Here is a 56,175-nt window from a genome sequence, read left to right as displayed (position 1 = left end):
CCGCCCCGCTTCGGTCTCTTAGGCGGCACGTGGTGGCTTGCCGCCGGTGACATCCCTCGCCTAGTCTGCGAGGCAAGCACCGGGAGAGGCCGGACACCATTGGGACGCCAGAGCGAGGGCCGCCGCAGAAGCCCGTGCCAAGCCGCATCCGATCAGGGGGAGTGACGATCCGTGCGCCTCGACCAGAGTGACAAGCCCGCTGCCAGCGCCTCGCGCGCCGAGGCGGGTGATATGCAGGCCCATATTCTCGACGTTCTGCGGCACCGCGTGGGCAAGGACGTCCATTCCGCGACCCCGCACGACTGGTTTACCGCAACCGTCCTCGCGCTGCGCGACAAGGTGATCGACCAGTGGATGGAATCGACGCACCGGACGTATGAGGCGGGCGGCAAGCGGGTCTATTACCTAAGCCTTGAGTTCCTGATCGGGCGTCTGCTGCGCGATGCGCTTTCGAACATGGGCCTGACGCGCGAAATGGAAAAGGCGCTGCGCTCCTATGGGTTCGATCTTTCGACCATTGAGGATCTGGAGCCGGACGCCGCGCTCGGCAATGGCGGGCTCGGGCGGCTGGCGGCGTGCTTCATGGAAAGCCTCGCGAGCCTTGATATCCCCGCTTACGGCTATGGCATCCGCTATGTGAACGGCATGTTCCGCCAGCGGCTGGATGACGGCTGGCAGGTGGAACTGCCGGAGACCTGGCTGAGCCACGGCAATCCCTGGGAATTCGACCGGCGCGAGAGCGCTTACCGCATCGGCTTCGGCGGCGAAGTGGTGGACAAGGGCGACCGGGTGGAATGGATCCCGGCCGAGCAGGTCGAAGCTTCCGCAGTCGATACGCCGGTGGTCGGCTGGCGCGGCAAGCGGGTAAACACGCTGCGGCTGTGGACCGCGAGCGCGCTTGATCCCATCCGATTGGATGCCTTCAATGCGGGCGACTATACCGGTGCGCTGGCCGAAGAAGTGCGTGCCGAAACGCTGGTGCGCGTGCTCTATCCGGCGGATTCCAGCCCCGCCGGGCAGGAACTGCGGCTGCGGCAGGAGTATTTCTTCACCTCCGCCTCGATCCAGGACATCGTGCGCCGCCACGTGCAGACGTATGGCGATATTGCCAGCCTGCCCGACAAGGCCGCGATCCAATTGAACGACACGCACCCGGCGGTGGCGGTGGCCGAGATCATGCGGATTTTGGTCGATCTCCACGGGCTCGATTTCAACGAGGCGTGGGACGTGACGCGGCGGACGGTCGGCTATACCAACCACACCCTGCTGCCCGAGGCGCTGGAGAGCTGGCCGCTGCCGCTGTTCGAACGGCTGCTGCCGCGCCACATGCAGATCATCTACGCGATCAACAGCCGCGTGCTGCGCGAGGCGCGCAAGAGCGGAGCCGACGACCGCGCAATTTCGGCGATCAGCCTGATCGACGAAGCGGGCGAACGGCGCGTGCGCATGGCGAACCTTGCGTTCGTGGGCGCGCACAGCGTGAACGGGGTGGCGGCGCTCCACACCGAACTGATGAAGTCTACAGTCTTTTCGGACCTGCATGGGCTTTACCCCACGCGCATCAACAACAAGACCAACGGGGTGACCCCGCGGCGCTGGTTGCAGCAGTGCAATCCGGGCCTCACCAGCGTGATCACCGATGCGATCGGGCCGGGCTTTCTCGACGATGCCGAGAAGCTGGCGGAGCTCAATGCCTTTGCCGATGATGCTGCGCTGGGCGAGCGGATTGCCGAAGTGAAGCGGGCCAACAAGGTCGCGCTCGCGGCCTATGTGCGCCAGACCATGGGGCTTCGTCTCGATCCCGATGCGCTGTTCGATGTGCAGATCAAGCGCATCCACGAATACAAGCGCCAGCTGCTCAATCTGATCGAGACGGTGGCGCTCTATGACCAGATCAGGAGCCATCCGGAGCGCGACTGGGTGCCGCGCGTGAAGATCTTCGGCGGCAAGGCAGCTTCAAGCTATCACAACGCCAAGCTGATCATCAAACTGGCGAGCGACATCGCGCGGCGGGTGAATGCCGATCCTTCGGTGGGCGGGCTGCTCAAGGTCGTGTTCATGCCGGACTACAACGTTTCGAAGGCGGAACGGATCATTCCGGCAGCCGACCTTTCGGAGCAGATCAGCACGGCGGGGATGGAAGCTTCCGGCACCGGCAACATGAAGTTTGCGCTGAACGGCGCGCTCACCATCGGCACGCTTGATGGCGCGAATGTCGAGATCAAGGACCGGGTGGGCGATGGCAACATCGTGATCTTCGGCCTCACTGCCGATGAAGTGGCAGAAAAGCGCGCCGGGGGATACAATCCGCGCGCCGTGATCGAAGGCAGCCGCGAATTGCAGCAGGCAGTCTCGGCCATCGCGACGGGCGTGTTCTCGCCCGATGATCCCACGCGCTATGCCTCCCTGATGGGCGGGATCTACGACCACGACTGGTTCATGGTCGCGGCCGATTTCGACGGCTACCACGCGGCGCAGCGCAAGGTGGACCGGATGTGGGAAGACCAGGCCGGGTGGCGCGCCAAGGCTATCCGCAACATCGCCAATGTCGGCTGGTTCTCGTCCGACCGCACCATCGGCGAATATGCGCGCGAGATCTGGGGAGCTCTGACTTGATCACGATGCTGGCATCATGAAGCCCTCCCCCGCCGCGCTCGAAGCCCTGCTAAACGGGACCCATGCCGATCCCTTTGCCTTGCTGGGGATTCATGAAGGACCGGGCGGTGCCTTTGCCCGCGCGGTGCTGCCGGGGGCAGAGACGGCGGAGGCCCATGCGCTGGGCGGAGAAACGCTGGGCACGCTGACGCGGATCGACGAGCGCGGCCTGTTCGAAGGCACGGTCAAAGGGCCGCGCCAGCCGGTGAAGTATCGCTGCACCGCAGGGCCGCATGAGTGGTGGCTGACCGATGCCTATTCGTTCGGCCCGGTGCTGGGGCCGCTCGATGATTTCCTGATCAATGAGGGCACGCACCTGCGCCTGTTCGACAAGCTTGGCGCGCATGTGATCGATCACGAAGGCGCGCGGGGCGTGCATTTCGCGGTCTGGGCGCCCAATGCCGAGCTGGTCTCGGTGGTTGGCGAGTTCAACGATTGGGACGGACGCCGCCATCCGATGCGGCGGCGGGCCGATATTGGCGTGTGGGAAGTGTTCCTGCCCGATATCGAGCCGGGACGCGCCTACAAGTACCGCGTGGTTGGCCCGGGCGGCGCAGTGCAGCCGCTCAAGGCCGATCCCTTCGCGTTCCGCTCCGAACTGCGGCCCGCGACGGCGAGCGTGATCGCCGCGCCCGATGCGCATGCGTGGGGCGATGCCGACCACCGCGCGAGCTGGGCGAAGACCGATCCGCGCCGGGTGCCGATCTCGATTTATGAGGTGCACCCCGGATCGTGGCAGAAGCCCGGCGATGGGCGCGAATTCTACAGCTGGGACGAGCTGGCAGACCGGCTGATCCCCTATGTAGTCGAGATGGGCTTCACCCATATCGAGTTCCTGCCCGTCTCCGAGCATCCGTTCGATCCGAGCTGGGGCTACCAGACGACCGGCCTGTTTGCGCCGTCCGCCCGCTTCGGCGAGCCAGAGGGCTTTGCACGGTTCGTTGACGGAGCGCACCGGGCTGGGGTCGGCGTGCTGATCGATTGGGTCCCGGCACACTTCCCGGTCGATGCGCATGGCCTTGCGCAGTTCGACGGCACGTATCTCTATGAACATGCCGACCCGCGGCTGGGCTTCCATCCCGATTGGCAGACCGCGATCTACAATTTCGGGCGGCGGGAAGTCCTGAGCTTCCTGGTGAACAATGCGCTCTATTGGGCTGAGCGCTATCACGTCGATGGCCTGCGCGTGGATGCTGTCGCCTCGATGCTCTACCGCGATTACAGCCGCAAGGATGGCGAGTGGATCCCCAATGCCGAGGGGGGCCGCGAGAACTGGGAAGCGGTGGCGTTCCTGCAGGCGATGAACCGTGCGGTCTATGCCAGCCACGCCGGGTTCCTGACCGTTGCAGAGGAATCGACGAGCTGGCCGGGGGTGACGCTGCCCACCGATGCCGCAGGGCCGCCGCGCGGGGGGCTGGGTTTCGGGTTCAAGTGGAACATGGGCTTCATGCACGACACGCTCGCCTACATGGCGCGCGATGCGGTGCACCGGCGCTATCACCACGACGAGATCACCTTCGGCCTCATGTATGCCTTCAGCGAGAACTTCGTGCTGCCGCTGAGCCATGACGAAGTGGTCCACGGCAAGGGATCGCTGCTGGGCAAGATGAGCGGCGTGGATGCCTGGCAGAAGTTTGCCAACCTGCGCGCCTATTACGGGCTGATGTGGGGCTATCCGGGCAAGAAGCTGCTGTTCATGGGGCAGGAGTTTGCGCAAGGGCGCGAATGGAGCGAGGCGCGCGAGCTCGATTGGTATCAGCTAGATCTCGCTGAACATGCCGGGGTGCAGCGCTGGGTGAAGGACCTCAACCACGCCTATCGGACCTTGCCCGCGCTCCACGCGCGCGATTGCGAGGGTGATGGCTTTGAATGGCTGGTGGTCGATGACGCCGCCGCTTCGGTCTTTGCCTGGGCGAGGCTGGCGCCGGGTGCGCCGACGGTGGTTGTCGTCAGCAACATGACACCGACGCTGCACGGGCACTACCGGCTGCCTTTCCCCGAGAACGGCACGTGGCGCGAGGCGCTCAACAGCGATGCGGGCATCTATGGCGGATCGGGCCAGGGCAATCTGGGCGGCGTGACGGCGCAAGATGGCGCGGCACTTGTCGTGCTGCCGCCGCTGTCGACGGTGATGTTCGTGTTCGAGGGATAAGCGCTTCACGAGACAAGAATTGGGGCAAGGAGGGAGAAGGACCATGCGCGATACTTATGGACAGCCGCTGGCGCGTGACGCCATGGCCTATGTGCTGGCAGGCGGGCGCGGCAGCCGCCTGTGGGAGCTGACCGACAACCGCGCCAAGCCCGCGGTCTATTTCGGCGGGGTCAGCCGGATCATCGACTTCGCGCTTTCGAACGCGATCAATTCGGGCATCCGCCGCATCGGCGTGGCGACGCAATACAAGGCGCATTCGCTGATCCGCCACATGCAGCGCGCATGGAACTTCATGCGACCAGAGCGCAACGAGAGCTTCGACATCCTGCCCGCCTCGCAGCGCATTTCCGAGCATGCGTGGTATGAAGGGACGGCGGACGCGGTCTACCAGAACCTCGACATCATCGCGAGCCACGCGCCCAAGTACATGGTCATCCTTGCGGGCGATCATATCTACAAGATGGACTACGAGATCATGCTGCAGCAGCATGTCGCGACCGGCGCGGACGTGACGATCGGCTGCCTCGTGGTGAAGCGCGAGGAAGCCAAGGGCTTTGGCGTGATGGCGGTCGATGGCGCTTCGGTGATCACCGATTTCGTCGAGAAGCCCGAAGATCCGCCCGCGATCCCCGGCGATCCGGAGCATTCGCTCGCCTCGATGGGCATCTATGTGTTCGAGACGAAGTTCCTGTTCGAGGCGCTGCGCCGCGATGCGGCCGATCCCAATTCGACCCGCGACTTCGGCAAGGATATCATCCCCGATATCGTCAAGAACGGGAAGGCGGTTGCCCACCGCTTCACCGATAGCTGCATTCGCGCGGCTGAGGAAATCGGCGAATACTGGCGCGATGTCGGCACCGTGGACGCTTATTTCGAGGCGAACCTCGATCTGACCGACGTGGTGCCCAAGCTCAATATGTATGACCGCGACTGGCCGATCTGGACGGACCAGGTCGTGGCGGCGCCAGCCAAGTTCGTCCACGATCTTGAAGGACGGCGCGGCATGGCGATTTCCTCGCTGATCTCGCAGGACTGCATCGTCTCGGGCGCGATCGCGCGGCGGTCGCTGCTGTTTACCGGCGTGAAAATGGGCTCGTTCTCCAGCGTCGATGAGGGCGTGATCCTGCCTTATTGCAACATCGGGCGCGGGGCGCGGCTTTCCCGCGTGATCCTCGATTCCGGCGTGCGCATTCCCGAGGGCCTTGTGGTGGGCGAGGACCCGATCCTCGATGCCAAGCGCTTCCGCCGCACCGAGAGCGGGGTGTGCCTGATCAACAAGGCGATGATCGAGCGGCTGGCGTGAAAAAGCCCACCCTTGACTGCCGGTTCTGCCCCTCCCCCGTTCGGGGGAGGCCGGGTGGGGGTGAGTGGCGCTTGCAGGAAAGGCCGAACCCCCTCCCCCAACCCCTCCCCACCGGGGAGGGAAGCAGCGCTGGAGTGCTCGTATGACGCTCAACGTCCTTTCCGTCGCTTCCGAGGCTGTGCCGCTGGTCAAGACCGGCGGCCTTGCCGATGTGGTGGGTGCGCTGCCCGAGGCGCTGGCGGCGCACGATGTGGCCATGACGACCCTGCTGCCGGGCTATCCAGCGGTGATCGCCACGCTCGGCAAGAAGCCCAAGGCGGTGCACAAGTGGGAGAGCCTGCTGGGCGAACCCGCACGGCTGCTGGCGGGTAAGCTCGGCCAAGGTGCCGCGGCGCAAGCGCTGCTCGTGCTCGATGCGCCAGGGCTCTATGCGCGTGAGGGCGGGCCTTATGGCGATGCCACCGGGCGCGATTGGGCGGACAACTGGAAGCGCTTTGCCGCCTTCGGGCGCGCGGCGGCGGATGTGGCGGGCGGCGTGGTCAAGGGGCTGTCGTTCGATCTCGTTCATGCACATGACTGGCAGGCGGGGATGACGCTGGCCTATCAGCGTTTTGCACCTGCGGGGCCGCAGTTGCCTTCGGTGATCACGATCCACAACATGGCGTTTCAGGGGCATTACGGCGCGGACCTGTTTCCCGCGCTGGGCCTTCCGCCGCAGGCCATGGCGATCGACGGGATCGAATATCACGGCGGGATCAGCTTCCTGAAAGCTGGCCTCGCTTCCGCCAGCCGCATCACCACGGTGAGCCCGACTTATGCCCGCGAAATCCGCGAGCCCGGTTTTGGCATGGGCCTCGAAGGGCTGATCCGCGCGCGGGAAAGTGACGTGAGCGGGATCGTCAACGGGATCGATCCGGCGGTGTGGAACCCGGCGAGCGATCCGGCGCTGAAAGCGCCCTACACCGCCAAGGCGCTCGGCAAGCGGGCGGCCAACGCGCGGGCGCTGGAGGCAGAGTTTGGCCTTGAGCGCGGGGATGGGCCTGTCTTCATCGTGATCAGCCGGCTGACATGGCAAAAGGGCATGGACGTGCTGCTCGAAGCGGCAGACCACCTTGTCGGCATTGGCGGGCGGCTGGCGCTGCTGGGTTCGGGCGATGCGGCGCTCGAAAGCGGGTTTCATGCGGCAGCGGCGCGGCATCCGGGGCGGATCGGGGTGCGCATCGGCTATGATGAGGCGCTTTCGCACCGCATGCTGGGCGGCGGCGATGCGATCCTCGTGCCGAGCCGGTTCGAGCCTTGCGGGCTGACGCAGCTCTATGGCCTCGCCTATGGCTGCGTGCCGGTGGTGAGCCGCACCGGAGGCCTTGCCGACACGGTGATCGACGCCAATCTCGCCGCCCGGCAGGCCGGCGTCGCCACGGGCGTGCAGTTTGACGGGGTGCGCTATCAGACGCTCGCCGACGCCATCACCCGCACGGTGCACCTGTTCCGCGATCCCGCCGCCTGGCGCAGCCTGCAGCGCGCGGGGATGAGCGCCGATTTCTCATGGACCGGCAGCGGCGGGGCCTATGCCGACCTCTACAAGAGCCTTACGGTAACGCCATGATCCAGACGATTCCCTCGACGCCTTTCGCCGACCAGAAGCCCGGCACTTCGGGCCTGCGCAAGAAGGTCCGCGTGTTCGCGCAAGCCAACTACGCCGAGAACTTCATCCAGTCGGTGTTCGATGCCGTCGCGCCCGAGCCGGGTTCGACGCTCGTGATCGGCGGGGACGGGCGCTATCACAACCGGACGGTCATTCAGGCGGCGATCCGCATCGCAGCGGCGAATGGCTACGGCCGGGTGCTGGTGGGGCAAGGCGGCATCCTCTCGACGCCTGCCGCAAGCCACGTGATCCGCAAGTATGGCGCGAGCGGCGGGCTGATCCTTTCGGCCAGCCACAACCCCGGCGGGCCGGACGAGGACTTCGGCATCAAGTACAACATCGCCAACGGCGGCCCCGCGCCCGAAGCGATTACCGACGCGATCTTCGCACGCACCAAGGTGATCGACCGCTGGCTGACGGTTGAAGCGGCGGACGTCGATCTCGATACGCTGGGCGTACAGACCGTGGCGGGCATGATGGTCTTGGTGATCGACAGCGTGGCCGACTGGGCCGATCTGATGGAAACGCTGTTCGATTTCCCCGCGATCCGCGCGGCGGTGGCGAATGACCTCACCATGGCGTTCGATGCGATGCACGCCGTCACCGGGCCTTATGCGACCGAGGTGCTGGAAAAGCGGCTGGGGTTCCGCTCCGGCACGGTGCACAACGGCGTGCCGCTGGAAGATTTCGGCGGGCACCATCCCGATCCCAACCGCGTCCATGCCAAGGTGCTGTTCGACCTGATGTTTTCGCCCGATGCGCCCGCATTCGGCGCGGCTTCGGATGGTGATGGTGATCGCAACCTGATCGTGGGCAAGGGCATTTTCATCACGCCTTCGGACAGCCTCGCGATGCTGGCGGCCAATGCGCATCTGGCACCCGGCTATGCCAAGGGCCTCGCCGGGATCGCCCGCTCGATGCCGACGAGCGCGGCGGCAGACTGCGTGGCGCAAGCGCTGGGCATTCCGTGTTATGAGACGCCGACGGGGTGGAAGTTCTTCGGCACCCTGCTCGATGCAGGCAAGGCGACGATCTGCGGCGAGGAAAGCGCAGGCACCGGTTCGGACCATGTGCGCGAGAAGGACGGGCTCTGGGCGGTGCTGCTCTGGCTCAACATCCTTGCCGTGCGGGGCGAGAGCGTGGAGGCGATTGCCCGGCAGCACTGGGCGAAGTTCGGCCGCAATTACTATGCGCGGCACGACTATGAGGCGCTGCCCAAGGATGTGGCCGAAGCGCTGATGGCGGCGCTGGAGGCCTCGTTCCCTGCCCTCCCCGGCAAGGTGTTCGGGCCGCTGACGGTCGAGAAGGCGGACAGCTTTGCCTATGACGATCCGGTGGACGGCTCGCACAGCGCCAATCAGGGCCTGCGCGTGCTGTTTGTGGGCGGATCGCGCATCGTGCTGCGGCTTTCGGGCACGGGCACCGAGGGCGCGACCTTGCGGCTCTATCTGGAGCGCTACGAGCCGGCAGGCGGCACGCTCGATGCCGATACCGATGCCATGCTGGGCGATCTGATCGCGGCGGCTGAAGCGATTGCCGGGATCGCCGCGCGCACCGGCCGGACGGCGCCTGACGTGATCACATGACCCAGCTTTCGGTGCGCGCGCCGCGCGCCGAGGCTCTCACGCTCTGCCTGTTTGACGGGGATAACGAGACCCGGCTGCCGATGGCGCGGCGGGGGGATGATTGGGTGCTCGAGGCCCCTGCTCCCGGCACGTGCTATGGCCTGCGCGCGGAAGGCGAATGGGCTCCCGAGCGCGGCCTGTGGTTCGATCCCGCCAAGCTGCTGGTCGATCCGCGCGCAGTCGAGCTGGACCGGGCGTTCACGTACAGTCCGGCGCTATCCGCATACGGCGTGGATACCGCCGCGCTGGTGCCACGCGCCATCATGCCCGGCGCGCTGCCGCAGATGCCGTTGCAGGCGCCCGTCTTCAAGCGCGGTGGGCTTATCTACGAAGCGAATGTGCGCGGGCTGACCATGCTGCACCCTGACGTGCCCGAAGTGCAGCGCGGGACGGTGGCCGCGCTGGCGCATCCGGCGGTGCTGGCGCACCTAGAAAAGCTGCATGTGAGCGCGGTGGAGCTCATGCCGATCACCGCATGGATCGACGAGCGGCATCTGCCGCCGCTGGGCCTATGCAACGCCTGGGGCTACAACCCGGTCGTACCGATGGCGCTCGATCCGCGCCTCTGCCCGGGCGGCGTGGCGGAACTGCGCGAGACGGTGGCGGCGCTGCACGCCCGCGGGATCGGCGTGATCCTCGATCTGGTGTTCAACCACACGGGCGAGAGCGATGTGCTGGGGCCGGTGCTGTCGTTTCGCGGGCTCGACAACGCGGCCTATGCCCACAACGCCGATGGCTCGCTGATCAACGATACCGGCTGCGGCAATACGCTCAATTTTGCGGGTCCGGCGGTGCGCGCGCTGGTGATCGAAAGTCTGCGGCATTTCGTGAAGCATTGCGGGGTGGACGGGTTCCGCTTCGACCTCGCAACCGTGATGGCGCGCGGGCCGGGCTTTGCGGCGGATGCGCCGATCTTTGCCGAGATTGCCGCCGATCCATGGCTCGCGGACCGGGTGCTGATTGCCGAACCGTGGGATATCGGGCCGGGCGGCTATCAGGTGGGGCGGTTTCCGGCGCACTGGCTGGAGTGGAACGACCGCTATCGCGACGATGTGCGGCGCTTCTGGCGGGGCGATGCGGGCGTCGGCCTGCTGGCGACGCGGATTGCAGGCTCCTCCGACATTTTCGGCAAGGACTGCCGCGCGGTGAACTACCTCGCCGCGCATGATGGGTTCACCTTGGCCGATACGCTGGCCTACGAACATCGGCACAACCACGCCAACGGCGAGGACAATCGCGACGGGCATGGCGAGAACTTCAGCTGGAACAACGGCGTGGAAGGGCCGACGGACCATCCGCAAGTGCTCGCCCGCCGCGCGGCGCTCGCGCAGGCGATGCTTGGCACGCTGTTCGTCTCCACCGGCACGATCATGCTGACGGCGGGCGACGAGTTTGGCCGAAGCCAGCAGGGCAACAACAATGCCTATGCGCAGGACAACGCGGTGACGTGGATCGATTGGGAAGGCCGCGACCGCGCGGTGGAAGACCATGTCGCGGCGCTGGCTGCGTGGCGTGCGGAGCGGGACTTTGCGCAGTTCCCGGAAGGCGGCGATTGGCGCGCGCTGGGTGGGGCGCCGATGGATGCAGCGCACTGGGAAGACCCGGCGACGGCGGGCTTCACATGGCAATCAAAAAGCGAGGCGGCGCGATCGACGGGATTGAGGATCGATCGCGCCGCCTCCTATGCCGGACCCGGGGTGGACGGACCCGGAATCCGCTCAGGCGCGCTGCCAGACTAGCGCCGGATCAAACTCGTCGCGCGCCGCCGGCTGCGCACGCGGTGTATCCTGCACAACCGGCAGCGGCTGCGGCAGGAGCGTGTTGAGCAGCAGGCGGCCAAATGCCCAATCGCCCAGTTCGGACGCGGCGTTGATGTGCCCCGCCTCCCCCGCATCGGCGAGGCGTGCGCCCCAGCGGCGGGCGAGGCGGCGCGCCTGCGCCATCGTCAGGTAAGGGTCGTTGCGACTGGCGACGAGGACCGAAGGGAACGGCAGCGCGCTTTCCGGCACCGGCGCGAAACGAGTGAGCCGCCGGTCGAGCGGGCGCTCCTCCACATCGGGCGGGGCCACCATGAGCGCACCGATCACCTTCCCGCCATCCACGGGTCCACCGGGCTGCTCGTACTCGGCCCACCACGCCACCGCGAGGCAGCCGAGGCTGTGCGCGGCGAGCACCACCGGCCCTTCGGCGCGCTGGATCGCGAGGTTGAGCTTGTTCACCCAGGTGTTGCGGTGGGGATCTTCCCACAGCCCCAGATCGACCCGGCGGCAGCGCGGCAGGCGAGCTTCCCATGTCGTCTGCCAGTGGCCGGGGCCGGAGTTGCCAAGGCCCGGCACGGTAAGGATCACCGGCTGGGCCGCATTGTTCTGAACAGTGATGAAATTGGCCATAAAACGTCTCCAGGAGTGGAAATGGCCGGTCGACTCGGTGCACGTCCCGACAGGTCTGACGTTAACTCAACTTTTTCGATAGACAATAGCGCCGCGACGAAGCGCGCGGGGATTTCGCCGATCTGCGGCGGGACCTGCGCCGTCTTGCGGATTGGTCACACGATTGCCATGTCCTCGCCGCAGTTGGCGTGCACTGGAGGTCAAAAGGGCCAAACCAGTTCACGCGCAGGGGCCACACCGATGACGACAAACGATGGCGGGATGCGGCTGCGCCTTGCGGCAGTGCAGCATGTGGTGATACCGGCGCGCGCATGAACGCCCCCGCGCCCTCCTCCTCTGTTTCCGCGCGGCGGCTGCCAGAAAACCGGCTGGTCGTTTCGATCCACGATGTCTCGCCGCGGTTCGAGGCTCAGGTCGATGCGCTGGCGGAGCGGCTGGCGCGGCACGTGGGCGAGGCGAAGTTCGCCATGCTGGTGATCCCCGACCATTGGCGCGGCGCGCCGATTGCGGGCAACGCTGCGTTCGCGGCACGGCTGCGCGGCTGGGCCGATCAGGGCATCGAGATGTTCCTTCACGGCTGGTCCCACAAGGACGAGACGCCGGCGACCGAGGGCCTTGCCGCGATCAAGGGCAAGCACATGACGGCGGGCGAAGGCGAGTTCCTCAATCTGCCGCAGGCCGAGGCGCTCGCCCGCATGCGCGATGGGCGCGCGCTGGTGGAAGACGTCATCGGCCGCCCGGTGGCAGGCTTCATCGCGCCGGCGTGGCTCTATGGCGAAGGCGCCCATGGGGCGATGCGCGAGCTGGGCTTTGCGCTGGCCGAGGACCACATGAAGGTGTGGCGGCCCGCGAGCGGCGAAGTGCTGGCGAAGGGCCCGGTGATCACCTGGGCGAGCCGCAGCAAGGCTCGCATCGCCAGTTCGCTGCTGGCAGCCGCGCTGGGCCGGGCGGTCCTCCCCTTTACCCGGACGATCCGCGTGGCAGTGCATCCGGGCGATACGACGGTGCCTGCGTTGCTGGACAGCATCGACCGCACGCTGGCGCGCTTCGTGCGCACGCATGAGCCTTCGCGCTATGCCGCGCTCGGCGGCGGCGCATGAACGCGCTGTCGGCCGCGCTGACCCGCGAAACGCCCGCCGGCGCGCAGCCGCTGCGCATTCTGACGTTCCTCCACAGCTTCGAGCCGGGCGGCGTCGAGCGCGTGGCGCTGCGCTTGCATGAGGCATGGCGCGCGCAGGGGCACGACGCGCGGCTGGTATTGGGGCGCACGGCGGGCGCGATGAAGCGCGAGTGGCCGGGGCTGGAGTACGATGTGCTCGGTCCCGAGGCGATCCCGAGCGCGGCCTGGGAAACGCTGTGGATGATCGCCCTGCTGCCCCGCGCGATCCGGCGGATCCGGCCCGACGTGCTGTTTTGCGCAGGCAATTCCTATACCGTGGTGGCGGTGGCAATGCGGCTGCTGCTGGGCAAGGCCTGCCCGCCCATCGTCGCCAAGATCAGCAATGACCTGACCCGGAGCGACCTGCCCGCCCCGGCCCGCCCGTTTTACAGGCTATGGCTGCGGATACAGGGCCGGATGCTGAACCGGCTGGTGGGCATGGCGCCGCCGATGCGCGAGGAGATCGGCACTCTGATGCGCGCGGAGGATGCGCGGATCGCGGTGATCGACGACCCCTCGCTCGCCGAAGCGGACATCCAGCGGCTGGCGGCTGCGCGCGAAGCCGCCAAAGCGGCGCCGCGCGCGCCCGGACGGCGCTTCCTGGCCATCGGCAGGCTTGCCGCACAGAAAAATTTCGCCCTGCTGATCGATGCCTTTGCGCGCATGGCGGGGCCGGATGACCGATTGGCCATCATTGGCGAAGGCTCTGCACGCCGGGCGCTGGAGGCGCAGATCGCCCGTCTGGGGCTGAGCGGAAAGGTGCGCATGCCGGGCCACGTCAGCCCGCTCGATGCCGAGCTGGCAGCAGCGGATGCGCTGGTACTTTCCTCGGAATATGAAGGCGTTCCTGCCGTGGTTGCAGAGGCGTTGGCAGCCGGTCTGCCGGTGGTTTCGACCCGGTGCAGCGTGAGCATGGAGGACATGCTGGGCGGCGGCCGGTTCGGGCTCCTCGTGCCGGTGGGCGATGCCGCGGCGCTGGCACAGGCGATGGAAGACATTGCCAAGTTGAAATTTGACGAAGCCGTTGCGCGCGATCAATCACGGCGGTTCACCGTAGAGATAGCTTCGCATGGCTATCTCGCGCTGATGGAGGGCCTCGCCCGTGCTTAACCCCGATGGCGAGGCGGGCTCCTCGAAGGATATTTCCCCCATGGTTCCACCAGAAGCCCTGACCGAAACTCTGCCGCCGGTACTGCCGACCGCGCTGCCTTCCACCGCGCCGCTCGAACGCAGTTTGCGCAAGTGGAGCGGCTGGGTCAGCCCGGTGATCTCGCTCGCCATTCTGGTTGCCGTGCTGTGGCAGCTGCGCAAGATCGATTGGGGTCAGGTCTGGTCGATCGTGCCGACATCCCCGTGGATCTGGCTGGTGCTGGCGGCGAGCTACTTCGCAGGGCCGGTGGCGGACTGGGTGATCTTCCGCAAGCTGTGGGGCATTCCGGTTTCGGGCATCTTCCCGCTGCTCAAGAAGCTGATCGGCAACGAATTGCTGCTGGGCTATGTCGGTGAAGTCTATTTCTACGATTGGGCGCGGCGCCATGTGAAGATGGCCGGCTCACCCTTCGGCGCGGTGAAGGACGTGGCGATCCTTTCAGCGCTCGCGGGCAATATCATGACCGTGCTGCTGCTGATCTTCACGTGGCCGATCATCAGCCAACTGGGGCTCGACGGCGCAGGCACGACCGACGGGCACGTGCTCACCACCTCGATCGGCGTGGTGCTCGTCACCAGCCTCGTCATCATGTTCTTCCGCAATGGTCTGCTCAGCTTGCCGCGCGCCGACCTTGGTTTTGTCTTTGTCGTCCACACTCTGCGCATCGTGGCCAATACCGGCCTCTCCGCGCTTGCCTGGCACCTTATCCTCCCCGGCGTGGGCATGGGTTCGTGGCTTTTGTTCGCAACGGTTCGGCTGCTCTTGTCCCGCCTGCCGCTCATTCCCAATAAAGACATCGCGTTTGCCGGAATCTCGACACTCCTCGTGGGCAGTCAGGTTCAGACAAGCGACATGATTGCCATGATATCGCTTCTGATCGTGGCAACGCATGTGGTGTTGTTCATTGGCTTGATGCTGCTTGATCTGGTGCAGAAGGAGAAGAATGCTTGAAACGGGCCATCTTTCTTGGGACGGCACTTGCGTTGCTTTGCGGCGCAGGGCCAATCCCTTCGACGCCGGATCTGGGCAAGGCCGAAGGGCAGTGCCGCCCCGGTGAGAACGGGCCGGCCTTTCTTGTCGATCTGATCGGCCTCAAGGACCGCGCCGGGCGCGTGAAGGTCGAGGTCTATCCGGCGAACGACAACGACTTCCTGGCCGACGACAACATTCTGGTCATGGCCGGCAAGACCTTCCGCCGCGTGGAAGTGGGCGTTTCGGCCGAGCCGACGCCGCGCGTGTGCATTCGCCTGCCCGGACCCGGCACCTACGCGGTGACGGTGCTGCATGACCGCAATGCCGATCGCAAGTTCAGCCTCAGCCACGATGGCATCGGCTTTTCGGCCAATCCGAAGCTGGGCTGGTCGAAGCCAAAGGCCAGCACTGTCTCGGTCAATGCGGGTGGCGGGCTGACCACATTGCGCATCGTGATGAATTACCGTACCGGCCTGTTCTCGTTCGGGCCGCTCAAACGATCATAGGTATTCGCATGAAGCTCGTGGATGTATGCGCTTTCTACGCGCCCAAGGGTGGCGGCGTGCGCACGTATGTTGATCGCAAGCTGAAGGCCGGCGCGGCAATGGGCCACGAAGTGGTCGTGATCGCACCGGGCGAGGAGAACCGCGTCGAGGAACGCGGACCGAACGCGCGCATCGTCTGGCTGAAGAGCACGGTGTTCCCGCTCGATTTCAACTACCGCTATTTCAGCGATGTGCCCGGGCTCTATGCCGCGCTCAACCGCGAAGCGCCGGACATGGTGGAGGCTTCCTCGCCCTGGCGCAGCGCAAGCCTTGTCGGCGATTGGCCGGGCGCGGCGCCGCGCGCGCTGATCATGCATGCCGATCCGCTTTCGGCCTACGCCTACCGCTGGTTCGACGGCGTTGCCCCGCGCCCGGTGATCGACAAGGCGTTCGATCGCTATTGGCGGCATCTGCGCAAGCTCGACACGCAGTTCGACATGATCGTGAGCGCGAGCCAGGGCCTGTCTGACCGGCTCACCAAAGGCGGCCTCGCGGGCGTGGTGACCAATCCGATGGGCGTCGATCCCGGCGTATTTGCGCCCGGCCACCGCGATGCGCGGCTGCGCAAGGGCCTGCTTGATCTGTGCGAATTGCCCGAGGACGCGACACTCCTGATCGGCGTGGGCCGGTTCGCGCCTGAAAAGCGCTGGCCGATGCTGGTCGATGCCGTCACCGCTGCGGGTACGCGCCGTCCGGTCGGCATGGTGCTGGCAGGACAAGGACGCGATCTCAAGGCGATCGAGAAGCGCATCGGCGGCAATCCGCATATCCGCATTCTCGAGCCGATTACCGACCGGGCCGAGCTTGCCCGCGTGATGGCGAGCGCCGATGCGCTGGTCCATGGCTGCGAGGCCGAGACGTTCTGCATGGTCGCGGCTGAGGCGCGCGCGAGCGGGCTGCCGCTGATCGCCCCTGATGAAGGCGGCGCGGCTGACCAGGCGCGTGCGTCTGGCGGATGGATCTATGAATCCGCCAATGCAGCGGCGGCGGCGGAAACAATCGTCGAATACTGCATCGCGCGCGAAACCGGGCTCGACGGCCCCCGCGCCGAAATCCCGAGCCCGCGCGTGATGGACGACCATTTCGCCGAGCTGTTCGCCAGCTACGAGCGATTGGTGCGCGATAGCCGCAGCAAGCCGGGGCCACGCCGCGCGGCGTAAACACGTTCCCGCTTTTCAATATCATCGAACGATTTGATTGAACTTATCCGGATTTTCCGGATGATCAAACAGGCTTATCCCGATTGCAACAAGACCGGACGGCCTCTCGCCCGGCCTGACTTGCAAAGGATCATGCCATGACCACCACCACCGCAACCGTCCCCGCCGCCGACGTTTCCGTCCCGGCCACCGGCCACATCCTCGCCGCCGCCGGACGCGTCCTGATCGCTGCGATCTTCATTTTGAGCGGCATCGGCAAGATCGCCAACCCCGACGCCACGATCGGCTATATCGCCAGCGCCGGCCTGCCCTTCGCGCCTGCCGCGCTGATCGCTGCGGCCCTGATCGAGGTCGGCGGCGGCCTCGCGCTGATCGCGGGCTTTCGCACGCGGTTCGTGGCGCTGGTTCTGGCCGGCTTCAGCGTGATCGCCGCGCTCGCCTTTCACGCGCACTTCGCCGACCAGAACCAGTTCATCCACTTCCTGAAGAACCTCGCCATGGCGGGCGGCCTGCTGCAGGTCGCGGCCTTCGGCTCGGGCCGGATCGGCCTCGACAAGCGCTGAGCCCCTTCGCGCCTTCCGCGCAAAGAAAAACGGCGGCTGGATCGCTCCGGCCGCCGTCTTTGCGTGTGCAATCCCGCGCTGCGATCAGAACTTGATCGAAGCGTCGAAACCGAAGGTGCGCGGCATGTTGAAGTTGCCGTAATCGCCCAGGACGCTGCCATTGTTGCCGATCACGACGACGTTCGTGCCAGCCGGGCCGCTGGTCTGGACAGCGGGAAGGCTGTTCGACGGATCGCGGCGATAGACGAGCTGGTTGTTGAACACGTTGCGGCTCCACAAACCGATATTGAGCTTGTTGGCAGCACCGCCGCCAAGCCCGATATCGAGCAGCGACAGGCGGGCGTTGACGATGAAGCTCGCGTCGGCCTTCGTCGCGAACTGGTCGAAGGTCTGCGTCGCCTGGGCATAGTTGGCATCGACGTGCAGCTTGGGGCGGGCGCCGCCAAGGATTTCCGGCAGGTCGTAGTCAACCGATGCGCTGGCCGCATTGCGCGGCGTGTAGACGATGTAGAACTTCTGCAGCACCGTCGTGCTGTTGAGCGGGGCGCCCGTGCTGCTGAACTGCGTATACGTCACCGGCACCAGCGGAATGTCGGTGTAGGTATAGGCGTAGGAGAAGTTCATCGTCAGGTTGTTGACCGGCTTCACCGTGAGGTCGGCTTCGATACCGCGGATCTTCGTGGTGCCCGGGGCGTTGAAGGTCACGAGGTTGTTGAAGTTGCCGGTCGCGGTGGGCTGGATGGTCGAAAGGTCGACCTGGCTGCCCGTGCGGTCCATCATGTAGGCGGCAAGGTTGAAGCGGGCGTGGCGGTTGAACAGGTCCGCCTTCACACCGACCTCGTAGCTCTTGACGTCTTCCGGGTTGAACGCGCGGTAGTCGGACGTGCGCGAGCTGGCGCCGCCGGCGCGGTAGCCGGTCGCGTACTTGGCATAGCCATGGACTTCGTTGTTGAAGTCGTAGGCAATGGTGACCAGCGGGTTGAACCGGCGCCACTTCTTGTCAAGCGGCGCGTAGCCGTTCTGCGCCGCGATCGTCGGGTTGGTGCGGTAGTCGACGCCGCGCGAATAGATCAGCTGACCCTGCTTCTCGTCCCAGGTGTAGCGGCCGCCAACGGTGATGTGCAGCTGCTCGGTCGCATTCCAGGTGGCCTGGCCGAACACGGCATAGCTCTTGGAACGAACCTGCGAGGCGCGGTCGATCGAGCAGCCGTTGACGGCCTTGCCGACGAATTCGGGGGTATCGGCCGTGCAGAACGTGGTGGGCACATAAGTCGCCTGCGTCGGCGTGTTGTAGATCACGCGCATCGAGTTCGGCGTGGCGGCGGTGTCGCTCACGTGCTCGTTGAAGTAGTAGAGGCCGGCGACGTAATCGACCGAACCGATCGTGCCGACAGCCTGCAGTTCCTGGCTGAACTGGCGCTGGCGCAGGTCAGCGAGGCTGTAGCGGCTGAAGGTGCAGCTCGCCGGGCCATTCGTGGTGCACGCCGGCGTGTAGTTGACAACTGGCACGCGGTGCGCGCCGCCCGAGTTGTCCCACTGCTGCACGTCCACGCCGCGCCATGCGGTGATCGAGCGCAGTTCGACTTCCGGCGAGATCTTCCACTTGAGGACGTTGGTGAAGCCGTGCGTCTCATCAAAGCTGCGGCGCTGCGGAACGCCGATGTCGGCCGTGCGCATCAGGGTGTCGCCGTTGACCTCAACGCCCGGAAGAAGCGAACGAACGGTGCCCTGCGTGCCGACAAAGGCAGTGCCGGGGGTGGTGCAGGTGCTGCCGGCGGGGATCGCCAGCGGCGAGGCGTTCGTGCCGCCGCTGAGGCAATTGTTGGGGTTGTAGTTGAGCAGCTGGCTGTAGAACGGCGTGTTCTCGTCGCGCGCAACGTCATAGGTGAAATCGTTGGTAATGCCATCGACCGGCTTCCAGCGCACGGCAGCGCGGAAACCCTTGCGATCGAACAGGCCCCAGCCTTCCTGACCCTGCAGCGGGTTCTTGGTGACGGGATCCTGGTGCTGGTAGACACCATCGAGCTTGATCGAAAAGCCCTTCACTTCGGGCAGGTTGAGGTGGATCGCAGCGCTGCGCGAGCCGATGTTGCCGATGCTGCCATCGATGCTGCCGCCGAATTCGCCGGTGGGCGCCTTCGAGACCAGCGAGAGCGCGCCGCCTTCGGTATTGCGGCCGAACAGGGTGCCCTGCGGCCCCTTGAGCACTTCGACGCGTTCGATATCGAACAGGCCGGTGTTGAGACCATGCTGGCGGCCGAGATAGACGCCATCGATATAGATGCCGACGCCCTGTTCGCGGGCCGGCTGGTTGGCGTCGAGCGGAACGATGCCGCGGATGCCGATGGTGAGAGCCGACTGGCGCGCTTCGAAGGTCGCAACGCGAAGGCTCGGCACGCCGCCGTCGGCGAGGTCGAGCAGGCTCTGCACCCGGCGCTCGCGGATAGTTTCCGCGCTCATCACCGAGATCGAGATCGGGGTCTTCTGCAGATTGGTTTCGCGCTTCGTTGCGGTGACGACGATTTCCTCGATCGGAACGCCGTCCGGCAGACCGGCAGCAGGCGCTGGCGCGGCTTCGGTGGCGGCAGCTTCGGCAGCGGCTGCGAAGGCGGGGGTCGAAGCAAGTGCAAGGACGCCCGCGCCGGCCAGCAGGCCGGTACGGAGGGTATGAGCGAGTGTCATAATTAACCTCAGATGGGGGAGAACTGTTTCTGTCTGAGGCGGCCTCTAGGAGGCTTGCATGACACTTTTTTGACATTCTTACGCAAAATGTAACGCGGAATTGGCGAAAAACCGGGATTCCTGACAAAGTGTTGCAGTGGGACTACGCAGTATAAATTCCTTCGATACATTTGCCGGGCAGCGCAATCCAGTCAGCTTGGGTTCAGACTTATCCTTTAGTTAGGTAGTGAAACTAGGGAAATGAACCTAGACCGCATGGATGATCGTGCGCGGGCCTCACGAAGGTAAAAGTCCCGTTTTAAACGGCCAGTGGCGCGGACGCCACGCTTCGTCGCAAGCCAGCGGCCTTGGGGGTTGGATCATCAACCTTTGCCTGCCTTATATGATCCGGGGAACGCAACCGCATTCGGGATTTGCCGGGACAATGATCATCAAGCGGCGCCAGTTCATCGGCGCCATCGCCGGAACCGCTGCTTCGCTCGCACTACCGCGCGACCCGCTGCGTGCCCAGGATGCCGACCTTCCGGGCGGTACCTTCTGGGGCACGGTGCCCGTGCCGGACGCCGACGCGCCCTCGGTCCAGGGCGAATCGGTCGCAATCGCCCGCTCCGGCATTCTTCCGCTCGTGCCGCGCGCCCTCGCCGCGCTCGACAAGCACAGCGCGGCGATCGCGGTGCGCGACCGCATCGGCATCGTCGATTTCTCCCAGCCCTCGCGCGAGGCGCGCTTTCATATCGTCGATCTGGCGAGCGGCACGGTCTCCGCGCCGCTGCTGGTCGCGCATGGCAAGGGCTCGGACCCGGCGAATCGCGGCATTGCCGAACACTTCTCGAATCTGATGGACTCAGAGGCGTCCTCGCGTGGCAGCTATGTCACGGGCGAGCTCTACTACGGCAAGCATGGCCGTTCGCGGCGGCTGGTCGGGCTCGATCCGGATAATGACCGGGCGATGGAGCGCGGCATCGTGATCCATGCCGCCCGCTACGTCGATCCCGCCCTGGTCGCGGTTCAGGGCCGCATCGGACGCAGCCAGGGCTGCTTCGCGGTGAACCCGCGCGTCATCACGCAGGTGCTCGAACAGCTCGGCCCCGGCTGCCTGCTCTTCGCGACTAGCTAAGCCGGCCTAACTCCCACGTCCGCTCACCCTGAGCTTGTCGAAGGTTGCTGGCGCGACCGTCTGGGATGATGCTTCGACAAGCTCAGCATGAGCGGGGTTGGGTGTAGGTCTCAGTTGAGCTTCTTGTGCAGCAAGGCCATCCGCAGGCACCGGCAGACGACATCGTCGCGCTGGTTGAGCGCTTCGTGCGTGAAGGTGACGATCCCCGCATCGGGGCGCGACTTGCTCGCGCGCAGTTCCATCACTTCGCTGGTGGCGCGCAGGGTATCGCCGAGGAACACGGGTTTGGGCATCACCAGCTTGTCATAACCCAGATTGGCGACGAGCGTGCCCACGGTCGTATCGCCGACCGATAGCCCCACCATCAGCGCGAACGTGAAAGTGCCGTTGACGAGGATCTGCCCGAACTCGCTGGCTCGCGCGGCCTCGGCATCGATATGCAGCGGCTGCGGGTTGTGCGTCATCACCGAGAACAGGAGGTTGTCCGTCTCGGTCACGGTGCGGCGGATTTCGTGCGCGATCTTGTCGCCCACCTGCCATTCATCGAAGTAGCGGCCTGCCATTCTATCCTCCCAAAACCCAACCCGTTCGTGTCGAGCGAAGTCGAGACACCGCGCACTGTGTCTCGACTTCGCTCGACACGAACGGATGTGGGCTATTCCGCCTTCTCCACGCGCACCAGCAGCGCCTCGACCTGCACTTGCGAGCCCACCGCCACGGTCAGCTCCGCCACCGTCCCATCGAACGGCGCGGTGAGCGCGTGTTCCATCTTCATGGCTTCGAGCACGAGCAGCTTCTGGCCCTTGGTGACGGTGTCGCCTGCGGTGACTTCGACCGCGATGACCTTGCCGGGCATGGGGGCGAGGATGGCGCCGTCGGAGGCGTGGAGGTGGCCGGCACTGCGCTTACCCTTGAGAAACTGGAACACCGTCCCCTTGTGGAAGACCAGCACGCCATCGTCGGTAGTGTATCCGGTCGCTTCTGCCAGGACGAGATCGTCCGTAAGCGTCCGCGTCGAATCCCGATGGCTCAATGTCACCGAAACTCGCGAAGAAGCATTGAGCCGAAAGCCAGCAAGACCCCCGTCGGCATCGCGCACCTTCTGCAACGCGAACGTCGCGGCAGTCCCCCAGATCAGATCGTCTGGCTCATCGGGCGGAATGAGTGCGTCGCCGCGTGCTGCTATGAAGCCCGTATCGATATGGCCTGCGACAAAGTCGGAATCGTGCATCACTCGCTCGATGAATCCAGCGTTCGTACGGACCGGCCAGACCTCAGTTCCTGAGGCCAACTCCCTCAACCGGTCAATCGCCTGTGCACGGTCGTCGCCATGCACGACAAGCTTCGCGACCATCGGGTCGTAAAACGGCGAAATGGAGTCGCCCTCCTCCACGCCCATTTCGATGCGGCCTTCGGCTGGGAAGAGCAAGTATTCGAGCCGCCCCGTACTCGGCAAAAACCCCTTCGCCGGATCCTCCGCATAGAGCCGTGCTTCCATCGCCCAGCCGTTGATCGAAAGCTCATCCTGCCGCTTCGGCAGCGGCTCACCGCTCGCCACGCGCAGTTGCCATTCGACGAGATCAACCCCGGTGATCATCTCAGTCACCGGATGCTCCACCTGCAGCCGCGTGTTCATTTCCATGAACCAGATGCGGTCCGCGCGCAGGCCCTCAGAAGCATCGGCAATAAATTCGATCGTCCCCGCGCCGACATAATCGACCGCCTTGGCCGCCTTCACCGCCGCCGCGCAGAGCGCTTCGCGCGTCGCCTCGTCCATCCCCGGCGCGGGGGCTTCCTCGATCACTTTCTGGTGGCGGCGCTGGAGCGAGCAGTCGCGCTCGAACAAGTGCACCACATTGCCGTGGGTATCGCCGAAGACCTGCACCTCGATATGGCGCGGGCGCTGGATGCATTTCTCGATCAGCACATGGGCATTGCCGAACGAAGCCGCCGCCTCGCGCTGGCACGAGGCAAGCGCATCGGCGAAATCCGCCGCCGCTTCCACCTTGCGCATCCCCTTGCCGCCCCCGCCCGCAACGGCCTTGATCAGGACGGGATAGCCGATTTCCGCCGCTTGGCTGGCAAGGAACGCCGGGTCCTGGTTCTCGCCCATATAGCCCGGCGTAACGGGTACGCCCGCCGCCGCCATCAGCTGCTTGGCCGCGTCCTTCAGGCCCATCGCGGTGATACTCGCGGGCTTCGGGCCGACCCAGATCAGCCCTGCGTCGATCACGGCCTGCGCGAAAGCGGCGTTTTCGGAGAGAAAGCCGTAGCCGGGATGGATGGCCTCTGCGCCCGTCGCCTTCGCAGCGGCGATGATCTTCTCGCTGACAAGATAGCTCTCGCGCGCCGGGCTTGGGCCGATATGCACCGCCTCGTCCGCCTGCCGCACATGCAGGGCCTTGGCATCGGCATCAGAATAGACCGCAACGGTGCGAATGCCCATGCTGCGCGCGGTGCGAATGATGCGGCAGGCGATCTCGCCGCGATTGGCGATAAGGAGAGACTGGATCATGCGCCGCACCCTTCCGTGCGCGAGGAGAAGGTGAGGTTCATTACCTTCCACGTGCCGTTCTCGCGGACGAAATCGAAGTGATCGATGCCGCAGCTGACGACCTTGCCCTCAATCGAGACGGTGAACGGTGCCCAGACCATCGCGACATCGCCGTCGCGCTCGACGATCATGTCGCTGATCTGCTCGTGAAAGCCCGAGCCCAGCTTCATGTTCGCCGCATACTCCGCAAAGCTCTGGGTGCGCAGGCCGGTAAACCCGCTGCGCAAGGTGCCGCGCGCGGTGACGCGGCCCTGCGGATAGACCAGCTGAAGCAGCGCGGGGCCATCGCCCTTCTCCAGCGTGGCGAACAGCGCATCGACGACGGCGATGACTTCCTTTTCGGCGAAATCGGGTGGCGGCAGGCGCTCCCCCTGCGGAAGCGGCGCGGCGGCGAGGGCGAGGGCGGAGAAGAGGGTCATCATGGACATCACATCCTGAACACCCCGAAGCGGGGCGCCTCCGCAATCGGGGTTTCGAGGCAGACGCCCAGCGCCAGCCCCAGCACATCGCGAGTCTGCACCGGGTCGATCACGCCGTCATCCCAAACGCGGGCGGTGGCGTAATAGGGGTTGCCCTCGTCCTCGTACTTCTGGCGGATCGGGGCCTTGAAAGCTTCGGCTTCTTCCGGCGTCCACTTGTCCGCATCGCGGTGGACCGTTGCCAGCACCGAAGCGGCCTGCTCCCCGCCCATCACGCTGATGCGCGCGTTGGGCCAGGTGAAGAGGAAGCGCGGATCGTAGGCGCGGCCGCACATGCCATAGTTGCCAGCGCCGAAGCTTCCGCCGATGAGCACCGTCAGCTTGGGCACTTGCGCGGTGGCGACCGCCGTCACCAGCTTCGCGCCATGCTTGGCAATGCCTTCCGCCTCATACTTCCCGCCGACCATGAAGCCCGAGATGTTCTGCAGGAACAGCAGCGGAATGCGGCGCTGGCACGCGAGCTCGATGAAATGCGCGCCCTTCTGCGCGCTTTCGCTGAAGAGGACGCCGTTGTTGGCGAGGATCGCCACCGGCATGCCCCAGATATGCGCAAAGCCGCAGACGAGCGTGGCGCCGTAGAGCGCCTTGAATTCGTGGAACTCGCTGCCGTCCACGATGCGGGCGATGACTTCGTGCACATCATAGGGCGCGCGCACGTCATCGGGGATGATCGAGTAGAGGTCTTCGGCGTCGTATTTGGGCGGGCGCGGCGGCTGGAAATTGGGGACTGTCCCTATTTTCTCGCCGAGATGAGATACGATATCGCGCACGATCGTCAGCGCATGTTCGTCGTTGTCTGCCAGGTGATCGACCACGCCGGATTTGCGCGCATGCAAATCCCCGCCGCCGAGCGCCTCGGCGCTGATTTCCTCGCCCGTTGCGGCTTTCACCAAGGGTGGGCCAGCAAGGAAGATCGTGCCCTGCTCGCGCACGATCACGCTTTCGTCGCTCATCGCAGGCACGTAAGCGCCGCCCGCAGTGCAGCTGCCCATCACGCTGGCGATCTGGGGAATGCCAGCCGCGCTCATCTGCGCCTGGTTGTAGAAGAAGCGGCCGAAATGGTCGCGATCCGGGAAGACCTCGGCCTGGTTGGGCAGGTTCGCCCCGCCGCTGTCGACGAGATAGATGCACGGCAACCGGTTCGCCGCCGCGACTTCCTGCGCGCGGATGTGCTTCTTCACCGTCATCGGGAAATAGGTACCGCCCTTCACCGTCGCGTCGTTGGCGAAGATCATGCACTGGCGGCCCGAGACGCGGCCAATGCCGGTGATGATACCAGCGCCGGGGACTTCATCGCCGTACATGCCGTTTGCCGCGAGCTGGCCGAGTTCGAGGAAGGGCGAGCCGGGATCGAGCAGGCGCTCCACGCGGTCACGCGGCAGCAGCTTGCCGCGCGAGACGTGGCGGGCGCGGGATTTTTCATCGCCGCCCAGCGCGGCCTTGGCGACGCGGGCGCGCAATTCGGCTGCCAGCGCACGGTTGTGCGCCGCGCGGGCCTGCGCCTCCGGGCTGGTGGGATCGAGGTTGGTGGGGAGGACTGGGCCGGACATCACGCAGCCCCGATCAGTTCGCGCCCGATCAGCATGCGCCGGATTTCGTTCGTCCCCGCGCCGATATCGAGCAGCTTGGCATCGCGCAGATAGCGCTCCACCGGCCAGTCCTTGGTATAGCCCGCGCCGCCCAGCGCCTGCACCGCCTCGCCCGCCACGCGGAACGCCGCCTCGCTGCCCAGCAGGATCACCCCCGCCGCATCGAAGCGCGTCGTCTGCCCCGCATCCGCCGCCCGCGCGACGGCATAGGTATAGGCCCGCGCCGATTGCAGCGCGACATACATGTCCGCCACCTTGCCCTGCATCAGCTGGAACGCACCGATGGGTTTGCCGAACTGCTTGCGCTCACGGACATAGGGGATGACCGTATCGAGGCAGGCCTGCATCAGACCGAGCTGGATGCCCGCGAGCACGACGCGCTCGTAATCAAGGCCGCTCATCAGCACGCCGACCCCGCCGTGCAGCGGGCCCATCACGTTTTCCTCGGGCACGAAGCAATCGTTGAACACGAGTTCGGCGGTGGGCGAGCCGCGCATGCCCATCTTGTCGATCTTCTGGCCGATGGAGAAGCCGGGCATGTCCTTCTCGATCAGGAAGGCGGTGATGCCGCGGCTGGCGGCCTCAGGCGCGGTCTTCGCGTAGACCACGAGAGTATCGGCGTAAGTCGCGTTGGTGATCCAGAATTTCGTGCCGTTGAGCCTGAAGCCGCCCGGCACCGGATCGGCCTTCAGCTTCATCGAAACCACGTCCGATCCTGCCCCCGCTTCCGACATGGCGAGACTGCCCAGATGCTCGCCCGAAATCAGCTTCGGCAGGTACTTCGCCTTCTGCTCATCGTTACCCCAGCGGCGGATCTGATTGACGCAGAGGTTGGAATGCGCGCCATAGCTGAGGCCGACCGAGGCCGATGCGCGGCTGACTTCCTCGACCGCGATCACATGATCGAGGTAGCCGAGGCCGAGGCCGCCCCATTCCTCTTCCACCGTGATTCCATGCAGCCCAAGCGCGCCCATCGCGGGCCAGAGATCGCGCGGAAACCAGTCGTCCGCATCCACTCTGGCGGCCAGCGGGGCGATCTGCTCGTCGGCAAAGCGGCCAGCCGCCTCGCGGATCATCAGGGCGCTTTCAGGCAGGGCGAAATCAAGCTCGGGCGTGGCGCGCATTTCCAGTCAGGCTCCTCTTTATCCGGAGCAGTCTATGGCAAACCCCAGCTTCGGAAAAATTGAATTTTCGCGCGGGGTAGTATAGGAAAAACCTATGCTAAGCCGCCGCCATCTGCGCCAGTTCCTCGCTCTCGTCGATACCGGATCGTTCACTGCGGCGGCGAACCAGCTCCATGTTGCGCAGCCCACCCTCTCCGCTGGAATTGCCGAACTGGAGCGCGAGCTTGGCGCTGCGGTGATCCTGCGCGAACGGCGCGCGCTGCGGCTGACCGAGGCGGGCAACCGCCTGCTGGTCCACGCCCGCGCGATCGAGCGGGAGTTCGGCCTTGCCGAACGCGGGGTGCTGGCCGCGCCCGCCCCTGCCCCGCCGCTGCGGCTGGGGGTGATCGCATCGCTTTCCACGCGCATGGTGGCGGAGATTGCAGGCCGGTTTGCGCCGGGACGGCTGACGCTGACCGAAGCGCCGGACGCTGACCTCAGGCGGCGGCTGGCAGAGCACCGGCTCGATGCCGTGCTGACCACGCTCCACGGCGCGGAAGCGGGGGCTGAGGTGCTGCTGGAGGAAGGTTATGCGATGATCCTGCCCACCGCCCACCGCTTTGCCGCGCGGGATATCCTGCAGCCGGAGGAACTAGCAGGCGAAACGATGATTGCGCGTCGTTCGTGCGAGATCCTGGCCGAAACCAGCCGCTTCTTCACCGCGCGCGGGGTGCGGCCGCATTTCGCCTTTCGCGGCGGCAACGATGATCGTTGCCTTGCGCTGGTGGCAGCGGGCGCGGGGGTGACGACTGCGCCGGTCTCGCTCGCCGCGCCGGGGACGGTGGCGGTTCCCTTGCAGGGTTACGACTATCGCCGCCGGATCGGGCTGATCTTGGCAGGCGGGCAGGAAGAGTTGATTGCGGCAAGCGGGCTGCGTGCAGTCCTGGGCGAAGTTCTGGCGGAGCGGGACTGATCCGCTCGATTCCGGGTCTATCCCGGCTTGCGGTGGCGGGCAGCGGCGTGACACCGACATGGCATGAGCTTCGCTGCCCCTCCTCCCGATGCCCCCGCACCGCCGCGCCGGATCGCGCTGCTCAATGTGAAATACAGCCCCAATCTGGGCGATGGGCTGCTGTCCGAATGCCTTGAGGCGGAGCTGGCGCGCACCTTCCAGACGATCGCGCCGGGGACGCAGGTGTTCTCGATCGATCTGGCGGGGCGGCGCGCCTATCCCGCCATCGCCCCCAGCCGCCGTGCCGTGCTGATCGCGGTGCTGGAGGCGCTGCCGGCTGCTTTCCGGCGGCTGGCAACGCGGATCGCGCTCGCCGCGCTGGTGCAGCTGCGGCTGCGCCGGCACGTGCGGGTGCGGCTCGCGGGGTGCGATGCGGTGGTGCTCGGTGGCGGTAACCTGCTGACGGACGCCGATCTCAATTTTCCGATGAAGATCGCGGGCGCGCTTGGCCAGGCGGCACGGCTGCGGCTGCCGGTGGCGGTCTATGGCGTGGGGGCCAACCGGCAATGGTCGGAGGCCGGGCGCCGCCTGTTCGGCCGTGCGCTTGGCGCAGCGAAACTGGCCCATGCGGCGGTGCGCGATGCGCGCAGCCAGTCTGCGTGGCGCGATCTGCTCGTGCCGCAGGGCGTGCGCCCGGCAGCGCTGAGCGGCGATCCGGGGCTGCTGGCAAGTTGCCACTTCCCGCGCCCTCCGCTGCCGTTCGATGCACCGCTGGCGGGCCTGTGCGTGACCGCGCCGATGGCGCTGCGCTACCATGCCACCGGACCGGCTGCCGCGCATGGCACCGATGAACGCGCCGCGCTCGATGCCTGGTATGGGGGGGCAGCGCGCGCGCTCATCGATGCGGGCTTTCGCGTCGCGCTTTTCACCAATGGCAGTCCGGAGGACCGCGACTATCTCGCCGCGATGGGTCCGGCATGGATCCTTGCCGCCAAGGGACCGGTGACGATGACCAATCCCTTCGCCGAACCTGCCGAGATGATCCGCTTCATCGCCGGTTGCCAGCTGATCGTGGCGCACCGCATGCATGCCTGCATCGCCGCCCATTCCTTTGCCATCCCCACGATCGGGCTGCGCTGGGACGTGAAGCTCGACAGTTTCTTCGCGCTGGCGGGGCGCGGGACCTATATTGCCGATACGGCCTCCCTCGATGGCCCGGCGCTGACCGCGCTCGCGCGGCAGGCGGTGGCCGATGGTGTGGACCGCGCCGCACTGGAAGACCTCATTGCCGGCACGCGCAGCGATATCGCGCGCATGGCGGCGGCACTGGCGCGGGCGATGCAGCCGGCAAAGGCTGCGGCATGAGCGCGGCAATCGACCGCATCGTGGTGATCAACGATCTCTCGCATGCGATGGGCGGGGCGAGCGCGCTGGCTGTGGGCTCCGCGCACCGCTTTGCCGAGCGGGGCTTCCGCGTGGCCATGCTTGCGGGCGACATGCCCGATCCGGCGCTGGCCGAGGCTGGGATCGCGGTGACGGGGCTGGGCCAAGCACGGCTGCTGGGGCGCGCGGGCGGGCTGCTCGATGGCCTGTGGAACCGCGCGGCGGCGCGGATGGTGCGGCGCTGGATCACGGAGCACGATACGCCGCGCACGGTCTATCACCTTCACGGCTGGTCGCAGATCCTCTCGCCTTCGGTGTTTGCCGCGCTGGCCCCGGTGCGCAGCCGACTGGTGATCTCGGCGCACGATTTCTTCCTCGCCTGCCCCAACGGCGCCTTCACGAACTTCGCGACCGGGGCACCCTGCCCGCACGCGGCGCTCTCCCGCGCCTGCCTTGCCGAGGCCTGCGACCGGCGGGGCCAGACGCACAAGCTGTGGCGCGTGGCGCGCCATGCGGTGCAGCGCTTCGTCTACCGGCCGGAGAGCTCACCACCGGTGCTGGCGATCCACGCCGCCATGCGCCCGATGCTGGCGCGCGCGGGGATTCCGCCCGCAGCGATCCATCCGCTACCCAATCCGGTCGTCCCCTTCAGCACCACGCGGATTGCTGCCGAGCGCAACCGTGAAGTGCTGTTCGTCGGCCGGATCGAGGCGACCAAGGGCGCAGACCTTGCGCTGGCAGCGGCGCGGCGGGCGGGCATGCCGATCCGCCTGGTCGGCGACGGGGCAGACCGCGCGCGGCTCGCCGCCGAGTATCCGGAGGCGCGCTTTGCCGGGCGCCTGCCGCCAGACGACATCGGTGCGCTGGCCGCGTCAGCACGCGTGCTGGTGATGCCGAGCCGCTATCCGGAACCCTATGGCCTCGTTGCGATGGAAGCCGCGCTGGCTGGCCTGCCCGTGATCCTGCCGCCCAGCGCCCTGCTCGCGCCGGATCTGGTGGCGGCGGGGGCGGGAATCTCGGTCGATCCGCGCGATACGGCAGCGTTCGCGGCTGCGCTTGGCGCGCTCGCGGCAGACGATGCGCGGGTTGAGGCCATGAGCCGCGCGGCCTTCACCGCCACGCGCCACCTCGCCCTGTCGCCGGACGAATGGCTCGACCGCCTGCTTGCGCACTATGGCACGCGCCTGGAGGCGCTTCAGGCGCCGTCGAATGCCAGTTGTGCGTCCGGATCGAAGCTGATCGCGGCGAACGCCGCCGGTGCATAGGGCGCGGGCGCTGCCGCAGGGGTGGTCGCAGACCAGCCGCGGCGATCAAGCTCACCAAGCGGTCGGTAGGGATTGCTGCGGGCCAGTTGGCGCAAATGCTGCACCTTGATCGGCACGATCACGAGGCTGAGCGTCGCAAGCACGATGGCCCAGCGCCAGAGGTTGAAATGTCCACTTTGGATTGCGGCCATGAACTCCGCATAAGTCAGCCAGATCGCCAGCGCGCCGAGCAGTTCGGAGCTGCGCTGGTTCGGCAGCGCGAGCAGCGTCAGTACGGCAAGGAAAAACGATCCGACCCCCGCAAGCTCGAGCGAAAGGCGGTCGGTAACGTAGCCTGAAGTCAGCACAAAGGCGATGAGCAGCGCGCCGATCCGGGCGGATCGGACGATATGGCCGGGCGTGATACGAGTGAACAGGGCGTCCATGGAGCAGGGTATGCATCCGTGCTTTTCAAGGAACGCTTTCCCCCATTGGTTAACGCCGGACCAACGAAAGGCTCCGCATCCGGCCGGGCTATAAGGGAGATTGCTCAGATACGGGGCTAATTGCGCGACTGGACGGCGGGAAAGGATGGTACCCGCTGCGGCGTGGGATGGAAACGGCGCAGGATCAGGGATCGGGCGATGATCAGCATGCAGCAGCGCAATTCGCGCGGACGCTCCGCGATGACGGTGCACCCGCGCGCGCTCTCGGTCTGCCTGCTGGGCCTGATCGCTCCGCTTGCCGATGCGCGCGCGCAGACCGCGGTGGATCCGCGGATGGAGCGCGATACCGTGGGTGCTCGCTCGCGGCCGGAGGTGGAAACGTCCGGCGCGCGGGTGGGTGCGCTGCTGATCTCGCCCAGCTTCGGGATCGAGGCAGACGCGACAGACAACATCTATGCGCGCGGCGATGTGAAACGCGGTGATGTCGCGGTGGCGATCCTCCCCGCGCTCGCGGTGCGTTCGCAGTGGTCGCACCATGCGCTGGGGATCGCGGCGGAAGGGTCGATCAAGCGCTATGCCAAGCGCACGACCGAGAATATCGAGACTTATGCCGTCAAGCTCGATGGGCGGCTCGACATTTTGGGTGACACCCGCCTGTCGGGCGATGTCGGCGCGGCGCGGCGGATCGAGGCGCGCGGCACCACCGGCGATACGCTGTTCGGCGCGGCGCCGATTGCCTACACCGTTGTCACCGGCGGGGGCGAACTCGAACAGACTTTCGCACGCGCGCGGATCACGCTGGGCGGGCGCTACGAACGCTATAACTATCAGGCCCGCGAACTGGGCGGCACGGTGATCGATCTTTCCCCGCGTGATTACGAGGCGCTGTCGGGCTCGCTGCGCGCGGCGATCGGCATTGGGCCGGGCGTCGCTGCCTTCGCCAGCCTTGCCTACAATCGCAACCGCTACCCAACACCGCCGGTCGGGCCGAGCCGCAATTCGCACGGGTTTACCGGCCTGACGGGCCTGGCCTTCGGGCTCAACCGGCTCTTGCAGGGTGAGATCGGGGTTGGCTGGGTGCAGCAGGATTTCAGCGCGCCGATTTTCCCGCGCATCAGCGGCCTTGCCTATAACGTGCAGCTGAAGTGGAGCCCGACAAGGCTGACCACCGTGCGCCTTTCGGGTGCGCGCACGTTCCAGCGTTCGCCGATCATCGGCATTGCCGGAATCCAGCAGCACGAAGTGATGCTCTCGGCAGAACACGAACTGCTGCGGACGCTGATCCTGCGGCCCGCGCTGCGCTATGTGGTGGCCGATTTCCAGGTGCCGGAAGGCGCGGCCAAGCGGCAGGAGCGCTTTTTCACCGGCACATTCGGCGTGAGCTGGCGGCTCACCCAGCATTTCGAGATCGCCGGCGACTATACCCACAGCCTCGGCCGCAATTCCGGTGCGGTCGATCCGGGCCGGGCCTATGACAGGAACCGCGTGGCCGTGTCGCTGCGCTGGCGGCTGTAGCTGCGATGGCCAGCCTGCCGCGCGATCCCCGGGTTGATACAGACCGGCCGCCGCCGCTTCCTGAATGGGGTGTGCGGCCGCGCAATATGGCGGTGCGGCTGGTGTTTGCAGCACTGTTCCTCGCCGGGCTTGGCGCTGCACTTACGCTGCTTGCGCCCCCGCCCGCCGGGCCTCAGGTGCGCTTTGCCTTCCCTCCGCCGCTGCCTGACCCGGCTGCGTTGCTCCCCTACCTGCCTGAAACGGCGCGGGCGGCCAATGCGGCCATGGTGATCAATCCTCCCGCAGCGCCCGCGCCGGCTTTCCGGCTCGGTGCGGCGGACGCGCTTGCGCAGACGCGCGCGCTCGATTGCCTCTCCGCTGCTGCCTGGTACGAAGCGGGCGATGATCCCTCGGGCGAACGCGCGGTTGTACAGGTCGTGCTCAACCGGGCGCGACATCCCGCCTTTCCCGCCAGTGTGTGCGGCGTGGTATTTCAGGGATCGGAGCGCACCACCGGCTGCCAGTTCAGCTTTACGTGCGATGGCTCGATGCGCGCGCGCCATCCCGCCCCCGCTGCGTGGGCACGGGCGCGGGCGGTCGCGGCTGCGGCGCTGGCCGGGGCGGTCGATCCGCGTGTGGGGCTCGCGACGCATTATCATGCCGACTATGTGGTGCCGGTGTGGCGCAGCGGCCTCGTCAAGCTCGCGCAAGTGGGGCTGCACTTGTTCTACCGCTGGCCGGGGGACTGGGGTTCACCCGCCGTGCTGCGCGGCAGCGCGAGCGGCGAGGAGCCGAGGATCGCCGCGATGGCGGCGCTATCGCCCGCGCATGGCGGCGCGGACGCGGCACAGGCAGGGCAAGCCGATGCTGCCGCGAATGCCGGCGCGGCGCTGGCGTACCTCCCGCTTGACGAAGCGGACGGGCCTTCCCGCTCCGGCAGCCGCAGCGCCCTGTTGTCCGCCGCACCGGCGGGAGGGCCATCCGCCGGTGGGCGCATCGCCCTCAAGCTCGATCCGGCCGCATTCCCCGGCACATATGCCATGCGCGCGCTTGCCGCCTGCGGAGAGCGCGAGCGCTGCGCGGTGGTTGGCGAACTGCTCGGCGCGGCTCCCGGTCAGGACCCTGGCTTCGTCTATTTGCGCGATCGGCGGACCGGCGCGGAAGGCGCCTGGTGGGATTGCACCGCCCTCCCCCGCGCCAATCCCGCGCGCTGCCTACCCAAGGGCGCAGCGCTCACGCGGCTGCTAGCGGACTGGGGCTGAGCCAAGCGGGAGCGACCATCCCGCTCGAATGCAGTTACGTCGGTGACGGCCAGATCTTCGTGACCCGCCTATAGCGCGCGGCGGCAAATCGCCGAAAGTGCGAGCTAGAACACCACTGCCGTAACCAAGGTGACCGCGACCGATATCGATCAAAACACCCAGCTGACCTACTCCATCGCCGGCGGAGCGGATGGAGCTCTGTTCAAGATTGATCCCACAACGGGTGATCTATCGTTCAAAAGCCCGGTAAACTTCGACAACCCAGGCGATGCCGATGGCAACAACGTCTATTTAGTGAAGGTTAGGGCATCGGACGGATCGCTGGCTGACTGGCAAGAGATTTCCGTCACCGTCACCAACGTCAATGAAGCGCCGGTGATCACGTCCAACGGCGGCGGCACGTCGGCAGCCATCTCGGTGGCCGAGAATGGCACGGCTGTCACCACAGTCACGACGACCGATGTCGATGCGGGCTCCGCTCTGCTCTACTCGATCGCCGGCGGCAACGATGCGGCGCTTTTCCGGATCAACGCACAGACGGGCGCGCTCACCTTTGCGGCAGCGCCCGATTTCGAGGTGCCGAAGGATGTGGGCCTGAACAACGTCTACGATGTCATCGTCAAGGTTTCGGATGGCCAGCTCACCGATACCCAGGCGCTGGCGATCACTGTCGCCAACGTCGTCAACGAAGTTCTGACTGGAACATCGAGCGCAGACACACTGACTGGCGCAGGCGGTGACGATACGATCTGGGGCGGCGCTGGCAACGACCGGCTGACCGGGAACGGGGGCAACGACGGGCTCAACGGAGGAACCGGGGCGGACATCATGGACGGCGGCGCTGGCCACGACACGTACTTCGTTGACGTTACTGGCGATCAAGTCATTGAAACTGCAGAAAATGGTAGTGACACCGTCAAGGCAAGCATCAGCTATACGCTTGGCGCCGCTGTCGAGAATCTGACCCTCACAGGCTCTGCATATCTGTCCGGCACGGGCAACGATCTCGTCAATACGCTGATCGGCAATGATGGAGACAACCTCCTCACAGGGCTCGGGGGCAGCGACCCCCTGAATGGCGGTGCCGGGAGTGACACTCTCCTCGGCGGGCTTGGGAAGGACGTTCTGACCGGCGGCACGGGCCGGGACTTCTTCGTGTTCAATACTGCCGCTGCAATCGCCAACGTGGACACCATTACCGATTTCAACGGCAGCGAGAACGACAAGATCCAGCTCGGCAAGTCGGTTTACAGCGGCTTCACCCACACCGGTGCGCTGATCGCAGACGAGTTCTACGCAGCAGCAGGCGCGACTTCCGCACACGATGCGACGGATCGGGTGATCTACAACACGGCTACCGGCATTCTCTACTACGATGCCGATGGCCAGGGCGGCGTTGCTGCGGTGCAGATCGCCCTGATGGGAGCAGTCAACCATCCCACGCTGATCTACAGCGATATTCTGATCATTGTTTGAAGGAGGGGCACGGTGACAGATTGCCAAATCCCTGCCCACTACCGGGCCTGACAAGCGCCAAGTGTGCGCCCGCGGCGCTTCAGCGCCCCTTGCGTCGCGCGGCGTGCAGTTCGGCGCGCGAGAGGAGCGCATCGAGGTCTGCGCGGGAAATGTCGAAGCTTTCGTGCATGTCTTCCAGCGCGGCATCGATATCCGCCATGTGCAGCCCCGCATCGGGGGCAGGCGCGGGCCGGTGAGGATAGGAGTGGCGTGAGAGGCGGTGGAACACTAGGCCGATCGCCACGAGCGACAGGGAATTGAGCGCCACCGGCAGGAAGGCGAAACCATATCCGGCGGCGTGGACCGCGCTCGAGCCGATCACCGCCGTAAGCGCCGAGGCACCGCCGGGCGGGTGGAGGCAGCGCAGCGCCGACATGACAAGGATCGCCGCGCCCACCGCCACGCTCGCGGCGAGGCCGGTATCGGGGATCAGGCGATAGACCGCGACGCCGACCAGCGCGGAAATGGTGTTGCCGCCCACAACGGGCCAGGGCTGGGCAAGCGGGCTCGCCGGAACCGCGAAGACGAGCACAGCCGAAGCCCCGAGCGGCGCGACGAGCAGCGGGAGATCACCCGGCTGCAACAACAGACGCGCCGACACGAAGGCCGCGAAGGCAATGCCCAGCACCGCACCCAGACAGGCGAACAGCCGATCTGGGGCATGCGCGCCGGACAGAAGAGGGTGGAACAGGCGCAAGAGGTTGATCCGCTCAGCTTCGTGGGATGCCGCCCCATAAGGCGGCCCCTGCAGGAGGGGAAGCCTTCACGCAACTTTAGTTAGGAGAGCCCCGAGGCGCCGAGCACCGGGCGAAAACCGGTGCCTTCGCGCAGCACCCGGGCCACATGGCTGCCGCCGAAGTGCGCAGGCACAAGCAGTGCCTGCCGGCTGGCGGCAAGTTCGAGCACCTGGCGGCGAGTCTCGCGCGCCTGATCGGGTGCCTCGCAGAAAACGCTGTTCCATTCGGGGCGGTAGATCTGGGCGGGATGGTGGACGACATCGCCGACGAACAGCGCGTTGTCGTCCTTTCCCGCCACTTCGAGCATCATGCTGCCGGGGGTGTGGCCAGGGCAGGCGTGAAGCGTGAGGCCATCGGCAACCTCGAAGCCCGGCTCGGCCCATTCGGCGCGGCCGGCGGCAATGATCGGCGCCACACTGTCCTCGTACATCCCGGCGTTGACGGCAGCGCCTACGCCGTCCGGCCCGGCGGCGCCGTCTTCCGGGTCCCAATAGGCGCGGTCCGCCAGCGGGAGCACATAGCGGGCGTTGCGGAAAGTCGGCTCCCAGCGTCCTTCCACGAGGCGGGTGTTCCAGCCGACGTGATCGATGTGAATGTGCGAACAGACGACAACGTCGATGTCCTCCGGCTGGAAACCGGCGCAGGCGAGGTTGCCGAGGAAATCGGTTTGCAGGTTGCTGAAGATGGGGATGTTCGGGCGGTCCTTGTCATTCCCCGCTCCGGTATCGAACAGGATGCGCTCATGCCCGGTATCGAGCACCCAGCTCTGCAGGAAGGCATAGAGGTGGCCGGTTTGCGGATCGAAGTATTCGGGGGCAAACTCCTCGGCATGCGGGTCCCAGCCTTCGGGGGTGTAGCCCTGAAACAGGTAGGAGGGCGGCGCAAAAGTGCCCTGCCATTCCTCGATGCGATGAACGGTGACGTGCCCGATCCGGAAACGATCCATGTGCGCTCTCCTGCTCCGGGTGTTCCCCCGCTGCGGACGAGAGTGCCTGAGCTAGCGGCGATGCACAACCGGCGGCGGATCAGCGCAGCGGCATGAGAGGACCGTGGCCCATGGGGACGACGTTCTGGCGGTTCTCGGAAAAAGGAGACCAAAGGGTGATGGGGGGTCGTCATTCCGAGGGCGCGAACGGGGCCGGGTATCCTCACGGGCCGCAACACTTGGCACAAGGGCTGGGCAGAGCGCGGCAAGCTCGGTAGGCGGGCACGATATGCGGGGAGACCAGGTATGCGCAAGGAAATCGGCAGCGGGTGGAGCCGGGCGGCGGGGATCTGTGCGATGACCTTGCTGATTCTGCAGGCGCTGGTGCTCGCCTCATGGGCGGCGGGACTTGCGTTGATGCTGCCGTCATGGGCTTCGAGCACGGCGCTGATCGTGGGCTGCCGCGATGTGCCCGCAGCAAGGCCCCGCGCCGCGAGCCTCGGCCATGTAGTGTGCGGGGCGACGGGTGTGGCGGCGTTCTATCTTGCCGGTCCGGCTGCGCATCCCTGGGCGCTGTGGCTCGCCGCGCCTGCGGTCGCGGTCGGCGTGACACTGATGTGGGCGCTGCGCTGCTATCATCCGCCAGCTGCGGCGAATGCGGCGATCCCACTGTTCACGGCTGCGACGATGCCCGTTTATGCCGGGGCGGTGGCGCTTGGGGCGGCGCTGCTGCTGTTCGCCGCCCATGCGCTCGATCGTGCCGACGGGGCGGCAGCCGCCTAGAAATACCGTTCACCAATGCGGATCGTATCGCCGGGCAAAACCGCCACTTGCGCACTGCGCAGGGAGACGGCGCTTTCGGCCTTGCCGGTCTGTCGGCGCAGGAACACCGTCTTCTCATTCGCGCGGTAGGTGAAGCCGCCGGCGCGGGCGATGGCCTGCTCCACCGTCATCCCCGAGGCATAGGAATACTCACCAGGTCGGTTAACTTCGCCGAGAATGTAGAACGGCCGGTAATTGAGCACCTCGACGCTCACGCGCGGATCGTTGACATAGCCCTCGGCGAGCTTGGCCGTCAGCTCTTGCTGCACCGCATCGATCGTGCGCCCGCCCGCCGCCACCACGCCGATCAGCGGGAATGCCAGCGCTCCGCCGGGCGTGATGTTGTATTCGCCGGTGAGCGTCGGCTCGTTGAATACGGTGACGCGCACGCGGTCTCCCGCGCCGAGGTGGTAACTTTCGAGGCCCACGGCGACGTCCGCCGTCGAGATCGGGGGCGCGCCAGCGCTGGCGCAGCCACCCAGTGCGAACGCCCCGGCCACGACCATCATGCCAGCCATGACAAGCGCCAGGCGATGCCCTGCGCGCCGACCGCCATCGTGCCTGCTATCCATGCGAAATCTCCAATGCTTCTGCGTGCTTTTGTTCGATGCCCACAAGTCTATGCGGCGGGCGGCAAAGCGCAATCACCCCGCCCCTTGCCGAATCCTCCGACTTGGAGGTGTTCCGGTGCGACCCCGCAAAGGCACCGGACCGCAGCCGGTACACCTGCCCCGCCGACTATCGGCGCAGCCCCGCGCCGCGGCATATGGTGCATAAATCCTTAAGCATTCACCCGGATTTGCTCCCGATCCGGCGATGCGGGATGCAGGGCAGCACGAAGCTTCGGACTGCGCCCGCGAAGGCGCGCAGCGATCCTGTGATGCGGGTCGGAGCCTTCCCTGCCTCCGGTTTTCCTCCGCACCGGATACGCTTCGCCTTCCCCGTCGCGGCCCCTTGCCTAGTCTTGCGCCATGCCGAGAAGGGGGCCGCGCTCCTGGATCGGACGAAATTTACCACATAGGTTTGCCGGCTGCACGGGCAGCTGGCGGCGAACCATTCGACCGAGGAGAACAGGGGTGAACACGGCAGTCGGCCTCTATCGCAACGCCGGGGGTGTGCCAGGCATGGCATCCACCCTCGCCTTCGAACCAAGAGTGCCGCCCCCGGCGGCGGATCGGGTGGACCTGAGGCTGCTCTTTGCGGTGTTCCGGCGCCGCCTCGGCGTGTTTCTTGCGGTCCTGTTCGCGGTGCTGGCCACCGGCCTGCTGCTGACAGCGCTGCAGCCGCGCACGTATACTGCGCGCGCCGAAGTCACGCTCAACAGCCGGCCGCAGGCAGTCGCGCCGACGAGCACGAGCGACGGGCCTCAGCAGGCCGCGATCCCGAGCGAAGGCTACGTCGATACGCAAGTCGCCGTAGTGACCTCGGAAGCCAATCTCGGCGCGGTGGCAGAAACCCTCAGCCTTGCGAAGGAGGACCGCTTTGCCAAGCGTGGGGCAGAGGCGCGGGCAGCGGCGCTGGCCTGGCTGCGCAAGGGCGTGGTGGCCACACGCATCGGCACGACCTATGGCATCGCGATTACCTTCGAGGACACCGATCCCGCACTTGCCGCCCGCGTGGCCAACACCTTCGCGCAGCAATATACCGCCGGCGCGCTCGAGGCGAAACGGAAGACTGCGCGGGCAACGACGACCGCCATCGCCGAGCGGCTCGAGCAGCTGCGCCAGCAGGCCCTTGGCGATACCGCAGCGGTGCAGCGCTACCGCATCGCCAACAACCTCCTCTCGACCACGATGGGCTCGCTCACCGAGCAGGAAATCTCCAGCTACAACCAGGCGGTTACCACCGCGCGCGCGTCGGCGAGCGAAGATGGCGCGCGGCTCGATGCAGCGCGGCGGCAGCTGGCGCTGGGCGTCAGTGCGGGCGGCGTGGGCGAAGTGGCCTCCTCGCCTGCGGTCGGCTCGCTCCGCGCGCAGCAAGCCAGCGCGGCGACCGAACTTGCCTCGCTCACCGCACGCTATGGCCCGCGCCATCCCGATGTGTTGCGAGCAAAGGCAGCGCTGGGTGCGATCGACGCGCGGATTGCCGACGAGACGCAGCGGGTGATCTCCAGCCTTGAGGCGCGGGCGCGGGTTTCCCAGCAGCGGCTGGCCTCGCTCACCGGATCGCTGCAGCAATCGCGCGGCACGCTGGCGCAGAACAATGCGGCGATGGTCGGACTGCAGGACCTTGAAAAGCGGGCCGAAACCTCGAACGCGCTCTACGAGAGCTATCTCAACCGGTTCAAGGAACTGACCGCGCGCGAGGGGACCGAGCAGGCGGATGCCGATCTGCTCCACCCGGCTGCGGTGCCGCTCAAGCCGACCAGCCCCAACGTGGCGCTGAATCTCGTGCTTTCGGTGGCGCTCGGGCTCGGGCTTGGTGTGGCGGCAGCGTTTGCGGCGGAAATGACCTTCAGCGGGCTCACCACCGGGGACGACATCGAGCAGCGGCTCGGCGTGCGCTATCTCGGCTCGATCCCGACGCTGGGCTCGGTCTGGCGGGGTGAGGAGAAAGTGCCGATGGCGGCGCTGCTGGAGGATCCGCGTTCGGCCTTTGCCGAAAGCTTCCGCTCGCTGCGCGCATCGATCGCGATGAACACCACGAAGGCGCGGATCATCGCGCTGACATCGGCGCTGCCCGATGAAGGCAAGACGACGACCTCGATCTGCCTCGCGCGCTCTATGGCGCTTTCGGGAGACCGCGTGCTGCTGATCGATGGCGACTTGCGCCGCCAGGGCGTGAGCCGGTTCCTGCGCGGCGATGCCGGGCGGCCCGGGCTGATGGACGTGCTGGGCGGCTGCGCATCGCTCGAAGCCGCGCTGGTGGTGGACCCGGCGACGGGGCTCAACATCCTGCCGCTGGCCGAAGGGAGCGACAAGGCGCCCGAACTGCTGACCGGGGACGAGATGGACCGCATGCTGGATGCCGCGCGCGAGATGTTCGATGCGATCATCATCGATACGGCGCCGGTGCTGCCCATCGCGGACGCGCGGCTGATGCTGCGCAAGGCCGATGCCTCGGTCTTCGTGGTGCGCTGGCGCAAGACGCCGGAGGCGGCGCTGCGTTCTGCGCTGCGGCTGCTTCCCGATGACCGGGTGCAATTGGCCGGCGTCGCGCTGACCCGCGTCGACATGCGCAAACAGGCGCGCTTCGGATATGGCGACGATGCATTCTACCACTCGTACAAGCGCTACTATGCCTGAGGCGGCTTCCCCCTCCCCCCGGCCCCGCTCACCCCGGCCCCAATCTGCCACGCCCGGAAACGGCCAACCCTTGATCGCTGCGGGGAGCGAACAGGGCAGTGCCTTGCCTTTCCTGTTCCATGGCGGCGAAGCGCATGCGGCGAGCGATGCCGCCGAGGCGCAGGGCGAGAGCGCCGAAGTCGCACCGCAGGCCGCGATGGCGCGGGGGACCGCCCTTCCCGCGGCGCGCGCCGGACACCTTGCCGGGCTCGATCTGGCAAGCCTCGGGCTGGCGGGCCCGGCGCCGGTCCTTGAAGGACCGCACCGCCCGGCTGTCGTCCGCCCCGGCGCCGTCGTGCCAGCCGATCCGCGCAGGCGCTTCCGCCGGGTGGCGATCATCCATTACTGGCTGGTCACGATGCGCGGCGGCGAGCGCGTGCTTGAGCGGCTGCTGCAACTGTTTCCCGAAGCCGATATCTTCACGCACGTCTATGATCCGGCGGCAATGTCCGCCACCATCCGGGCGCGCACGGTGCGCACCAGCTTCATCCAGAAGCTGCCGGGGGCGCGCAAGCACTACCAGGCCTATCTGCCGCTGATGCCGATGGCGCTCGAGCAGCTGGATCTGCGCGGCTACGACCTCGTGATTTCGAGCGAGAGCGGGCCGGCCAAGGGGGTGATCCCCGCGCCCGATGCGCTGCATATGTGCTATGTCCACTCGCCGATGCGGTACTTGTGGGATCACTACCACGATTATCGCGACGAAGCGGGCTGGCTGCGGCGCGCGGTGATGCCGGTGCTGTGCCACGGCCTGCGCCAGTGGGACACGAGTTCGGCGGCGCGGGTCGACCGGGTGCTGGCCAATTCGAACTTCATCCGCGAGCGCGTGGCCAAGGCCTGGCGGCGCGAGGCCGAGGTGGTGCATCCGCCGGTCGATCCCGCACTGTTTTCGCCTTCGGACGAGGTGGAGCCGGGTTATCTCTGGGTCGGCCAGCTGGTGCCCTACAAGCGCGCGGACCTTGCGATCGACGCGTTCAACGCGCTGGGCCTGCCGCTGACCGTGGTGGGTGATGGGCCGCAGGCGGCCATGCTGAAGAAGCGCGCCGGGCCGACGATCCGGATGATCCCGCGGCTCGATTTTGGCGAGTTGCGCCGCGCCTATGCCCGGTGCCGCGCGCTGGTGTTCACGGCCGAGGAGGATTTCGGCATCGTACCGGTCGAGGTCATGGCCTCGGGCCGGCCGGTGGTCGCCTATGGCCGAGGCGGCGCGCTCGACAGCGTGGTCGAGGGGCGCACCGGGCTGTTCTTTGCCGAGCAGACGACGGAAGCGCTCATTGCGGCGGTGCAGCGTCTGGAGCAGTGGTTACCGCACTTCGATCCCGCCGAAGCGACAGCGCGCGCGCGTGATTTCGCGCCAGAGCGGTTCGATGCGGGCGTGCTGGAGGCGCTGGCATGAGGTTGCAGCCGCTCAACCGACTGCGCACCCTGCTGACCGTGCTGCGCCTTCGCCTGCGCGGCGAACGGCCGGGCAAGCGCTTCTTCGTTCACAGCGGCCTGCCGCGCATCGAAGGGCGCGGGCGGCTGGCAATCGGCGAGAGGGTGAACTGGAGCTGCCACGGCGCGCCGGTAGCGGTTGAAGTCGGGCCCGGTGCGCTGCTCGAAATCGGGGCGCGCGCCTTCCTCAACGCCGGGGTCGAGATCGTCTGCCACCAGTGGGTGCGGATCGGCGAGAATTGCCGCATCGGCCCGCGCTGCGTGCTGGCCGATACCAACCACCATCCGGTGCATGAAGGCCAGGGCGTGCGGGTGGCGCCAGTGCAGCTGGGCCGCAACGTCTGGCTGGGGCGCGGGGTGACGGTGCTGCCCGGCGTGACGATCGGTGATCACGCGGTGATCGCGGCGGGCTCGGTGGTTTTCACCGATGTGCCGCCACGTGAGGTGTGGCGGGGCAATCCCGCCGCATTCGTGAAGCCGGTGCATGCCGGGGACGGGTACGTACGGCCATGAGCGCGCTGTGCGAGCCACAAGTGGCAGGAAGGGCGCGGCCATGGAATTGACCTTCATCGGCGCGGTGCAGGTGCTTGTCGGCCTCGCGCTGTTCGTGGCCGGATCGGTCGAGGCGATGTTCGCATTCGCGCTGGTTTCGGCGCTGTTTGGTGGATCGGCGGCGATCCTGCTGCCGGTGCTCGGCAACTCGTCGATCCCGCCGGTGCAGTTCGCCTTGCTGTTCGTCGCCATGCGCCTGCTGGTGCCGGGCGCCGGGCAGATGGCGGCGGTGGGCCGCGCGCTGCGCGCCAACGGCTGGCTGGTGTGCTTCGTGATCTATGGCGCGGCCCTTGCCTTCATCGCGCCGCGCCTGTTTGCCGGGCAGATCGAGGTGACCCCACTGCGTGGCCGCGTGGAGGCCCGCTATGTCTCGACGCTGGCCTATGTCTATGCGGTGCGGCCGCTGGTCTTCACTCCGCAGAACCTGACGACCGCCGTCTATCTGATCGGCACGCTGCTGGCGGGCATTGCTAGCTATGTCGCCTGCCAGCGGGAGAGCGGGCGCGCGGTTCTGGTCCGCACGCTGGCGGCTTTGGGCATGGCCCACGCGCTGACTGGCTTCATGTCGGTGGTAGTCCGGGGCACGCCGGCGGAAGTGGTGCTCTCGGTGTTCCGCAACGCGGCTTATGCGCAGCTCGACCAGTCCTACCTCGGCTTCGTGCGGATGACCGGGTTGTTTCCCGAAGCATCGACCTTTGCCAACTATGGCCTGCTGCTGTTCGTTTTCTCGTTCGAGTGCTGGCTGCGCCGGATCGATCCGCGCTGGACGGGGCCCGCAGCAGCCCTGCTGGCGGCCGCGCTGGCGCTCAGCACATCGAGCACGGCCTATGCCGGCCTGCCGACCTATGCCGTACTCGTCGGTGCGCGTGCGGTCCTCTTCCCCGGCGCGCTGCCGGTCGACCGCGCCTTGTGGGTCGGCGCCGCGCTGCTGGCGCTTACGGTCGCCGGCTGCGCGGTGATGATCTGGCAGCCCCGCTTCGCCGATGGCTTTGCCGACATGATCCGCCACATGACCGTGGAGAAGAGCGAAACGCTCTCCGCGCTGCAGCGCCGGTTCTGGGCGTGGCAGGGGATCAACGCCTTTATCGAGAGCGGCGGCATCGGGATCGGGCCGGGCAGCTTCCGCTCATCCAGCCTGGCGACGGCCGTGCTGGGCTGCACCGGGATCATCGGGGCGGTGACACTGACGCTCCATTTTCTCACCGCGTTCAGCCCGCTGCGGCAATCGACGTGGACGCCGGTGGCGGACAAGACGCTGTCGACAGCAGCGGCGTGCGGCTGGGCGATGATGATGGGCCTGATGATGGCCTCGATCTCATCCCCCACCTGCGATCCGGGCACCGACATCGCGATGCTGAGCGGCGCGGCGCTCTCGCTGCGGCGGCGGTCGGTGGCGGCGCCAAGGGCGGCGGCGGAAAGCCCGCTAACAGCGCCCACACCGGCGATCACCATCCCGGCAATGCCTGACGCGCCGTTGCTGCTGAGCGAAGCCGCAACGCCGCGCGGGTTCACGATGGCGGAGCCGTTAGTACTCGACAGCGCGCTGGAGATTGCGTGACTGGCAGGGTCAGCCGCGTTTGCCGACATTCGCACCGCCTGCGGCAAAGCGGTAGCCCCCGCCGAGCAGGAAGGCGCGGATCGCGGGGTCTGCGCTGAGGCCGGCGGCCGTTGCGGCGGCAGCGGCGGCGCCCTGCGCATCCCCCGCGAGCCATGAGACGCGGGCGAGCGCGGCCCACCATGGCTGGTAGGTTTGCGTGCCGGTCATCGCTCTCAACTGTTCGTGCGCGGCGCTGCTCGCGCCGTTTTCGGCATGGGCGACAGCGCGGGCGACCATCACGCCGGTAGTCGGCGCGATGCCGGCCAACACATCGTAGAGCCGTGCGAGCGGGCCGGTGAAGCGCTCCCCGGTCATGCGCTGGTGCGCGTGGAGCGACTGGATCGCAGCCTCGGTCTGGAAGCGGCCGGGCGCGCCGAATGTAGCGGCGCGGCGCAGCGCCGCTTCGGCTTCCACCACCATTTCGCGCGACCACAGCAGCGGATCCTGCGCATGCAGGGGCACAAAGGTGCCGTCCGGCGCGCGGCGGGCAGGCTGGCGTGCCTCGCAGTGGAGGATCAGCGCGAGTAGCCCAAGCGCCTCGGGCTGATCCGGCATCAGTTCGGCGATGAGGCGAGCAAGGAACAGTGCTTCGCCGCGCAGACCGGCGAGCCGCGAATCCGCGCCGAGCGTATCGTCCCACGCGGTGCCATACGCCGCGTAGATCGCCGAAAGCACACCGCCCAGCCGCTGGGGCGCATCGGCAGGATCGGGCACGGCAAAGGCGATGCCCGCATCGCGGATTTTGCGCTTGGCCCGCACTAGGCGCTGGCCCATCGCGCCGCTGCTGACGAGGAACGCGGCGGCAATGCGGGAGGCATCAAGGCCGAGCACGGTCTGCAGCATGAGCGGGGCCTGCGCATCGGGATCGATCGCCGGGTGCGCACAGACGAACAGGAGCGCCAGCCGCTGATCGCTGAAAGGGCTGGCGGCCGCATCTTCCCGCTCTTCGGCCAAAAGCGCGAGGACATCTCCGGCGCGGGAAGCTGTGGCCGCGCGCGCCTGCTGGTGGCCGGCCGCGCGGCGGGCGACGGTGAGCAGCCAGGCTTCGGGATTGGCCGGCACGCCCTGCTCTCCCCACTGGGCGAGCGCGGCGGCGAAAGCCTCGGCCAACGCATCCTCGGCGGCCGCAATATCGCGGGTGCGCGCCGAAACGAGCGCAAGAAGACGGCCATAGGACGCGCGCGCCGCTTGCTCTGCAACGGCGGAGGAACGGCGGCGCGCGGCGTCCATCGTGGTCAGCCCGCCGGCGGCGCCATCACCAGGCGGATCTCGACCGACCCGGCCGCCGCACAGGGCGCGCGCGCGGCCCATTCAAGCGCCGCATCAAGATCGGCGACTTCGAGCACGACATAGCCGCCGAGCGCTTCCTTGGTATCGGCGAACGGCCCGTCAACAACGTGACGCGTGCCGTTCTCGATCCGCAGGGTGGTGCCGGTTTCGGGCGGCTGCAGGCCATTGCCGCCCACCATCACACCGGCTTGCGCGATTGCGCCCATATAGGCCGACCAGCTGCCCCAATAGGGCCCGGCGGCGACGGGATCAGTGCGCTTGCCGCGCTCTTCGGCGTTTTCCTGAAAGAGGAGGACGTACTGCATCGATCGGTTCCTTCATCGGTCTGGGCCGGGTTGCCCGGCAAGCAGCAGGGGCTGCCTGCAACAGTGTGCGGCAAGGCACCGCGATTTCGACAAGGCGGCGAAATTAGTACGGCACCTGCGTTCCCGCCATTCCCAATCCGCACCCACTGCGCGGCACGAAGCGAGAATGAGACGCGGCTACTCCTGTGCCAAGGCGGCCCAAAAGATCTACCCGAGGAAAAAATCTCCGCCCGCATGCATCCGTAGCAGGGCCCCCTTCGTATGCCTTGGCGAAAGCCGGGAACTATCGACCCGGCAGGGCAAGGGAGCATACCTCACCATGTTGTTTGTTCAGACGAAGATCGCCGCCGCGATCTCCGCCGGGATCGTGCTTTGCGCCATTCCGCTTTCCGCCGCACATGCCGCAGAACCATCTGCGGTTGAGGCGGGATCCTCGGCTATGGCTGCCGCCGATGGCGCCGTAGCCGATGGTCCGGCGGCCGAACTGGCGGTGCCCGAAACACGCGGATCGTTGCTGCCGCAAGGCGGACGCCTGCTGCTGACCGGCGGCGTATCCACGATCGAGGGTGCAGGTGGTGGCGGCCTAGTCCCCTGGGCGCTGATTGGCAGCTACGCTACGCGCAACCAGATTGGCGCAAGCGCCTTTGTTACAGGCGTCGATACCAAGGATTTCACGCTGGCTTCCTATGGCGGCGCGGTGAGCCTCTACAACCGGCTCGAACTTTCCGTCGCTCGGCAGAACTTCAATCTGCGCGAAGTGGGTGCTGCGATCGGCCTCGGCAATCGCTACACCATCAGCCAGACGATCATCGGTGCCAAGCTGCGCCTGTTCGGCGATGCCGTGCTCGATCAGGACACGATCCTGCCGCAGGTCGCGGTCGGCGTGCAGTACAAGATCAATGACGACAAGACCGTCGTCGGCGGTGCGCTCGGGCTGAAGCGCAAGGGCGTGGACATCTATGCCTCCGCGACCAAGATCATCCTGTCGCAAAGCCTCCTGCTGAGCGGCACGGTGCGCCTCACCAAGGCCAACCAGTTCGGCATTCTCGGCTTCGGCGGGCTTGGCGGCAAGGACCAGGCCTACAAGGCGCAGCTCGAGGGCTCGGCCGCCGTTCTGCTCACGCGCAAGCTGGCGGTTGGCGGGGAATACCGCACCAAGTCGAACCGTCTTGAAGGCGCGCTCGGTGGCAGCTCGTTCCGCGAGGAGAACGCCTACGACCTGTTCGTGGCTTATGCGCCCACGCGCAACATCTCGATCACCGCAGCCTACGCGCGGCTCGGGCAGATCGCGCTGGCCCGCCAGAACGGTGCCTACGTCTCGCTCCAGCTCGGCTTCTGATCCAGCTTCATCAAGGACACGATCATGTTCAAGACCACCCTTTCGCTGGCGCTGCTGTTCGGCGCTTCCACGACCGCGTTCGCACAGGAAAACCTTGCTCCCAAGTACGACGTGCAGGAGCCGGCAGTGAGCGATCCGTCGATCAAACCCACAGCGCCGACCACCCCTGTCATCACCGATGACGAACACCTGTATGAAACCTTCGGCGGGCGCGAGGGCCTTACCGCGCTGATGGACGATGCCATGGCGCGCTGGCTGCAGAACCCGAAGACAAGGCCCTTTTTCGAGAATGCCGATCAGGCCAAGATCAAGGCGCTGCTGGTCGAGCAGTTCTGCGTGATCATGCACGGCCCCTGCACCTATTCCGGGCGCACGATGGCCGAGGCGCATCGCAGCATGAACGTGAAGGAAGGCAACTTCTACGGCCTTGTAGAGGAACTGCAGGTGGCCATGAACAAGCGCCACATTCCCTTCCGCGCGCAGAACCGCCTGATCGCCGCGCTCGCGCCGATGCACCGGGATATCATCGACAAATGATCGCCCTGCGCGCCCTGACTTTCGCACTGGCAGGTCTTGGCGGGCTGGTGCCCACGCATCCCGCGTTGGCCCAGTCTGCCGACACCCTGCCCGGAGCCAAGCTCTATCAGGCCAAGTGCGGCACCTGCCATAGCCTCGATGCCAATCGGATCGGCCCGGCGCATCGCGGAGTGTTTGGCCGCGCGGCCGGCTCGGCAGCTGGCTACAGTTATTCGCCTATGCTCAAAGCGTCCGGCATCGTCTGGAATGCGGCCAGCCTGGACCAGTGGCTGCAGGGGCCGCAGAAGATGGTCAAAGGCTCGAAGATGTACTTCGTCGTGCCGGGCGCGAGCGATCGCGCGGCGATCATCACCTATCTCAAGGCCACATCGGGCAAATGAACGAGCGGGCGCTGGCCGGTGTGGTAAGCTGTGAAGTGTTACCCGCCGGCCCGCCCCGCGTTGTTGCAAAGACCAAGCGGTGCTAGACATAAGTCAATGATTTCCAAAGCTGGAGACTCCGAGCAGTCTCTCCTGATCGCCGCGCTCCAGCGGGTTGCCAGCGGCGACAAGCTTGCGTTTCGCGAGGTCTATCGGCGAACCTGCGCGCGGCTCCTTGGTGTGTGCATGCGCATCTCTGCGGATAGACAGGAAGCGGAGGACGTTCTGCAGGAGGTCTATGTCACCGTCTGGCAGAAGGCAGCGATGTTCGATCCTGCGCGCGCAAGTCCGATCACATGGCTGGCGGCGCTGGCGCGCAATCGCGCGATCGATCGTCTGCGGGCGAACGGCCGGCGGATCACCACTCCGATCGAAAGCATAGACGAACCCGCCGACGAGAGCGCGGGCGCGCTTGAGCAATTGCTCGAAGCGGAAAGCGAGCACGACATCACGGTGTGCATCGAAGAGCTGGCAAAAGCCGATGCAGTGCTGGTGCGCACAGCATTCTTCCAGCAGGCCACCTATGCCGAACTTGCAACGCGCTCCGATATGCCGCTCGGCACGGTCAAGAGCCGGATCAGACGCGCGCTGATCAAGTTGAAGGCGTGTCTGTCATGAGCGATGAGGACGAGCTGCTGGCCGGCGAGATTGCGCTGGGTATTCTTGACGGACCGGAACGCGAGGCTGCGGTTCGCCGCCTGGGCAGCGACGCCGCACTGGAGGAGCGGGTCGACTGGTGGCGCGAACGCTTAGAGCCGCTTTCGGCGGACGACTCCGTGGCGCCGAGCGAAGGCCTGTGGCAGCGCATCGAGGCCATGCTGCCGGGCAACGACAATGCCGCAGTCATCGAAGCGCGGCGCTGGCGGGCGGCGGCGCTGGCGGCCACGGTCGTCGCGGGTCTGCTTGGTGTGACCCTTGTGCTGCGCCCCGCGCCTGTGCCGCCAGCAGCTCCACCTGCGGCTGCTCCGGCCCCGACACCGGTACTGCTCGCAAGCATTGCAGGAAGCGGCGGTATTGTTGCGACAATCGCCTACAACCAGACGGTCGGCGATCTCACGATTGCCCCTGGCAAGCTCGATGCCGGTCAGCGCGATGCCGAACTGTGGATCATTCCGGCAGATGGCAGGCCGCGCTCGCTCGGCACGATCGATCCGGCACGCGCAGCCACCCGCCCGGCACGCACCGAGGTCCGCCGTCTGATCGCGCGGGGCGCAACATTCGCGATCTCGCTTGAGCCTCGCGGCGGCTCGCCGACCGGCCTACCCACAGGGCCCATCCTTGGCACTGGCATGATCAGCGGGAGCTGAAACCAGAGCCTGATCCCGCATTCCCCCCAGCCCGCGACCGCATGCCCACCGAAGACCATGCGGCGAATGGAGGGTTGCGCCAATGAAGAACTGAATCCCGGCGTAGGTGCGCTGGCGGCGTCGAGCCGGTGCATATGTTCGCCGGTCAATCGTATTTCGGTCGCAGCAATGTTGCTTTCCAGCTGCCCGAGTGAGTAGATTCCGCGCCTGTTACTCGGGGCTTTCAGACCATACCCGAAGGTTCGATTCCATCGAACGCATTGGAAAATTGGTCATGCATAAGGCTCCCAAACCTCACACAAAGATCAAGGATGCGCTCGACCATGGGCGAGCCGCTGCACAAGAATTGCACAGCGCTCTCAGTGACGCCGTTCGTAATGGTGGTGAGACCATAAAGGGCGATCTTGAAGGCTTGGTACTCGAGGCCAAGGCAATCGCGGTTTCGATGGGGGGTTCGCTGGAGGCACAGTCCGCCGCGGCAAAAAAGGCGATAGACGAGGCAGTTGTATCTCTCGAGGCAACCGCGACGCACACCGCGCAGGCTACCAAGAGCTCTGGGCACGATGCCGAGCGCTCGATCCAGCAAGCCATCAGCGACGCGCGCGGTGCAGTTCAAAAGATCAGCGAAGCCGTCGCCGAAAAGCGTTCGGCTGCATCGACAGAGAAATAGGAGCGAACCATGCGCAATTTCGTCACGATATCATTCGACGACAAAGGCAAGGCTTACAAAGCCCTGCACACCCTCTGGCATCTCGACGACGCCGGCGAGATTACCGTGCACGGAACCGCCGTGGTTCATCGGGATGACTGGGGCCTCGTCGAAGTCGATACCAAGGAGACCAATCCGGTCCTGGCGACAGCGGTTGGCGTCGGCCTTGGCGCGCTGCTGGGAACTCTTGCAGGGCCCGTGGGAGTAGCAGTCGGAATAGCCGAGGGAGCCGCGATTGGTGCTGCAACAGGTGCGTTGATCGGCGGTGCGATCGATCTCGATCGTTCGGATACACGGAGCAAAGCCGTTGCCGAGAGCCGGTTCGTGCTCCGACGCGGTCAATCTGCCGTCATCGCCGACGTCAGTGAAGACTGGACGTCGGAAATCGACACGCGAATGCAAAGTCTTGGCGGGACCGTTCACCGGCGATCCGCCGCGAGCGTCCACGACGATGGCAATCTCGACGATGGGTTCTACCCCTACGACGATTATCTTTACCCCTACGAATATGTGCCTAGCAGATATTCTTCTCTTGCCGCTGTGTAGCTCGTTCGAACTTCGGTCGTCCAACGGATGCAGCAAGAGGGTTTCGAGACATGCAAGATTCTGTCTCAAAGCGCCATGACCAAACCAAAGAAAGGTAGCGCTGTCGACCACCGGATCATTCCTGAACGGGCCGAACTGGTGGCGCGATTGCGCGACTTGGCAGAGCGTTTGCCGGCTCCAGATGCACCGGACTTTGCCGATGCTTTTGACCAGTTCGATGCCTACGTCTGGTTTGAGGAAACCCGAGCGGCCACGCCGCTTGGACCGGAACGACCGCACGGCGTGCCTGAGACTTGGCCGCTTGGGGTGTGATTGCACCTCGCTCGGCGTAGGGATCAGTCATGGGCTGCGCCACGTTGCCGCAGCCGGCATCGGATCCTCGCAAGGCATGTTCCAGCTATTCGATTTTCCGCAAGCAATTGCGCTTCTTGGGCCCGTCTATCTGGTTGGCAGTTGGCTGATTCGCGTCGTCATGCTCGGCATCCTGCCGCTGAAACGCTCACCGCAGGCAGCGACAAGTTGGCTCCTGCTGATCTTTCTTTGGCCTGTCCCGGGCCTCGTCCTGTTTCTGGCAATCGGCCGCGCCCGGGGATCGCAATCGCGGCGAGAGCGCCATCTGAGCCTTGGGCCGTTCTTTGCCGAAACCTCCGCCGCCATGGCCAAGGCCGGGTCATTGCCCCTGGACGGACCGTACTATGTCGCAGACCTCGCGGCAAAGCTCGGCGGCTTTCCGGCGGTCAGCGGCAACGCTATGGAATTTCTCGACGACTATGACGGCATGATCGACCGGCTGGTCGGCGATATCGACAACGCGCGCGCGCATGTGCGGATCATGGTCTATATCTTCGCCAACGATGCGACCGGCTCGAAAGTGATTGCCGCGCTGGCCCGCGCGGGCGAGCGCGGGGTTGCCTGCCATGTGCTGCTCGACCCGGTCGGCTCGCACCACTGGCGGCGCGCGACACTGGCCGCGCTGGCCGATGCCGGAGTTCAAGTGCGCGATACCTTGCCCGTCTCGCTGCTGAGCCTGCGCCGCCGGAGCGACATGCGCAATCACCGCAAGTTGTTCATCATCGACGGGCTGATCGGCTATGCCGGATCGCAAAATCTGGTGAACAAGGCCTTCCGCCCCGGCATTCTCAATCAGGAAATGGTCGTGCGTGTCTCCGGCCCGGTCGTCATGGCGATGACTGCGGTGTTTCTGGCCGACTGGTACTGCGAAACCAGAACGCTTCTCAAGCCCGGTCCGGAAATCGCACCCATTCAGGGCCATGCCGCAGCCCTGCTGCTGCCCAGCGGCGCGGAGTATCCGTTACGGGGCTTTGAGACGATGCTGGTCTGGCTGATCCACTCTGCCTGCCAGCGGGTGATCCTGACCACGCCTTATTTCATCCCTGACGAAGCCCTGCAAAATGCCCTGCAGATCGCGGTCGCGCGCGGGGTCGAGGTGATCCTCATCGTCTCGGCCATCACCGACCAGCCCCTCGTGCGCCTCGCCCAATGCTCATACTACGATGATCTGCTGTGCGCGGGCGTGCGCATCATGTGTTTCCAGAAGCATCTGCTCCACGCCAAGAATGTCAGCATTGATGGCCGCGTGGGGATCGTCGGGTCGAGCAATATCGACGTCCGTTCGTTCCAGCTCAATGAAGAGGTCAGCCTGGTCCTGCTTGATCCGGCGTCGGTGGGCCAACTGGTCACGCTTCAGGAGCAAGCGATATCGGGCAGCGAGCCGCTAGATCTGGCAACATGGCGGCAGCGATCAAAACCGCGTCAATTGGTCGAAGGACTGGCCCGCCTCGTCAGTCCCTTGCTGTGATGGATTCCGCCCAGTCCTTCACCGTGGCGAGCTACAACATCCACAAGGCCATCGGCACGGATGGAGGGTACAACCCCGAGCGCATTCTGGCTGTATTGACCGAAATCGATGCGGACGTGGTCCTGCTGCAGGAGGCCGACAGACGCTTCGGCCCGCGCATCGCAGTTCTGCCGTTCGCAATGATCGCCGCACGCACCGGCTACCGGCCGGTCGGCGTTGGCGCGCATCCGCATGGCCTTGGCTGGCACGGAAATGCGGCGCTCGTTTCGGACCGGGTGACGATCACCGCGGCCATTCCGCTTGCCCTGCCCTCGCTTGAGCCGCGCGGCGCGATCCTGGTCGAGACCTGCATCGACGGGCACCCGCTACGGCTGGCCGGCATGCATCTCGACCTTTCCGGTCTGCGGCGGCGGCAGCAGGCCCGCGCAATCCTTGCGCAGATCGACGCGCGGCTCGAAACCATGCCCACGGTTCTCATGGGCGATCTGAACGAGTGGCGTGGGCGCAGCGGCTGTCTGATCGATTTTGCACGGACATATGTGATCGCCCAGACCGAACCCAGCTTCCCTGCTGGCAGGCCGCTCGCACGGCTCGACCGGATCATGGCTGGCCCGGGGATCGAGATCACCGACTGCGGCACGCATCGCACCCCGCTCTCCCGGATCGCATCCGACCACCTGCCGGTCTGGGCAACACTGCGGTTTGGGCCCGATCAGCGGGTTTGAGTAGTTTCCTAGTCTGCTTGCCCAGAGCTTCCTGCGGCTAGCGTTGGGCGGACATGGCGAGGCCGGTTTTCCCGGCGACGCTCGCCCTACCGCAAAGGGACCAGACGCCATGAGCAAGTTCAACTTCGTCGGCAGCGGCATCGCCTCGTTGGCCGGCGCGGTCATTCAGATCCGCGACGGCAGCGTGGCGGGCAAGGGCATTGCGATCTTCAAAGAAGCCCATGCCCTTGGCGGCGCGTTTGATGCGCATGGCTGTCCCCCGTCAGCACCCATGGCACAGATTTGAGGTTGTGATTCAAGGAGGGTTCTCACGCTACATCATCGCTTGGAAGCTGTGCACCAACATGCGGGCGGAGGACGTCGCCAACACGTTGGACATGGCCCTGGCCGCATCCGGCTGCGACAGCGATACGGTGCTGCACAAACCCCGGCTGCTCAGCGATAACGGTCCCAGCTACATCGCGGGCGAACTGGCCGAATACATCGAGACCCGGAAAATGAGCCACGTGCGCGGCGCGCCGAGCCGCTATGGATCAGGCCGGCACGCGCGGTACTGCGGCGCTCGGTCGCGCCGACGACCGAAGTTCGCCGCTAGGGGAACTACCGTGAAGTTCCGGTCGATCAGGTCGCGGCTGGCGATGTCGTCCGGGGCCGCGCAAGCGATATCGTTCCGGCCGTTGCACTGATCATCGAGAGCAGCGCCTTTGCCGCCAACGAAGCAACGCCCCGAACCTTCGTCGGCAACAGCGGTTCGATCACCGACCACTCGAAATCCGACAAATCAAACCGCGCCATGGCAAGTCTCCCTACGCCACGGCACTGAATCAGAAATCACGCAGAATGGGCATCCTGTTTATGGGTATGTGTCCTGGAGCGTCTTCGAAGCAGGTGGAATCACCTGCTGGCTCGGATAACGCGGTAAGACAAAGGGCTAGAGCAGCCGAACCGATGCAATCGGATCGGTATCTGCTCTAGCGGCGAAATGGCCGTTGCACCGCGTGATGGCCGGCTAGGCTCAGGTCGCCGTCACGCGGCCGCAGGGCCGAGCTTGCGGCTGACCAGCACCAGAGTGGCATCACCCGGATAAGGCGCGGCAGTGAAGCCCATTTCCCGTTCGAGATCGATCGCGACATGATTGTCCGCGCTTTCGATCGATTCGAGCACGTTCACGCCCTTGGCCTCGGCGTAGCGGGCGATATGGGCAAGCAGTTCCCACGCCACCCCGCGGCCCTTGTAGTCCTCATGGATGGAAATCGCGACTTCGCCCCGCTCCAGCTTTGGATCACAGGCGAGCATGCCGGAGGCGATCATCGCACCGCTTTCCGCATCGAACGCGAGGAAGTTCTCGGTCGCCTCATGGTCCACAGCCGCCAGCGCGACAATCCGGTCGTGCCCGACCACGTTGAGGCCCGAGAGGAACCGGAAGCGCAGATCATCATGCGAAACATGCGTGAACAAGTCGGTGAGGCCGGGCTCATCGGCGAGGCTCACCGGCCGGACGGTAAAACGGAAACCGGTGCGGGTGGTGATCAATCGGGTCCAGTCGTTCACTATGGTATCTCCGTAGGCCTGCCCGCTGGAAATGCGGGCAGACCCCGGAGCCCGGTTCCCTACCAGACGCTTCTCCGCCAGCACCGGAATCTACGCTGCCGCTTCACGGCACCACACGCGGCACTCTCGCGCGGTCGAAGTCATCCCCGGCCGGCGGCGCCGCTTGCCGATCGGCCAGATCGAGATCAACGCGCCTCAAGCTTGGCCAGCTCTGCCTTGTAGGCTTGGAAATGCGTGCCTTCATCGGCGGCGATCTGGCGGAACATGGCGGCAACTTTGGTGTCACCATCAGCCTCGGCCTGCTTGGCGAAGGTGATGTACATGGTGACGTTCTCGTAGTGCTCACCTGCCATCGCGTCTTCCAGATTGGCGCTGCTGGCCCCGCCAAGCTGCAGTGCCTGCGCTTCGCGGTCGAAATGTTCGTTGGCCTCGATATTGGCGGAATCGCGGAACAGTTTGGCGAGTTTGGGCTTGCCTGCGGCTTCAGCCTGCTCAGCATAACGAAGATACTTGAGGTTGGCGTAGGCCTCGCCGTGCATCGCCGCTTCGAGGTTGGTGTGGGTCTGCGCGGAGAGCGGCTTGGCTTCAGGCTCGGCTGCCATGACGGGGATGGCAAGGAGCGCAAGCGCGCTGGCGGTTGCGGCAAGCAGGGTGCGGTTCATGTTGAATATCTCCGGGTGACGCCGACATCAGCGACAAGCGGGGAATGCGCGCAAGTTCTGACCGGGCCCTGACGATGAGTTCGATTGGGGATGGTGCACCGCCCGTCCAATTTTCGGAGTGCCTGTCAGCTTTTCGTCAGTTGCCCGGTCCAGATCGAAGCCGCCGGGGCGATCGCTCCGCCAGACGACAAAGGACTTCCGATGAAGCGCTCAACCCCCTTCAAGCTCACCCTCGCCGCCTTGGCACTCACGGTCGCAACAACGGTGAGCGCCGCACCCGTTTGCACCACACAGCCAAAGGCCAAGTGGCTCACCGAAGCCCAGATGAAGGCCAAGATCGCCAAGATGGGCTACCGTGACATCAAGGTCTTCCAGGTTTCGGGCAGCTGCTACGAAATCTACGCGCACACCAAGGACGGCAAGCGCGCCGAAGTCTATTTCAACCCGGTGACCGGCGCGGTCGTCCAGAACAACGT

Annotated in this window: 51 protein-coding genes and 2 pseudogenes; 38 read left to right on the top strand and 15 right to left on the bottom strand. The window is 66.1% G+C overall.

What is annotated here, in order from left to right; genetic code table 11:
- Positions 1–231 precede the first annotated feature (231 nt).
- From Q0071_RS06440 to glgX, 6 genes are all read left to right on the top strand, one after another.
- Entirely contained in the window at positions 232–2,616 is a 2,385-nt protein-coding gene (locus tag Q0071_RS06440; protein ID WP_298166543.1) for a glycogen/starch/alpha-glucan phosphorylase, read from the top strand.
- A 16-nt stretch (positions 2,617–2,632) separates the two neighbouring features.
- On the top strand, positions 2,633–4,807 hold the full coding sequence (gene glgB / locus Q0071_RS06435; RefSeq protein ID WP_298166507.1) for a 1,4-alpha-glucan branching protein GlgB: 2,175 nt from the start codon (positions 2,633–2,635) through the stop codon (positions 4,805–4,807).
- Positions 4,808–4,850: 43 nt separating this feature from the next.
- Entirely contained in the window at positions 4,851–6,110 is a 1,260-nt protein-coding gene (glgC, locus tag Q0071_RS06430) for a glucose-1-phosphate adenylyltransferase (protein WP_298166505.1), read from the top strand.
- 142 nt (positions 6,111–6,252) lie between these two features.
- Positions 6,253–7,716 carry a glycogen synthase GlgA gene (gene glgA, locus Q0071_RS06425; protein ID WP_298166503.1) on the top strand — a complete coding sequence of 488 codons (1,464 nt, stop codon included), beginning with the start codon at positions 6,253–6,255 and terminating at the stop codon, positions 7,714–7,716.
- Positions 7,713–9,341, top strand: a complete 1,629-nt coding sequence (locus tag Q0071_RS06420; protein ID WP_298166501.1) for an alpha-D-glucose phosphate-specific phosphoglucomutase — start codon at positions 7,713–7,715, stop codon at positions 9,339–9,341. Before glgA ends, Q0071_RS06420 begins: the two co-directional genes overlap by 4 nt.
- Complete coding sequence (glgX, locus tag Q0071_RS06415; protein ID WP_298166498.1) at positions 9,338–11,119, top strand: glycogen debranching protein GlgX; 1,782 nt, start codon at positions 9,338–9,340, stop codon at positions 11,117–11,119. The genes Q0071_RS06420 and glgX overlap by 4 nt, the downstream gene beginning before the upstream one ends.
- On the opposite strand, the gene Q0071_RS06410 is transcribed toward glgX, so the two are convergent.
- Positions 11,099–11,770: an alpha/beta hydrolase gene (locus tag Q0071_RS06410; protein ID WP_298166496.1), complete on the bottom strand. Its 672-nt coding sequence runs from the start codon at positions 11,768–11,770 to the stop codon at positions 11,099–11,101. The two genes, glgX and Q0071_RS06410, sit on opposite strands and share 21 nt — an antisense overlap.
- A 311-nt stretch (positions 11,771–12,081) precedes the next feature.
- Between Q0071_RS06410 and Q0071_RS06405 the strand changes: the two genes are divergently transcribed.
- The 6 genes from Q0071_RS06405 (at position 12,082) to Q0071_RS06380 (ending at position 17,319) form a co-directional block, all read left to right on the top strand.
- The gene (locus Q0071_RS06405) at positions 12,082–12,870 is read left to right on the top strand and encodes a polysaccharide deacetylase family protein (protein ID WP_298166494.1); all 789 of its coding nucleotides are present in this window, start codon (positions 12,082–12,084) and stop codon (positions 12,868–12,870) included.
- Positions 12,867–14,039 (top strand): glycosyltransferase, encoded by a 1,173-nt coding sequence (locus Q0071_RS06400; RefSeq protein ID WP_298166492.1) that lies wholly within the window; start codon positions 12,867–12,869, stop codon positions 14,037–14,039. The genes Q0071_RS06405 and Q0071_RS06400 overlap by 4 nt, the downstream gene beginning before the upstream one ends.
- A gap of 40 nt (positions 14,040–14,079) precedes the next feature.
- Positions 14,080–15,030: a hypothetical protein gene (locus Q0071_RS06395; RefSeq protein WP_298166490.1), complete on the top strand. Its 951-nt coding sequence runs from the start codon at positions 14,080–14,082 to the stop codon at positions 15,028–15,030.
- Positions 15,027–15,557 (top strand): DUF2141 domain-containing protein, encoded by a 531-nt coding sequence (locus tag Q0071_RS06390; protein ID WP_298166488.1) that lies wholly within the window; start codon positions 15,027–15,029, stop codon positions 15,555–15,557. Before Q0071_RS06395 ends, Q0071_RS06390 begins: the two co-directional genes overlap by 4 nt.
- 8 nt (positions 15,558–15,565) lie before the next feature.
- A complete protein-coding gene (locus Q0071_RS06385; RefSeq protein WP_298166486.1) occupies positions 15,566–16,756 on the top strand; it encodes a glycosyltransferase in 1,191 nt (396 codons plus the stop codon).
- Positions 16,757–16,893: 137 nt separating this feature from the next.
- Positions 16,894–17,319, top strand: coding sequence for a DoxX family protein (locus tag Q0071_RS06380; RefSeq protein WP_298166484.1), 426 nt, complete (start codon positions 16,894–16,896; stop codon positions 17,317–17,319).
- 84 nt (positions 17,320–17,403) lie between these two features.
- Here Q0071_RS06380 and Q0071_RS06375 read toward each other — a convergent pair whose 3' ends face one another.
- Positions 17,404–20,001 carry a TonB-dependent receptor gene (locus Q0071_RS06375; protein WP_298166483.1) on the bottom strand — a complete coding sequence of 866 codons (2,598 nt, stop codon included), beginning with the start codon at positions 19,999–20,001 and terminating at the stop codon, positions 17,404–17,406.
- A 424-nt stretch (positions 20,002–20,425) separates the two neighbouring features.
- Here Q0071_RS06375 and Q0071_RS06370 point away from each other — a divergent pair, with 424 nt between their 5' ends.
- Positions 20,426–21,118: a murein L,D-transpeptidase catalytic domain family protein gene (locus tag Q0071_RS06370; protein WP_298166482.1), complete on the top strand. Its 693-nt coding sequence runs from the start codon at positions 20,426–20,428 to the stop codon at positions 21,116–21,118.
- A gap of 110 nt (positions 21,119–21,228) precedes the next feature.
- On the opposite strand, the gene Q0071_RS06365 is transcribed toward Q0071_RS06370, so the two are convergent.
- The 5 genes from Q0071_RS06365 to Q0071_RS06345 all read right to left on the bottom strand — a co-directional run bounded on the left by Q0071_RS06365 (position 21,229) and on the right by Q0071_RS06345 (position 26,864).
- A complete protein-coding gene (locus Q0071_RS06365) occupies positions 21,229–21,681 on the bottom strand; it encodes a MaoC family dehydratase (RefSeq protein WP_298166480.1) in 453 nt (150 codons plus the stop codon).
- A 92-nt stretch (positions 21,682–21,773) separates the two neighbouring features.
- A complete protein-coding gene (locus tag Q0071_RS06360; protein WP_298166478.1) occupies positions 21,774–23,633 on the bottom strand; it encodes an acetyl/propionyl/methylcrotonyl-CoA carboxylase subunit alpha in 1,860 nt (619 codons plus the stop codon).
- Positions 23,630–24,100, bottom strand: a complete 471-nt coding sequence (locus tag Q0071_RS06355) for a nuclear transport factor 2 family protein (RefSeq protein ID WP_298166476.1) — start codon at positions 24,098–24,100, stop codon at positions 23,630–23,632. Before Q0071_RS06355 ends, Q0071_RS06360 begins: the two co-directional genes overlap by 4 nt.
- Positions 24,100–25,701, bottom strand: coding sequence for a carboxyl transferase domain-containing protein (locus Q0071_RS06350; protein ID WP_298166474.1), 1,602 nt, complete (start codon positions 25,699–25,701; stop codon positions 24,100–24,102). The genes Q0071_RS06355 and Q0071_RS06350 overlap by 1 nt, the downstream gene beginning before the upstream one ends.
- A complete protein-coding gene (locus tag Q0071_RS06345; RefSeq protein WP_298166472.1) occupies positions 25,701–26,864 on the bottom strand; it encodes an isovaleryl-CoA dehydrogenase in 1,164 nt (387 codons plus the stop codon). Before Q0071_RS06345 ends, Q0071_RS06350 begins: the two co-directional genes overlap by 1 nt.
- Positions 26,865–26,958: 94 nt before the next feature.
- Here Q0071_RS06345 and Q0071_RS06340 point away from each other — a divergent pair, with 94 nt between their 5' ends.
- The 3 genes from Q0071_RS06340 to Q0071_RS06330 all read left to right on the top strand — a co-directional run bounded on the left by Q0071_RS06340 (position 26,959) and on the right by Q0071_RS06330 (position 30,443).
- Positions 26,959–27,816: a LysR family transcriptional regulator gene (locus tag Q0071_RS06340; RefSeq protein WP_298166470.1), complete on the top strand. Its 858-nt coding sequence runs from the start codon at positions 26,959–26,961 to the stop codon at positions 27,814–27,816.
- 63 nt (positions 27,817–27,879) lie between these two features.
- The gene (locus Q0071_RS06335; RefSeq protein ID WP_298166468.1) at positions 27,880–29,160 is read left to right on the top strand and encodes a polysaccharide pyruvyl transferase family protein; all 1,281 of its coding nucleotides are present in this window, start codon (positions 27,880–27,882) and stop codon (positions 29,158–29,160) included.
- Positions 29,157–30,443, top strand: a complete 1,287-nt coding sequence (locus Q0071_RS06330) for a glycosyltransferase family 4 protein (RefSeq protein WP_298166466.1) — start codon at positions 29,157–29,159, stop codon at positions 30,441–30,443. The genes Q0071_RS06335 and Q0071_RS06330 overlap by 4 nt, the downstream gene beginning before the upstream one ends.
- Here Q0071_RS06330 and Q0071_RS06325 read toward each other — a convergent pair.
- Positions 30,374–30,868 carry a hypothetical protein gene (locus Q0071_RS06325; RefSeq protein ID WP_298166463.1) on the bottom strand — a complete coding sequence of 165 codons (495 nt, stop codon included), beginning with the start codon at positions 30,866–30,868 and terminating at the stop codon, positions 30,374–30,376. The genes Q0071_RS06330 and Q0071_RS06325 overlap by 70 nt on opposite strands.
- Before the next feature lie 198 nt (positions 30,869–31,066).
- On the opposite strand from Q0071_RS06325, the gene Q0071_RS06320 reads away from it, so the two are divergent.
- The 4 genes and pseudogenes from Q0071_RS06320 (at position 31,067) to Q0071_RS06305 (ending at position 35,100) form a co-directional block, all read left to right on the top strand.
- Complete coding sequence (locus Q0071_RS06320) at positions 31,067–32,383, top strand: outer membrane beta-barrel protein (protein WP_298166461.1); 1,317 nt, start codon at positions 31,067–31,069, stop codon at positions 32,381–32,383.
- Between the two features lie 5 nt (positions 32,384–32,388).
- Complete coding sequence (locus Q0071_RS06315) at positions 32,389–33,624, top strand: cell wall hydrolase (RefSeq protein WP_298166460.1); 1,236 nt, start codon at positions 32,389–32,391, stop codon at positions 33,622–33,624.
- 126 nt (positions 33,625–33,750) lie between these two features.
- A pseudogene (locus tag Q0071_RS06310) lies at positions 33,751–34,476 on the top strand (cadherin domain-containing protein); the annotation flags it as partial.
- The gene (locus Q0071_RS06305) at positions 34,453–35,100 is read left to right on the top strand and encodes a calcium-binding protein (protein ID WP_298166542.1); all 648 of its coding nucleotides are present in this window, start codon (positions 34,453–34,455) and stop codon (positions 35,098–35,100) included. The pseudogene Q0071_RS06310 and the gene Q0071_RS06305, both read left to right, overlap by 24 nt.
- Before the next feature lie 79 nt (positions 35,101–35,179).
- Here the strand turns inward: Q0071_RS06305 and Q0071_RS06300 are convergent, their stop codons facing one another.
- Positions 35,180–35,836 carry an HPP family protein gene (locus Q0071_RS06300; protein ID WP_298166459.1) on the bottom strand — a complete coding sequence of 219 codons (657 nt, stop codon included), beginning with the start codon at positions 35,834–35,836 and terminating at the stop codon, positions 35,180–35,182.
- Between the two features lie 80 nt (positions 35,837–35,916).
- On the bottom strand, positions 35,917–36,822 hold the full coding sequence (locus tag Q0071_RS06295) for an MBL fold metallo-hydrolase (protein ID WP_298166458.1): 906 nt from the start codon (positions 36,820–36,822) through the stop codon (positions 35,917–35,919).
- Positions 36,823–37,107: 285 nt separating this feature from the next.
- On the opposite strand from Q0071_RS06295, the gene Q0071_RS06290 reads away from it, so the two are divergent.
- A complete protein-coding gene (locus tag Q0071_RS06290) occupies positions 37,108–37,584 on the top strand; it encodes an HPP family protein (RefSeq protein ID WP_298166456.1) in 477 nt (158 codons plus the stop codon).
- Here Q0071_RS06290 and Q0071_RS06285 read toward each other — a convergent pair.
- Positions 37,581–38,195, bottom strand: coding sequence for a polysaccharide biosynthesis/export family protein (locus Q0071_RS06285; RefSeq protein WP_298166454.1), 615 nt, complete (start codon positions 38,193–38,195; stop codon positions 37,581–37,583). The two genes, Q0071_RS06290 and Q0071_RS06285, sit on opposite strands and share 4 nt — an antisense overlap.
- Before the next feature lie 504 nt (positions 38,196–38,699).
- Here Q0071_RS06285 and Q0071_RS06280 point away from each other — a divergent pair.
- The 4 genes from Q0071_RS06280 to Q0071_RS06265 all read left to right on the top strand — a co-directional run bounded on the left by Q0071_RS06280 (position 38,700) and on the right by Q0071_RS06265 (position 44,451).
- The gene (locus Q0071_RS06280; protein ID WP_298166452.1) at positions 38,700–40,868 is read left to right on the top strand and encodes a polysaccharide biosynthesis tyrosine autokinase; all 2,169 of its coding nucleotides are present in this window, start codon (positions 38,700–38,702) and stop codon (positions 40,866–40,868) included.
- A gap of 397 nt (positions 40,869–41,265) precedes the next feature.
- Entirely contained in the window at positions 41,266–42,303 is a 1,038-nt protein-coding gene (locus Q0071_RS06275; RefSeq protein WP_298166541.1) for a glycosyltransferase, read from the top strand.
- Positions 42,300–42,854 (top strand): acyltransferase, encoded by a 555-nt coding sequence (locus Q0071_RS06270; protein ID WP_298166450.1) that lies wholly within the window; start codon positions 42,300–42,302, stop codon positions 42,852–42,854. Before Q0071_RS06275 ends, Q0071_RS06270 begins: the two co-directional genes overlap by 4 nt.
- A 40-nt stretch (positions 42,855–42,894) precedes the next feature.
- Positions 42,895–44,451 carry a hypothetical protein gene (locus tag Q0071_RS06265; protein WP_298166448.1) on the top strand — a complete coding sequence of 519 codons (1,557 nt, stop codon included), beginning with the start codon at positions 42,895–42,897 and terminating at the stop codon, positions 44,449–44,451.
- A 9-nt stretch (positions 44,452–44,460) separates the two neighbouring features.
- Here Q0071_RS06265 and Q0071_RS06260 read toward each other — a convergent pair whose 3' ends face one another.
- Both Q0071_RS06260 and Q0071_RS06255 read right to left on the bottom strand, forming a co-directional pair.
- Positions 44,461–45,720, bottom strand: a complete 1,260-nt coding sequence (locus tag Q0071_RS06260; protein ID WP_298166446.1) for a DUF6596 domain-containing protein — start codon at positions 45,718–45,720, stop codon at positions 44,461–44,463.
- Between the two features lie 5 nt (positions 45,721–45,725).
- Positions 45,726–46,085, bottom strand: a complete 360-nt coding sequence (locus Q0071_RS06255; protein ID WP_298166445.1) for a YciI family protein — start codon at positions 46,083–46,085, stop codon at positions 45,726–45,728.
- Positions 46,086–46,404: 319 nt separating this feature from the next.
- On the opposite strand from Q0071_RS06255, the gene Q0071_RS06250 reads away from it, so the two are divergent.
- The 12 genes and pseudogenes from Q0071_RS06250 to Q0071_RS06195 all read left to right on the top strand — a co-directional run.
- Entirely contained in the window at positions 46,405–47,424 is a 1,020-nt protein-coding gene (locus Q0071_RS06250; RefSeq protein ID WP_298166443.1) for a DUF3034 family protein, read from the top strand.
- A gap of 24 nt (positions 47,425–47,448) precedes the next feature.
- Positions 47,449–47,961: a group 1 truncated hemoglobin gene (locus tag Q0071_RS06245; RefSeq protein ID WP_298166441.1), complete on the top strand. Its 513-nt coding sequence runs from the start codon at positions 47,449–47,451 to the stop codon at positions 47,959–47,961.
- Positions 47,958–48,341 carry a c-type cytochrome gene (locus Q0071_RS06240; protein WP_298166440.1) on the top strand — a complete coding sequence of 128 codons (384 nt, stop codon included), beginning with the start codon at positions 47,958–47,960 and terminating at the stop codon, positions 48,339–48,341. Before Q0071_RS06245 ends, Q0071_RS06240 begins: the two co-directional genes overlap by 4 nt.
- Positions 48,342–48,437: 96 nt before the next feature.
- Positions 48,438–48,998 carry a sigma-70 family RNA polymerase sigma factor gene (locus tag Q0071_RS06235; protein WP_298166437.1) on the top strand — a complete coding sequence of 187 codons (561 nt, stop codon included), beginning with the start codon at positions 48,438–48,440 and terminating at the stop codon, positions 48,996–48,998.
- Entirely contained in the window at positions 48,995–49,687 is a 693-nt protein-coding gene (locus tag Q0071_RS06230) for an anti-sigma factor (RefSeq protein ID WP_298166435.1), read from the top strand. The genes Q0071_RS06235 and Q0071_RS06230 overlap by 4 nt, the downstream gene beginning before the upstream one ends.
- A 274-nt stretch (positions 49,688–49,961) precedes the next feature.
- Positions 49,962–50,357 (top strand): hypothetical protein, encoded by a 396-nt coding sequence (locus tag Q0071_RS06225; RefSeq protein WP_298166433.1) that lies wholly within the window; start codon positions 49,962–49,964, stop codon positions 50,355–50,357.
- A 9-nt stretch (positions 50,358–50,366) separates the two neighbouring features.
- Positions 50,367–50,942 carry a DUF1269 domain-containing protein gene (locus Q0071_RS06220; RefSeq protein ID WP_298166431.1) on the top strand — a complete coding sequence of 192 codons (576 nt, stop codon included), beginning with the start codon at positions 50,367–50,369 and terminating at the stop codon, positions 50,940–50,942.
- A 75-nt stretch (positions 50,943–51,017) separates the two neighbouring features.
- The gene (locus Q0071_RS06215) at positions 51,018–51,254 is read left to right on the top strand and encodes a hypothetical protein (RefSeq protein WP_298166429.1); all 237 of its coding nucleotides are present in this window, start codon (positions 51,018–51,020) and stop codon (positions 51,252–51,254) included.
- 76 nt (positions 51,255–51,330) lie between these two features.
- The gene (cls, locus tag Q0071_RS06210) at positions 51,331–52,761 is read left to right on the top strand and encodes a cardiolipin synthase (RefSeq protein WP_298166427.1); all 1,431 of its coding nucleotides are present in this window, start codon (positions 51,331–51,333) and stop codon (positions 52,759–52,761) included.
- Complete coding sequence (locus Q0071_RS06205; RefSeq protein WP_298166425.1) at positions 52,761–53,486, top strand: endonuclease/exonuclease/phosphatase family protein; 726 nt, start codon at positions 52,761–52,763, stop codon at positions 53,484–53,486. The genes cls and Q0071_RS06205 overlap by 1 nt, the downstream gene beginning before the upstream one ends.
- Before the next feature lie 109 nt (positions 53,487–53,595).
- On the top strand, positions 53,596–53,772 hold the full coding sequence (locus tag Q0071_RS06200) for an oleate hydratase (RefSeq protein WP_298166423.1): 177 nt from the start codon (positions 53,596–53,598) through the stop codon (positions 53,770–53,772).
- Positions 53,773–53,791: 19 nt separating this feature from the next.
- Positions 53,792–54,007, top strand: a pseudogene (locus tag Q0071_RS06195) (DDE-type integrase/transposase/recombinase); the annotation flags it as partial.
- Between the two features lie 505 nt (positions 54,008–54,512).
- On the opposite strand, the gene Q0071_RS06190 reads toward Q0071_RS06195, so the two are convergent.
- Both Q0071_RS06190 and Q0071_RS06185 read right to left on the bottom strand, forming a co-directional pair.
- Positions 54,513–55,037 carry a GNAT family N-acetyltransferase gene (locus Q0071_RS06190; RefSeq protein WP_298166421.1) on the bottom strand — a complete coding sequence of 175 codons (525 nt, stop codon included), beginning with the start codon at positions 55,035–55,037 and terminating at the stop codon, positions 54,513–54,515.
- Positions 55,038–55,222: 185 nt separating this feature from the next.
- Positions 55,223–55,699: a ferritin family protein gene (locus Q0071_RS06185; RefSeq protein WP_298166419.1), complete on the bottom strand. Its 477-nt coding sequence runs from the start codon at positions 55,697–55,699 to the stop codon at positions 55,223–55,225.
- 201 nt (positions 55,700–55,900) lie between these two features.
- Here Q0071_RS06185 and Q0071_RS06180 point away from each other — a divergent pair.
- Positions 55,901–56,175, top strand: a 275-nt coding sequence (locus tag Q0071_RS06180; protein WP_298166417.1) for a PepSY domain-containing protein, incomplete at its 3' end; no start/stop codon positions are given.

This window comes from Novosphingobium sp., from assembly GCF_027486195.1.
In the GTDB taxonomy this organism is placed as follows: domain Bacteria; phylum Pseudomonadota; class Alphaproteobacteria; order Sphingomonadales; family Sphingomonadaceae; genus Novosphingobium.
This window is presented reverse-complemented; position numbering and strand designations above follow the sequence as displayed.

What these genes read in the sequence shown, in the direction of transcription:
- Q0071_RS06440 (WP_298166543.1), top strand. Translation starts at nt 232, where the DNA reads ATGCAGGCCCATATTCTCGACGTTCTGCGGCACCGCGTGGGCAAGGAC.
- glgB (WP_298166507.1), top strand. Translation starts at nt 2,633, where the DNA reads ATGAAGCCCTCCCCCGCCGCGCTCGAAGCCCTGCTAAACGGGACCCAT.
- glgC (WP_298166505.1), top strand. Translation starts at nt 4,851, where the DNA reads ATGCGCGATACTTATGGACAGCCGCTGGCGCGTGACGCCATGGCCTAT.
- glgA (WP_298166503.1), top strand. Translation starts at nt 6,253, where the DNA reads ATGACGCTCAACGTCCTTTCCGTCGCTTCCGAGGCTGTGCCGCTGGTC.
- Q0071_RS06420 (WP_298166501.1), top strand. Translation starts at nt 7,713, where the DNA reads ATGATCCAGACGATTCCCTCGACGCCTTTCGCCGACCAGAAGCCCGGC.
- glgX (WP_298166498.1), top strand. Translation starts at nt 9,338, where the DNA reads ATGACCCAGCTTTCGGTGCGCGCGCCGCGCGCCGAGGCTCTCACGCTC.
- Q0071_RS06410 (WP_298166496.1), bottom strand. Translation starts at nt 11,770, where the DNA reads ATGGCCAATTTCATCACTGTTCAGAACAATGCGGCCCAGCCGGTGATC.
- Q0071_RS06405 (WP_298166494.1), top strand. Translation starts at nt 12,082, where the DNA reads ATGAACGCCCCCGCGCCCTCCTCCTCTGTTTCCGCGCGGCGGCTGCCA.
- Q0071_RS06400 (WP_298166492.1), top strand. Translation starts at nt 12,867, where the DNA reads ATGAACGCGCTGTCGGCCGCGCTGACCCGCGAAACGCCCGCCGGCGCG.
- Q0071_RS06395 (WP_298166490.1), top strand. Translation starts at nt 14,080, where the DNA reads ATGGTTCCACCAGAAGCCCTGACCGAAACTCTGCCGCCGGTACTGCCG.
- Q0071_RS06385 (WP_298166486.1), top strand. Translation starts at nt 15,566, where the DNA reads ATGAAGCTCGTGGATGTATGCGCTTTCTACGCGCCCAAGGGTGGCGGC.
- Q0071_RS06380 (WP_298166484.1), top strand. Translation starts at nt 16,894, where the DNA reads ATGACCACCACCACCGCAACCGTCCCCGCCGCCGACGTTTCCGTCCCG.
- Q0071_RS06375 (WP_298166483.1), bottom strand. Translation starts at nt 20,001, where the DNA reads ATGACACTCGCTCATACCCTCCGTACCGGCCTGCTGGCCGGCGCGGGC.
- Q0071_RS06370 (WP_298166482.1), top strand. Translation starts at nt 20,426, where the DNA reads ATGATCATCAAGCGGCGCCAGTTCATCGGCGCCATCGCCGGAACCGCT.
- Q0071_RS06365 (WP_298166480.1), bottom strand. Translation starts at nt 21,681, where the DNA reads ATGGCAGGCCGCTACTTCGATGAATGGCAGGTGGGCGACAAGATCGCG.
- Q0071_RS06360 (WP_298166478.1), bottom strand. Translation starts at nt 23,633, where the DNA reads ATGATCCAGTCTCTCCTTATCGCCAATCGCGGCGAGATCGCCTGCCGC.
- Q0071_RS06355 (WP_298166476.1), bottom strand. Translation starts at nt 24,100, where the DNA reads ATGTCCATGATGACCCTCTTCTCCGCCCTCGCCCTCGCCGCCGCGCCG.
- Q0071_RS06350 (WP_298166474.1), bottom strand. Translation starts at nt 25,701, where the DNA reads ATGTCCGGCCCAGTCCTCCCCACCAACCTCGATCCCACCAGCCCGGAG.
- Q0071_RS06345 (WP_298166472.1), bottom strand. Translation starts at nt 26,864, where the DNA reads ATGCGCGCCACGCCCGAGCTTGATTTCGCCCTGCCTGAAAGCGCCCTG.
- Q0071_RS06340 (WP_298166470.1), top strand. Translation starts at nt 26,959, where the DNA reads ATGCTAAGCCGCCGCCATCTGCGCCAGTTCCTCGCTCTCGTCGATACC.
- Q0071_RS06335 (WP_298166468.1), top strand. Translation starts at nt 27,880, where the DNA reads ATGAGCTTCGCTGCCCCTCCTCCCGATGCCCCCGCACCGCCGCGCCGG.
- Q0071_RS06330 (WP_298166466.1), top strand. Translation starts at nt 29,157, where the DNA reads ATGAGCGCGGCAATCGACCGCATCGTGGTGATCAACGATCTCTCGCAT.
- Q0071_RS06325 (WP_298166463.1), bottom strand. Translation starts at nt 30,868, where the DNA reads ATGGACGCCCTGTTCACTCGTATCACGCCCGGCCATATCGTCCGATCC.
- Q0071_RS06320 (WP_298166461.1), top strand. Translation starts at nt 31,067, where the DNA reads ATGATCAGCATGCAGCAGCGCAATTCGCGCGGACGCTCCGCGATGACG.
- Q0071_RS06315 (WP_298166460.1), top strand. Translation starts at nt 32,389, where the DNA reads ATGGCCAGCCTGCCGCGCGATCCCCGGGTTGATACAGACCGGCCGCCG.
- Q0071_RS06305 (WP_298166542.1), top strand. Translation starts at nt 34,453, where the DNA reads ATGGACGGCGGCGCTGGCCACGACACGTACTTCGTTGACGTTACTGGC.
- Q0071_RS06295 (WP_298166458.1), bottom strand. Translation starts at nt 36,822, where the DNA reads ATGGATCGTTTCCGGATCGGGCACGTCACCGTTCATCGCATCGAGGAA.
- Q0071_RS06290 (WP_298166456.1), top strand. Translation starts at nt 37,108, where the DNA reads ATGCGCAAGGAAATCGGCAGCGGGTGGAGCCGGGCGGCGGGGATCTGT.
- Q0071_RS06285 (WP_298166454.1), bottom strand. Translation starts at nt 38,195, where the DNA reads ATGGATAGCAGGCACGATGGCGGTCGGCGCGCAGGGCATCGCCTGGCG.
- Q0071_RS06275 (WP_298166541.1), top strand. Translation starts at nt 41,266, where the DNA reads ATGCGCGGCGGCGAGCGCGTGCTTGAGCGGCTGCTGCAACTGTTTCCC.
- Q0071_RS06270 (WP_298166450.1), top strand. Translation starts at nt 42,300, where the DNA reads ATGAGGTTGCAGCCGCTCAACCGACTGCGCACCCTGCTGACCGTGCTG.
- Q0071_RS06265 (WP_298166448.1), top strand. Translation starts at nt 42,895, where the DNA reads ATGGAATTGACCTTCATCGGCGCGGTGCAGGTGCTTGTCGGCCTCGCG.
- Q0071_RS06260 (WP_298166446.1), bottom strand. Translation starts at nt 45,720, where the DNA reads ATGGACGCCGCGCGCCGCCGTTCCTCCGCCGTTGCAGAGCAAGCGGCG.
- Q0071_RS06255 (WP_298166445.1), bottom strand. Translation starts at nt 46,085, where the DNA reads ATGCAGTACGTCCTCCTCTTTCAGGAAAACGCCGAAGAGCGCGGCAAG.
- Q0071_RS06250 (WP_298166443.1), top strand. Translation starts at nt 46,405, where the DNA reads ATGTTGTTTGTTCAGACGAAGATCGCCGCCGCGATCTCCGCCGGGATC.
- Q0071_RS06245 (WP_298166441.1), top strand. Translation starts at nt 47,449, where the DNA reads ATGTTCAAGACCACCCTTTCGCTGGCGCTGCTGTTCGGCGCTTCCACG.
- Q0071_RS06240 (WP_298166440.1), top strand. Translation starts at nt 47,958, where the DNA reads ATGATCGCCCTGCGCGCCCTGACTTTCGCACTGGCAGGTCTTGGCGGG.
- Q0071_RS06235 (WP_298166437.1), top strand. Translation starts at nt 48,438, where the DNA reads ATGATTTCCAAAGCTGGAGACTCCGAGCAGTCTCTCCTGATCGCCGCG.
- Q0071_RS06230 (WP_298166435.1), top strand. Translation starts at nt 48,995, where the DNA reads ATGAGCGATGAGGACGAGCTGCTGGCCGGCGAGATTGCGCTGGGTATT.
- Q0071_RS06225 (WP_298166433.1), top strand. Translation starts at nt 49,962, where the DNA reads ATGCATAAGGCTCCCAAACCTCACACAAAGATCAAGGATGCGCTCGAC.
- Q0071_RS06220 (WP_298166431.1), top strand. Translation starts at nt 50,367, where the DNA reads ATGCGCAATTTCGTCACGATATCATTCGACGACAAAGGCAAGGCTTAC.
- Q0071_RS06215 (WP_298166429.1), top strand. Translation starts at nt 51,018, where the DNA reads ATGACCAAACCAAAGAAAGGTAGCGCTGTCGACCACCGGATCATTCCT.
- cls (WP_298166427.1), top strand. Translation starts at nt 51,331, where the DNA reads ATGTTCCAGCTATTCGATTTTCCGCAAGCAATTGCGCTTCTTGGGCCC.
- Q0071_RS06205 (WP_298166425.1), top strand. Translation starts at nt 52,761, where the DNA reads ATGGATTCCGCCCAGTCCTTCACCGTGGCGAGCTACAACATCCACAAG.
- Q0071_RS06200 (WP_298166423.1), top strand. Translation starts at nt 53,596, where the DNA reads ATGAGCAAGTTCAACTTCGTCGGCAGCGGCATCGCCTCGTTGGCCGGC.
- Q0071_RS06185 (WP_298166419.1), bottom strand. Translation starts at nt 55,699, where the DNA reads ATGAACCGCACCCTGCTTGCCGCAACCGCCAGCGCGCTTGCGCTCCTT.